Origin of the sequence: Rhizobium sp. BK529 (assembly GCF_014194105.1) — a bacterium.
GTDB lineage: Bacteria > Pseudomonadota > Alphaproteobacteria > Rhizobiales > Rhizobiaceae > Rhizobium.
In genome coordinates this window covers 342,654-399,444 of sequence record NZ_JACIAU010000006.1, presented here as the reverse complement: position 1 = coordinate 399,444, position 56,791 = coordinate 342,654, and the positions used below count along the sequence as shown (strand labels likewise).

Sequence of the window (56,791 nt, the reverse complement as noted above, 5' to 3'; positions counted from 1 at the left end):
CCAGAACCGCGCCGAAGCCTTGGCACTTGCCCTGCCGGCAGCGATCTTCGCAGCCGTGGTGTTTTTGCTGCCTGTCGCGATCCTGCTGTCAGAAGGTTTTCGCAGCGGCAGCGCGTGGTCGCTTGCTGCCTATACGGATTTCTTCTCCGAAACACTGAACCGCACGGTCTTCTTCCGCAGCTTTCGGCTCGGTCTCGAAGTGACGGCAGTTTCGGCCATCATCGGTTATGCAGCCGCCTTTGCGATCGTCAACCTGCCGCCGAAGGGCAAGGGCCGCATGATCGGCCTCGTTACACTGCCCCTAATGATCTCGCCCGTTGCGCGCACTTATGCCTGGATCGTCATTCTCGGCCGCACCGGGATCGTCAACGAGGCCATCACCGGTCTTGGTCTGAGCGCCGAGCCGCTGCGCCTGCTCTTCACCGAGACAGCCGTCTTCATCGGCCTCCTACAGCTCTTCCTGCCCCTGATGATCCTGTCGCTCATCAGCGCACTTGAAAACATGCCGAAGGATGCCATCCCGGCTGCCCGCGTGCTCGGGGCCAACTGGTTCCAGGTTTTTTGGAAAGTCATCCTGCCGCTCACCAAGGAGGGCCTCGTCATCGGCGGCACGCTGGTCTTCACCGGCTCGCTGACGGCCTATATCACCCCCGCCATCCTCGGCGGCTCCAAAGTGCTGATGCTGGAAACGTTGATGTATCAGCAGGTTTCCGTCGCCAATAACTTCGTTTCGGCGAGCGTCATCGCCTTCATCCTAATTGTCATGAGCTTTGCCGCCAATATTCTTCTCAAGCGCCTTGCGACCGCGAGAAACCGCCGATGAGCATCCGCCTCTTTTCGCCTGTCGTTCTGTTCCTGCTGCTGGTCTTCCTGATTGGCCCCTTCCTGATCATCATCGCCGCCTCGCTTTCGGCAGGTGATACGCTGGCCTTCCCGCCGCAAGGCCTGTCACTGCGCTGGGTCGCCAAGGTGTTCACCATCGACAGTTTTCGCGACAGCTTCGCCATGTCGATGTTCCTTGCGGTCTTTGGCACGGTTGCAGCTCTCGTCCTCGGCATCCCCGCCGCCTATGCGCTGTCGCGCTACAGGCTGCCGGGCGCCGAGGCGGTGAGAACCATCGTATCGTTGCCCATCATCGTCCCTGGCATTATCGTCGGCCTGGCGCTGCTGCGCTATCTTGTCGTGCCCTTCGGCTTCAACATCACGCTCGCGCTGTTTTTTGCCCATACGGCACTGGTGCTGCCCTATGCCGTGCGTGTGGTCTCCGCAAGCCTCGGCAACCTGCGCGCCGACATCGAGGAAGCGGCCGTCCTGCTCGGGTCCTCCCGGCTCGGCGCCTTCTTCCGTGTCGTGATGCCGAATATCCGCGGCGGCATTCTGGCTGCCTTCATCCTCGGCTTCGTCACAAGCTTTAATCAGGTGCCCGTCTCGCTCTTTCTCTCCGGCCCCGGCGTGCGCACGCTGCCGATCGACATGCTGGGCTACATGGAAACCACCTACGATCCGTCCATTGCGGCGCTCTCGGCGCTGCTCGCCTTCCTTTCGATCGGCATCGTCTTCCTCGCCGAACGCTTCCTGGGATTCTCTCGCTATGTCTGATGCCTACCTTCAACTCGACAAGCTGACGCTCGCCTACGGCGATACGGTCGCGGTGAAGGACCTCGACCTGTCAATCGCCAGGGGCGAGCTTGTGGCGCTTCTCGGCCCTTCCGGCTGCGGCAAAACGACGACCATGCGCGCCATTGCCGGCCTACTGAACCCGGCCTCCGGCCGCATCAATCTGGACGGCGCTGACATCACCCGCGTCTCCGCCAACAAACGCGCGGTCGGCCTCGTCTTCCAGTCCTACGCACTTTTCCCGCATCTGACTGTCTATGAAAACGTCGCCTTTGGCCTGCGGCTTAAAGGCCTTCGCGGCCAGGATCTGGACAGCAAGGTCAATGCCGGCATCAGATCCGTCGGCCTTGCAAAATTCGCCGGCCGCAAACCGGGCGAGCTCTCTGGCGGCCAGCAGCAACGCGTTGCCCTCGCCCGCTCCATGGTCATGGAGCCGAAGGTGCTGCTGCTCGACGAGCCGCTTTCCAATCTCGACGCCCGCTTACGCCTCGAAATGCGCGCCGAACTGCAGCGCGTCCAGAAGGAAACCGGGGTGACGATGATCTTCGTCACCCACGACCAGGCGGAAGCACTTGCGCTAGCCGACCGCATCATCGTCATGCTGAACGGCGGCATTGAGCAGATCGGCACGCCGGAAGAAATATACAACAACCCCATTTCCTCCTTCGTCGCCGATTTTGTCGGTTTCGAGAATGTCTTCGCGCTGAAGGACGGAAAGCTTGCGACGGCGAACGGCGCGATCGCACTTTCTACTCCCGCGCCGGATGTTGCGGCGGGCCTGGCATGGCGGCCGCGCGCGGTAATCCTTGGTTCCGGTCCTTTCCAGGGCACCGTGCGTGGCACGTCCTTTGCCGGCAACAGCCGCGAATATCTGCTCGACAGCGCGCTCGGTCCGATCAAAGCGGAAGTGGATGCCGCCCTGCCGCAACACGAACTCGGCAGCACCATCGCCTTCGACCTGCCGGTCGATGCGGCCGCAAACCTCAAGCGTTTCGGGTGAGATCATGGGCGTCTGGATCGACACGGACATGGGTTTCGACGACATCGCCGCCATCATGGTGGTGACGAACGCCGAACACGACATCGATGGCGTCTCACTGGTCTTCGGCAATGCGCCACTGCCGCAAGTCCGCGCCAATGCCGCGGGAGCCGCCAAGGCCTTCGGCTGGAAATTTCCTGTTCATATCGGCCGTGATATGCCCGTCCTCGGCAAGCTTGAAACCGCGCAGGCAATCCTCGGCGAAAGCGGTATTCCGACGACGGGCAAACATCTGCCACCGGCGCCCATCCAGCCTGATAGCGATGCCTTCCTTGCCCTCTCCCGTTGGCTGGAACTGGAGGGCCCCCATCGCGTCCTGGCGCTTGGTCCGCTGACGAATATCGCGGCATTGACGCTTGCCCGACCCGATCTTGCAGCCCGCATCACCGAGCTCGTCTGGATGGGCGGCGGCGTCACTTCGGGCAATCACACCGCTTCCGCCGAGTTTAACGCGCTTGCCGATCCGGAAGCCCTGGCAATTGTGATCGCCCATAAGCTGCCGCTGCGCATGGTCGATCTCGATCTCTGCCGCAAGGTTCTCGCAAAGCCTGAGGATGCCGACCCGGTTCGCGCTGCGGGTGGCGCCAATGCCGAACTTCTCGCTGATATGTTCGCTGGCTATATCCGCATCGGCACCAGCCGTGGCCGCCCGGCTATGGCGCTCTACGACCCTTCGGCCGCTGTCGCCTTCGTGGCTCCCCAAGTGGTAAGCTTTCGCCCTGCCCGCATCGATGTGGAGTTGCAGGGACAGCATACGCGTGGGCGCACGGTCGTTGAAACCCGCGCCACGCATGCAACCTTCAATGCACAGTTCGCCGCCGACATCGATGCCGATATGGCACGTGTCATCATTCTCGCCGCCCTGGTTAACGAGGCCCGCAAATGACCGCCACTCCGCGCCAGGAACCTGCCGACATCAATGAACCGGCCTTACGTGCCCGTGCCGTCGCCGCGGCCCGTGGCGTTGGCCCCTTTGACGTGCTTGTGACCGGCGGCCGCATCCTCGATGCCGTCACCGGCCTCGTCCGTGAAGCCGATATCGGTCTCGTCGGCGCACTGATCGCCAGTGTGCACGCGCCGGCAAGTCGCAGCGACGCCGACAAGGTGATCGATGCGACTGGCAGCATCATCTCTCCTGGCCTCATCGATACGCATATGCATGTCGAAAGCTCGATGGTCACGCCAGCTGAATATGCTAAGGCCGTGTTGCCGCGCGGCGTGACGACGATCGTCTGGGACCCGCATGAATTTGGCAATGTCCATGGCCTCGACGGCGTACGTTGGGCAATCGAAGCCTCGCGTTGTCTGCCGCTGCGCATGATCCTGTTTGCTCCCTCCTGCGTTCCCTCCGCCCCCCGGCTTGAGCTGGCGGGAGCGGATTTCGATGCCAATATCATTGCGGAATTGCTGCGCTCACCCGCGATCGGCGGCGTCGCCGAGGTGATGAACATGCGCGGCGTCATCGATGCCGACCCCCGCATGACAGCGATCGTCAATGCGGGCCTGACCTCCGGCAAACTCGTCTGCGGTCATGCCCGCGGGCTGGAAGGCGTCGACCTCAATGCCTTCATGGCCGCCGGCATCACCTCCGACCATGAACTGACCTCTGGCGCTGACCTGCTGCAGAAACTCGCGGCCGGCATGACGATTGAGCTGCGTGGCTCACACGATCATTTGCTGAAGGAATTTGTCGATGCATTGAACGGTATCGGCCACCTACCGCCATCCGTGACCCTCTGCACCGACGACGTTTTCCCGGATGAACTCTACGAGAACGGCGGCCTCGACGATGTGGTGCGCCGCCTCGTGCGCTACGGCATGCGCCCGGAATGGGCGCTCCGTGCGGCAACCTTCAATGCCGCGCAGCGCCTGAAGCGCTCCGATCTAGGCCTCATCGCCCCCGGCCGGCGCGCCGATCTGGTGCTGTTCGAGGATATGCACGAGTTCAAGGCACGCGCCGTTGTCGTCAACGGCCGCCTCGTCGCAAAAGACGGCGCGGTGACGGAGGCAATCGAGACGTTCGATGCCGGCCCGCTCACGCATTCGGTCAAGCTCACGCCTTTCGTCGAGGACGATTTTCGTATTCCCGCCGACGGTACGAAGGTGCGTCTTGCGACAATCGATCGCCCGCGCTTCACTCAATGGGGCGAAGCCGAGGCCGATGTCCGCGGCGGTTTCATCGTGCCGCCGGCCGGCAGCGCCATGATATCAGTCGTCCACCGTCACGGGCTCGCAGATGGCAAACCGCGGATCGGCTTTCTGACTGGCTGGGGCGAGTGGCGCGGCGCCTTCTGCACCACCGTCTCGCATGACAGCCACAACCTCACCGTGTTCGGCGGAAATGCAGGCGACATGGCGCTTGCCGCCAATGCCGTCATCCAAGCCGGCGGCGGCATGGCGGTGACAAAGGACGGCCGGATCGAAGCCCTGCTGCCCCTGCCACTCTCCGGCCTTGTAACCGATGCCACCCTGCAGGAAACCGCTGAAGGCTTCGCCGCAATCCGCAAGGCGATGGAAACTATCGTCGACTGGAAGCCGCCCTATCTGGTCTTCAAGGCCTGCTTCGGCGCTACGCTTGCCTGCAACACCGGCCCGCATCAGACCGATCGCGGTATTGCTGACGTCCTCACCGGCACGGTTCTCGAAAGCCCCATCCTGGAGACCTTTTGAGGCGGCTTACGTCTCAGTCTTCAGCTCCCGCTCCACCAGCGCCACCCAATAGGCTGCGCCATACCCCAGTGCCTCGTCATTGAAGTCATAGGCAGTATTGTGATGCAACGCGCCATCAACGGCCGGACCATTGCCCAGCCAGACGTAACAGCCGGGAACGTTCTGCCCGAAGAAGGCGAAATCGTCGCCTGCGGTCGACGGCGGAAAGCTCGTGCGCACCCTTTCCCCGAAAACGGCCTGTGCGGCGCCTAAAGCGCGCGACGTCGCATCCGCATTGTTGACGACGGGCGGAATGCGACGCTCGAATTCATAGTCGACCGAAATACCGAACATGGCGGCGGTGCCCTGCGCAAGCCGGCCGATTTCCACCTCAAGCTGATCGCGAACCTCGAGCGAATATGCGCGCGCCGTTCCACCGATTTCGACGATATCGGGGATCACGTTCAATGCCTTTGGATTGCCCGCCTGTATTGAACAGGCGCTGACGACAGCCGGCTGAAGGGGATCGACGACGCGCCCGACGATCGTCTGCAGCGACGACAGGAAAATGCCGGCAGCGGTGATCGGATCACGACCGAGATGGGGCTTTGCCCCATGCGTGCCGACACCCCGGAATGTGATCCGCCAACTATCCGAGGATGCAAGCTGCGGCCCCTCGACGACTGCGATCTCATCCACGGCAAGCCCCGGCATATTGTGCAACCCAAAAACGGCATCGCAGGGAAATTGCTTGAACAGTCCCTCTTCCACCATGCGCCTTGCACCGCCGCGGCCTTCTTCGGCCGGCTGGAATATGAAATGCACTGTGCCGGAAAAGCCCCGCGTCTCCGCCAGATAGCGAGCCGCTCCGAGCAGCATCGTTGTGTGCCCATCATGACCACAGGCATGCATCTTGCCTGGCACCGTCGACTTGTAGGGTCGCTCCGCCGTCTCCGGCATGGCGAGCGCATCCATGTCTGCCCTCAGTCCTATCGCACGCGTGCCGTTACCGATCTGAAGCGTGCCGACCACACCGGTGCCGCCGAGACCGCGATGCACTTTGATGCCTGCTTCTTCGAGAAGCTTCGCGACGATCGCGCTGGTGCGCTCTTCCTCGAAGCCTAGTTCGGGGTGGGCATGTAGGTCGCGACGGAGGGAGGTTAGAAAGGGCAGATCGTTGCTGATCCGGGCGGGAATGCTCATGAGCCTGGATATCCTGTAAGACGAAAACGGGCGCCCGACGGCGCCCGCATCAGATTGTTCTTTTTTCAACAAACAAGCCGTAAGCGCAAGCCTCTACGCCTCTTCGACAAAGACCTCTTCGCGCTTGCGCTTGACGCTCGGCAGGAAGACGACAATCAGCACAGCAACGGCAATCGCCAGCAGGGTGGCGCTGATCGGCCGTGTGATGAAAGTCGTCGCATCACCCCGGGACAGGATCATGGCGCGTCGCAGGTTCTCTTCGAGCAGCGGGCCCAGCACGAAGCCAAGCAGCAACGGCGCCGGCTCGCAGCGAAGCTTGGCGAGCAGGTAGCCGATGAGGCCGAAGAAGGCGACGGCGTAAAGGTCGTAGACGTTGGAATTGACGCTGTAGACCCCGATCGAACAGAAGGCCATGATGATAGGGAAAAGCACGTAGTACGGCACTGTCAGCAGCTTCACCCACAGACCGATCAGCGGCAGGTTGAGAATGACGAGCATCAGATTGCCGATCCACATGGAAGCGATGATGCCCCAGAAGAGTGCAGGCTGTTCCGTCGCCACGTTCGGCCCTGGCACGATGCCCTGGATGATCATCGCGCCGACCATCAGCGCCATGACCGGGTTTGCCGGAATACCGAGCGTCAGAAGCGGAATGAACGAGGTCTGCGCACCGGCGTTATTGGCCGATTCCGGCCCGGCGACGCCGGCGACCGCGCCATGTCCAAACTCCTCCGGCTTCTTGGAAGCGCGCTTTTCCACCGTATAGGATGCAAAGGATGCGAGGATTGCCCCGCCGCCCGGCAAGATGCCGAGCGCTGAGCCGATGACCGTTCCACGAATGACCGGCGCAATCATCTCCTTGAACTCTTCCTTCGACGGCAACAGGCCCGAGACCTTCGCCATCAATACCGTTCGGGTCTTCTCGCCTTCCAGATTGCGCAGGATTTCTGCAATGCCGAAGACGCCGACGGCAAGCGCCACGAAATTCAGCCCATCGGCGTATTCACGGATGCCGAGGGTAAAGCGCGGCGTGCCGGTATAGATATCCGTCCCCACAAGGCCGAGCAGCAGCCCAAGCGCCACCATTGCCAGTGCCTTGACGACCGAGCCATGTGCAAGCGCGATCGAAGACACGAGACCGACGATCATCAGCGAGAAATATTCGGCTGAACCGAATTGCAACGCGATTGCTGTGAGCGGCGGCGCGAAGATCGCCACCAGGAAGGTTGAGACTGTGCCGGCGAAGAAAGAGCCGAGCGCGGCGATCGCAAGAGCCGCGCCCGCCCTGCCCTTTCGCGCCATCTGGTAGCCATCGATCGCGGTAACGGCCGAAGAGGATTCGCCCGGCATGTTGATAAGGATCGCCGTTGTCGAGCCGCCATACTGCGCGCCATAATAGATGCCGGCGAGCATAATGAGCGAGGAAACTGGCTCAAGCTGGAAGGTGATCGGCAGCAGCATGGCGATCGTTGCCGTTGCGCCAATGCCGGGCAATACGCCGATTAGCGTGCCGAGCAGCACGCCGATCAGGCAGAAAAGTAGGTTTTCCGGGCTTGCCGCCGTGTAGAAACCAAGAGCGAGATTACTGAAAAGTTCCATCGCAGCCTCCTAGAACCGCACCCAGGGGCCGAAACGTTCAAATGGCAGCCCGAGCCCATAGCTGAAGACCGCCACCGAAAAGACCGCCAGCACCAGCGAAAGGCCAAGCGCCATCAGCACGGTCATGCGGGTAGACGCAAAGCAGGCGATGAAGGCGGTCAGGAAGATTGCAGGCGCAAAGCCGAGCCCGCGCACAGTCAGCCCGAAGAAGATCGGCGCCGGAAGAATGAAGAGCATGCCGCGCCAGGCGAACGGCTCGATCGGCTCGCCCTGGACCCGCACGGCCTGAACGAGAATAATGAGACCAAGCAGAACGAGGATGCCCGACAGGACGAGCGGGAAATAACCAGGCCCCATGCGCAGCGCCGTGCCGATTTCGAGGTCCAGCGACTGATAGGCAAAGAAGGCACCCGTTGCGGCGAGCAAGGCGCCGCAGATGATATTAGTTGTGTCGAAACTGAGGGATTTCATAACGTCTCCTGGAGTTGGAGATAAAGCGTCGCGGCTGATATCGGGGACTGCGCAAACACCCTCCTGCCGACCGGGAGGAGGGTGCTGATGTCGCAGTCGGACTCAGTCTGCGTATTCGCCGGCAGCTTCGATGACGGGCTTCCAGCGAGCGATTTCGCTCTCGAGCTTCGCCTTCAGTGCGGCCGGCGTCGCATCGGCTTCGGATGAGGGAGCCGTTCCGAGTTCGGCAAAGCGGGCTGCGACGTTCGGATCCTTCAGCGCGATCTGCAGCGACTTCGACAAGCGCTCGTTGATTTCGGCAGGCGTGCCTTTCGGCGTGTAGATGCCGTGCCAGATACCCACTTCGAAGCCGGGCAGGCCGGCTTCGACGGCGGTCGGAATATCCTTGAGCACATCGAGGCGGGCCGGCGAGGTAACGGCATAGGCCTTGATCGTGCCGCCCTGGATCTGCTTCGTCGTATTGGTCGTCTGGTCGCACATGATATCGACCTGACCGCCGAGAAGGTCGGTCATGGCGGGGCCGGTGCCCTTGTAGGGAACGGTTGTCAGTGGCGTCTGAATGGCGCTCATGAACATCATGCCGCAAAGATGGGATGCCGCACCGATACCCGCATTGGCAACGGTGACCTTGTCTTTGTTGGCCTTCACATACTCAACCAGCCCCTTGAGATCGGCCGGCTCGAAATCCTTGCGGGCGACGATCGTCATCGGAACATCGGTGACGAGTCCGACATATTCGAAGGCATTCAACGTGTCATAGGCAAGCTTGCGGTAAAGCGTGGCGCTGGTCGCCATGCCGATATGATGCAGCAGGATCGTGTAGCCGTCCGGATCGGAGCTTGCGACGCGACCGGCGCCGAGCGTGCCGCCTGCTCCGCCAACATTTTCAACGACGATCTGCTGGCCTAGATCCTTCGACATGGATTCGGCGACGAGGCGCGCGACGGTATCAGTCGGGCCGCCGGCGGCGAAGGGCACGACCATGGTGATGGTGCGCTCGGGATAGGTCTGGGCCGAAGCGGTGTAGGCGAGAAGCGAAATGGCAGCAGCGGCGGTCACGCCGAGCATTGCCTTCAGGATTTTCATCGTTTTCCTCCCTGATGAAAATGGGTCATTCGCCGGTGCATCCTCCGCACCGGCTTGGATACTCCATTTGCAGGCCAAGGACTTGCAGCCGCAATCTCGGCACGAAGAGAGGAATGATGATTTTGCGACAGTGCGCCGCAGCATGGGTTGATTTGGAAACAAATGGTTAAAGCGATGGGTGGAAATCCACCCATCGCCCTTGCGTCACCGGTTCGGCGGCAGAACGACCTCGCCCGTTTCCAGGAGCGATTTGAGGTTGGACAGAATTTGCGGCCATCCGCCGGAGACTGCACCAATGAATTTGGAACCTTCGACCGGAATCGAATGCGTCAGCGTCAGCTTGACCGCCTCGCCGACCGGTTCGAGCTCCATCACGCACTGGGAAAACCCTTCAGCCTTGAGCTCTGGCTTGAACTCATTACGCCACTTCAGGACCAGCCTTTTGGGCGGATCGAATTCGAGGATTTCGCCGGTATCGGTGACGGTTCCATCGGAATAACGCATCTGCCAAGGGGAACCGACTTTCCAATCAGTCTCGAACTGCACGCCAAGCCAGAATTTCTTCATGAATTCCGATGTCGTGAGTGCCGACCAGAGCTGCTCCGGTGTGGTGCGGATATAGGTGACGTAATTGAATGCGCTGCCAGCCATGATGATGCTCCTTTTGGTCAAGGCTTGGTCACACCCTCGCCGGCAGACCGGACGATTCATTCGCCGCCGCTGCCTTCGAGGCTCTTCTTGAGATCGGAGAGCGCCTCTAATGCACGGCGCTCGAATTTGCTGATCCACCGGTCTACGATCTCGTTGATCGGAACCGGATTGATGTAATGCAGTTTCTCGCGTCCCTGCCGGCGCGTGGAAACGAGGTTTGCTTCCTCGAGAATGCCGAGATGTTTCGTCACCGCCTGACGCGTCATCTCCAGCCCTTCACACAATTCGCCGAGCGTCTGACCATTGCGCGCATGCAGGCGATCCAGCAGACGTCTCCGGCTACCGTCCGCCAGAGCCCGAAAAACCGCGTCTTCATCCATATCAATACGGAACCATTTGGTTGCCTGTTGTTATTTTATATGCAACCAAATGGCTGCCTGTCAAGGCATGAATCAAGTCGGCCTGAAAACAGGCGATCACATCGAAAATTGGGTAGGGGATCAGGGCTCGCGGCGCATCTCGCCGGCCATCTCATTCGCCAGCAGCTTCTTGTCGAGACCGTATTTCTGCATCTTCTCGTAAAGCGTCTTGCGCGAAATGCCAAGGGATTCATAAACCGGCTTCAGGCTGCCGCCATGAGCAACGAGCGCGCTGGCAATCACGCCGCGCTCGAATTCGGCCACGCGCTCGGCAAGCCCCGCAGCCTCGGCCTGCCTGCTGCCGCCATCGAGGCCGAGCACGAAGCGATCGGCGGCATTGCGCAATTCACGAACATTACCCGGCCAGTCCCGCTGCGCAATGTCGGAAACCACATCCGGCGGCACGAGCATCTCGTCCTTGCCGTAGCGCGCTGCCGCCTCCCGCACGAGCTGCAGGAAGAGCAAAGGAATATCGGCCCGGCGCTGAGAAAGCGACGGCACGTGAATGGTTGCAACATTCAAGCGGTAAAAGAGATCGGCGCGGAAGCGGCTCGCGGCGACTTCCGCCTCCAGATCGACCTTGCTGGTCGCGATAAAGCGCACATCAAGTGGAACGATCTCGTTCGAACCCAGCCGCGAAATCATCCTCTCTTGCAGCACGCGCAAGAATTTCGCTTGCAGGTCAACCGGCATGGAACCAATCTCGTCGAGCAGAATGGTCCCACCCCGCCCATGTTCAAACTTGCCGTAGCGCGGCCGGACTGCACCCGGAAAAGCGCCGGCTTCATGCCCGAAAAGCTCGCTCTCGATGAGGTTCGCCGGGAGTGCCGCGCAATTGATGGCAATGAAGGGCCGATTTGCCCGTGCGCTTATATCATGCAGCGCACGCGCCACCACTTCCTTACCCACACCTGTATCGCCCACGATAAGTGTATCAGCGTCGCTCGCTCCGATCGCGCGAATACGATAGCGCAGGTCGACCATAATCTGCGTGCGGCCTGGCAGCCGTGCCTCGATATCGTCACGCTTGCCGGCGACGGCCTTCAGCAACCGGTTCTCCAGCACGAGACTGCGTCGCTCCATGGCGCGGCGGATGACGCCGGCGAGCATCTGCGGCGTGAACGGCTTTTCGATAAAGTCATAGGCGCCCTCGCGCATCGCCTTGACGGCCAGCTGCACATCGCCGTGGCCGGTGACGAGAATGACCGGGACCTCAGTATCGAGTTCGCGGATCTTCTGCATCAGCGTCATGCCATCCATACCCGGCATGCGGATATCGGTGACGACGACACCAGGAAAACTATAGCCGATCAATTCCAACACATGATCGGCGTTGGAAAAGGTCTCGACACTAAAGCCGGAAAGCTCCAGCGCCTGCGCCGTCGAACGCCGCAACTCCTCTTCATCGTCGACGAGCAATATCTTCTGTTCGTTCATTCGGCCGCCTCCGGCATCATGCCCGCCGCGGCCGAAAGCTCGATACGGAATACCGCCCCGCCCTCCTGATGGTTGGAGACGGTCAGGCTGCCGCCAAAATCCTTGATGATGTTGTAGGAGATGGAGAGACCGAGCCCCAGCCCCTTGCCGACGCCCTTGGTAGTGAAGAACGGGTCGAAAATACGCTCGGCAATCGCCGCCGGCACGCCCGGCCCGTGATCGCGTACGGTCAGGATCACCCTGCCAGCCTCTTCGGATGCCGAAACCTCGATGCGCCGATCCTCCAGTCCCTCAACAGCGTCGGCCGCATTCGAAATCACGTTGACCAGCACCTGCTGCAAACGCACGGAGCCGGCCTTGACCACCGGCGGCCGCGCTCCGAGATGCAGCCAGAGATCGGCATCGGCCGCCTTCAGGCGCCAGGCGATGATCTCCAGGGTGTCGCGGATCGCCTGCTCGAGCGGCACGGGACCGAGCTTCTCATTCGGCTTACGGGCGAAATTGCGCAGGTGCCTGCTAATGGAGGCCATGCGGTCGATCAACCCGCCGATGCGCTGGATATTGTCCTGCGCTTCTTCCGTACGACCTCGTTCGAGCAGAACGGCTGCACTGTCCGTATAAGTTTTGGCGGCGGCAAGCGGCTGGTTGAATTCATGCGAGAGTGCTGCCGACATCTGCCCGAGACCGGCAAGCTTGCCCGCCTGGATAAGATCCGCCTGCGTCTGCCGAAGCTGCTGTTCGGCGAGCCGCCGCTCGGCGATCTCCTCCTCGATACGGCTGTTGACGCGGGCAAGGTCGGCTGTGCGCTCATCGACTCGCCGCTCCAGCTCGTTCTGCGCCTCGGCCTGCAACTGCAATCGCTCGGCGAGCCGCATTCGCCGCTGCCGAAGAATGGCAAATGTCAGCGCAGCAATGCAGAGAATGAGGAAGACGACGACCAGGGCAGTTCGGGCCTGCGTGCGGATGGAGCTCGTGTCCATCAACACGTTTACCGTCCAGTCTTCGGCAGGCATATAGTGCGAGAGGACGAGATATTCGTTTTGCCCGAGACCGCTGGCGAGGGTCATCAGATCATGATCCTCGAACCGATGGCGGATGACCGGTAGTTCGACGAGCTTCGCATTGGCATAACGCCGCGATGCCTCGGTGCGCGCCACGCGATCCGCACTCAAAGGCAGGATCGCCCCGTAGAGCCAGTCGGGACTATCGGACATGAAGATGATGCCCTCGGGGTCGGAGACGAAGATGCGATACTCACCACCGCTCCAGGAGGATTCAATAACATCGATATCCACTTTGAAGACGATGACGCCCCGGATTTCCCCATCGACCGAGATTGGCGAAGAGAAATAATAGCCGCGCTTCAACGATGTGGTGCCGAGCGCATAGAAACGAGCCTGATGCCCCCCAATCGCCTCCTGGAAATACGGACGGTAGCTGAAGTTTTCGCCGATAAAACTGCCGGGACTGTCGTAGTTGCTGGCGGCGATCGTCTCGCCATCCGGCTGAACGACATAAATATCTGACGATTTCAGCAGCCCGTTGATTTCCTTGAGGTAGAGATTGGCACCCTTACGAAGGGACTGGTCATCTGGTCGGCTCACCAGCTGCTTGATATCGTCGTGATCGGCAATCAACGCCGGCAGGGCTTCATAACGGCTGAGATGGCCGCTCAGCGCCGCGACGGCAAGTCTCAACGCCGTGCCCGCTTGCGCCGAAGCTTCGCCCATATAGGCGCGTGTAGCAACCGCGCTCCCGTAATAAAAGAAAGCGAAAACAAGCAAGGGTGCGACGCAAAGTGCCGCAATGACACGATAGCGCGAAGACAGTGTCTCGCTCCTCCCTTTCCGCCTCCGCTCCCCGTGGAGGCATAACCCGACGGCTCCAAGTGTAATGAGCGCGGTCGGGATTTCCAAGAGGCGCCAAAACTTGACACCTGTCAGATGCAGATGTCTGATTGCTGCACTGCAAGGAGACCGCCATGAGCGAAGACCGGATCCCAGAAGATAGCAAGCTCACGACATCTAAGCGCCGCTGGGCGGCAGAAGGAAAGTTCCTGACCGGCCGCATCAGCCGCCCGGAAACAGAGCGCCTGCCGCCGGGTCAGCATCTGGTCAAGAACTGGCCGGTCCTCGATCTCGGCCAGCAGCCGGTCATTTCCATCGAGAGCTGGCGACTGGAGGTTCGAGGCCTCGTCGAGACGACGCTGGACCTCGATTGGGCAGCCTTCCAGGCGCTAGAGCAAAGCACCTTCGTCAGCGATATCCATTGTGTGACCACGTGGTCGCGCTACGACAACAAATGGAAGGGTGTCTCGACCCGCGACCTGCTCGATCTTGCCATGCCGAAAGCCGAAGCCAGCTACGTCATGCTGACCAGCTATGACGGTTACACGACCAACCTGCCGCTCTCGGATTTTGCCGCCGAAGATGCCATTCTCGCCACATCATGGGAGGGCTTGCCCCTCAGCCCCGAGCACGGCGGGCCGATGCGCCTCGTCGTGCCGCATCTCTATTTTTGGAAAAGCGCCAAATGGCTGCGCCGCATCGATCTGCTGTCGGCAGACAAGGCAGGTTTCTGGGAAAAGAACGGCTACCACATGTATGGCGATCCATGGCGCGAGCAGCGCTATTCTGAAGACTAAACCCTGAGAAGTCGCTTAGCGCCAAAGAAGCCGAGAGCGAGCAGCGCTGCAAATCCGGTGAACCAAGCCATGCTCGCCGGATGCAGCGGAATTTCGCTCCAGCGCGGCCGAACCACATCGCCGGTGTTGAACCCCTCGCCGCTGAACCGGCACGTCACCAGCGAAAGCCCGCGTCTGACCATGTCGACATCGACCGCAGAGGCGATTTCACCCGCGGCAGCAGCCTCCTGCGGCATGTCGCGCATAGCGAGCAGTACGGCCTTGGTCGCGGCGAGATAGGCATGGGCGCATTCATTGAAGGGGCTTTCCTCATCCGTCACGCTGCCCGGCACCCGGCCCCAGAGACAGTAGGAATACTGGATTTCAGCATAGTTCAGCACGCGCCGGAAAGGCTCATTTGTATCGACCGCGCTTGCGGCGAGATCCATGATATGGCCGCGATAGTCGGCAATCACAGCCATTTCCCCGTGAGATATTTCGGGCACCGGCAACCCGGCATGGCTGCCTTGGCTCCCGCCTCCATGCGCGGATGCGCCGGCCGCGATCAGCAGCGCAAGGCCGAAACAAAGGAGAGGGAATCCGTTTTTCATGAGACGTCCAAAGTCCAGACGCAGCGAACCGCAGAACGATAATCCTCGTAAGGAAGGAGGGAGCCGCAAGCCCCCTTTCCGCTACTTATCGAAAGGCCGGGCGCGGCCCGCTCTTCGCGCCGAGCCGCTTCTCCGCCATCGCCCCGAAAGCCAGGCCGAGAACCAACCAGAGGATCATATGCATGCCTAGCGTGGTCGCGCGGAAGCGCCATAGCACCATGGCAGGGAAATTCTCCGGCACTTCGTTGATCGACGGCAGCAGATATTCCACCAGACCGATAAAGCCGACGAAGAGGACGCCTGCAATGATCGCCGCATTCCAGACGCCGTAGCTTGCCGCCAACCTGCGCGCAATCGCAATGGCCGCGATCAGCGAAGCAATCGAGACGACGATCATCAGGAAGAACAGCTCTGTGCGCGCACCGATCGTATCCGAATTGCCGACCGCCGGCGGATTGGCCGGATATTTGATTGCTGGGATGATGACGAAGGCGACGAAAGCGGCGGCGGCAATGACGGCCGAAGTGCCGCGTGCCGAAAGATTGCTGAAGCGGCCGTGCACGAAGGCAAAGACCAGAGCAAACAGCCCGCCGATAGCAACGCTATAGGCCATCACTCCGATAAAGAGCCCAGGCCCCGCCTGGGTGGCGCGGCTGACGATTTCGGGTTCTGCGGCCTCGCCGGCAGCTCGAGCCGCGGCCTCTTCGAAGGTGATGGCCGCATCGACGAGCGGCTCGCCGAAGAACCGCGCAAAAGCAAAAACCAGGATACCGGCAATCGCGCCCGCGATCATGCCGCGAAGCAGAAGATTTCCAACCATGTGAAACACTCCCCTGAAGCATGTCTCGCAAAAGAGTTCAGTTTTGCGATGACGACATGCAAAACAAAAACCTAAAGCGTATCGAGCGGATCTAAAAGAGCGCGCCGCGCTTTAGTGGCAGGGGAAGCCGAGAAGGTGGCGGGCGTCATGCACGAATTCGTGCACATACATGCCGTTGAAGAGCGCCATCGCGCCTTCTTCCGTACCGACGAAATAGATGGTGATGAGCATCAGCAGGCCACCGAAGATCGCCCAAGGCAGAATCTCGCCGAGTGGGATAACTGCAGGTGCTGCGGCGGGTGCAAAAGTGGTATCAGACATGTATTCCTCCTGGAATGACGCGTTCAGTCGAAAATCTTGCGTGCAGTAGGGTCTGACTTCCAACGCGAAGAATTTCGACACGCTGGTCACAGTGGCGCGACCGCGCCGGAGTTTCACCGGCTTCCAAACCCGCAACGTCACGGTTATATCTGCACGCCAAAGACACTGTCAACGAAACTTCATATGCGGGCGGAGCCATCCCGCCCTATCTCAGGAGGGCGCCGCGAAACGTGACCACTCGCCTTACATGGATCTGCCACGGCGCCACGTCCGCCAATCGGACCGCTTCCTTTCCGGCAGATGAGCCGCTGGAGGAAAAGGCGCTGAGCGAGACAGCGTTGCCGATACCAGGACGAGCGGATAGGGTATTCGTCAGCCCGGCGCTGCGAGCCCGACAGACGGCCGAAATGCTGGGCTTTGACGCGATCCTTGCTCCCTCTCTCAGGGATTGCAATTACGGTCGCTGGGCGGGAAAGCCGCTGACCAGCCTTCACTCCGAAGAGCCCGAAAACGTTGCGCTCTGGATGTCCGATCCCGATGCTGCGCCACATGAGGGCGAGAGCCTGCAACAGCTTGGCAAACGCATTGCAGGCTGGATGAACGAGGAAATGCCGCTCGGCGGGCATGTTGTTGCGGTTACGCATGCAGCCGTCATCCGCGCCGCGGTCCTGAATGTGCTAAAAGCGCCGCCCGCCGCGTTCTGGACCATCGATGTCCAACCTCTCGGCGCGGCGCGCATGACGCACGACGGCCGCCGCTGGTCGCTACGTTTCTGAATAATCCTCGTAAATTAGTCCAGCCTTACACAAGCAAACACGGTCATCCATACTGAACCCGGAATTCCGGGCTCTACGTCCTTCCCCGAGGAGACGAAAAATGACCTATGACTGGAGTGGGGAGCGCACGCGGCGCATTCGCATCGTGCGTATCGCAACTATCGTCGCCGTTCTCATCGGCGTAGCGATCAGCCTGCCATTGCTGATCAACGTCGCCTGAACTGTCAGAATACGTCAAAGGCGAGCGTGCCATAGCCGCTCGCCTTTCTCCCTTCACCCACAACGGCCATGAAAGGCCAGGTCAGTGTTTGCTGCCCCTGGGTATTGCGGTGTTGGTGATCGATACCGGATCGCTGGCGGGAAAAGTACCTTCAAGTCCTTCGTCCAATTGTTCTTCCATCGCCTCCTCGTCACCCCGTGAACGGGCATTCCTTAACGCAGATGGCCGCTCGTTATCGCCCTCGCGGATTGGCGCCGTGGCGAAGCGGCTCATAACCTCCCGCGCCTTTTCCACTGCATTCAGCCGATTCAATTGCTGTCCGCGATCGCTCCTGATCTGCACGGAGACGACTTCGCCGCCGTCGCCCACGAACTCGACCGTAAAACCACCTTTGCCGCCGTAGGCGGGAATAACCTGGGTGCCGACAAGTTGCATGAGATCGTCCTCTCTCCTGGATGGTTCCGGAAAACGACTTGAGCAGCACATTGGTTCCGCTCAGGGCGAGCGGATGCTATCAACCTTCAACTCCACCCGTAGAGACGCATGATCAGAGGGCGTAATCCTTCCGCACTTCGATCCCCGCGATCCGCCCTGGATTGAGGCATAAAGCATCAGGCGACTAGAGGTTCAAATTGCCGGTAACATTCGGCGTTTCTTGCAACATGTCAGAGGCTGTGCAACCCAAATGCACGTGCTTGTTTCGATGAATTCTCAAGCACATGGCACATTCCCCAACAATTCGCCTTCAGGTTTCAATAAACACTTCAGACTTTCATGATAGTTCCGCCGCGGGTGGAGATGGAGACACTGATGCCGAAGTTCTTCAGGACGAGGGCGGGAAGGCAATGTCTGATGATCATGGCGCTTGGTGCGGCGCTATGGATTTCAGGCGCCCTGCTTGATGTCGATAGCTGGCTCGTCATTTTCATGAACAGCTTTGAGAATTACGGTGCCGATAAGTTTGTGCTCGCCCTCGGCATCGCCGGCGCGATGAGTTTCATCTACTCGGTGTTGCGCATTGCAGATCTTCGCAAGGAGATGCAGCTTCGCGATGCCGCCCAGACGCGCGCCGACTGGATTGCCACCCACGACCACCTGACCAAGCTTCCAAATCGCTACGCCTTCGAACGCAAGATCCTGCCCAAGCTTGCCGACAAGGAAGGCGATATTCCCGACGAGGCCAGGAACAACGTCACTATCTTCTCCGTCGATCTCGACGGTTTCAAGAAGGTCAACGATCTCGTTGGTCACAAAGGCGGCGACGTTCTGCTTGTCGAAGTGGCCAAGCGCATCTGCGCGCTGGGTAATGCCGACTGCGTCTATCGTTTCGGCGGCGATGAATTCATCGTCATCGCCCTTGGCCTCACCGCAGCACGCGAGGAGTGGTTCGCCAAAATGCTCATCCACGCGGTCACCCGCCCCATCCCGATCGATGGCTTTGCCGTCGAGGTCGGCGCCAGCGTTGGCTACGACCGCTGGAACGAAGGTGCAGAGCCGCTGGAGGATGCTGCCCACCGCGCCGACCTTGCCATGTACGAGGCGAAATCGCGCGGCCCCAATCACCAACTGATCTTCGAGCCGTCCATGCAGGGCAAGGTAGCGGAACGCGCCTCGCTGGAGACCAAGCTGCGCAGCGCCATTCAGGCCAAGGCGATCAAGACCCACTACCAGCCGCTGATCGATCTGAGGAGCGGCAGGCTCTGCGGCTTCGAGGCGCTGGCCCGATGGACTGACGAAGACGGCATGAATATTCCGCCTCCAGTCTTCATCGGCATCGCCGAAGAAACCGGCATGATCACCGAACTGTTCGAAAATCTCCTCACCCAGGCCTGCAACGACGCCCTCGCCTGGCCTGATCACGTCAGGCTTTCATTCAACGTGTCGCCTGTGCAGATGGAGGACAAGCTGCTTGCCTCCCGCATTTTCAAGGTACTTGCGGCAAGTCGGCTGCCTGCCAGACGGCTGGAAGTGGAAATCACCGAAAACGCGCTGATCCAGGACCCGGCAATCGCCGCCCATATTCTCGATGAGTTGCATGAGGCGGGCGTGCAGATCGCGCTCGATGATTTCGGCACGGGCTATTCGAGCCTCGCACAGCTCGCCCGCTACCGTTTCGACAAGATCAAGATCGACAAGAGCTTCATCGCCACCTGCCGGGAAGATGAGAAGCAGGAAAAGATCGTCCGCGCCATGCTTGCCCTCGGAAAAAGTCTCAACATCAAGACGACCGCAGAAGGTGTCGAGGAACACTCCCAACTCGCCACTCTGCTTCAGCTCGGTTGCGACATCGGCCAGGGCTATCTCTTCGGAAAGGCGATGCCCGCAACCGAAGCGGGCATCTTCATCAGCAATCAGAATGTTGGTCTGGCCTCCACGGCCTGAGCGACTTCAGAAGACCTGACGCAGGATCACGAAGAGCAGGAAGGCGATCGCGATCGAAGCCGGAAGCGTCAGCACCCATGCCATCAGCATGTTGCGCACGGTGGACCATTGCAGGCCCGAACCGTTTGCCGCCATCGTGCCCGCCACGCCGGACGACAGTACGTGCGTGGTCGAGACCGGCAGGCCGAGATGGTCGGCGGAGGCGATCGTCACCATGGCGACGACTTCCGCAGCAGCACCCTGACCATAGGTCAGATGCGTCTTGCCAATCTTCTCGCCGACGGTGACGACGATACGCTTCCAGCCGACCATGGTACCGAGACCGAGGGCCAACGCCACGGCGACCTTCACCCACAGCGGAATGAACTTTGTCGCGTTGTCGACCGAGGCATGATAAGCGGTGACGGCCTTCAGATCACCGGCATCCATCGGCAGCAGCTTCTGCTTGTCGATGAGCTTCAGCGCCTCACCGATCAGGTAGATGTCGTTGCGGATGTTGCCGACGAGATTGGTCGGAACGGCTTCCAGTGTCGGGAAAGCAGCAACTTCAGCGCTCGTCTGATGGATATATTGCTGCAGTGCCGGCGTGGTCGCATCCGTCCAAGCCTTGTTTTTGACGGCATTACCGACCTCAGCCTTGTAGTCGGTGACGGTAATACCCGGCTTCACATATTTGCCGAGCGCCGTTTCCACCTGTGCGGACGCCATTTTATAGGCTTCAAGGTAATTGACGTCGGGTGTGCGGTTCAGCGCGAAAGCGGTAGGCACAAGACCGATCAGAATGAGCATGATCAGACCCATGCCCTTCTGGCCGTCATTCGAACCATGGGCGAAGCTGACGCCCGTGCAGGTAAAGATCAGGATGGCGCGGATCCACAGCGGCGGCGCCTGGTTGCCCTTTGGCTCCTGGTAGAGCTCGGGCTTGCGCACGAGGAATTTCAGGACCACGAGCAGGATCGCAGAAAGGCCGAAGCCGATGATCGGCGAGATCAAGAGCGACAGACCGACGCTGGCCGCCTGCGACCAGTCTACGCCGCTGGTGGCCGTGCCGGCCGGCGCCAGGAACTGGTTGGCAAGGCCCACGCCGATGATCGAGCCAACCAGGGTGTGAGAGCTCGATGACGGCAGACCGAGATACCAAGTGCCGAGGTTCCAGATGATCGCCGCGATCAACAGAGCAAAGACCATGGCAAGGCCCGAACCGGAACCGACCTGCAGGATCAGTTCGACCGGCAGCAAGGCCAGGATGCCAAAGGCGACGGCACCGCTGGACGTCAAAACGCCGAGGAAGTTGAAGAAGCCCGACCAGATGACGGCAAATTCTGCAGGCATGGACCGGGTGTAGATGACGGTTGCCACGGCATTGGCCGTATCGTGGAAACCGTTGACGAACTCGAAGCCGAGCGCAATCAGCAGCGCGAGGCCGAGAAGTATCCAGGGAACGGCAACTGCGGCAGTCAGATCACGGGCGAGAGCATAGGCAACATATCCAAGACCGCAGACCAACATGAGCCCGAACACCGGCAGAAACCATTTGCCGACGGAGTTCGAATGGTGCAGCGGATGGGAAACGTCGCTATGGCTTGGGGCAATATCGGCCATGGCATAGTTCCTTGTTCCATTTGCAAATTTGCCATTTGTTAATAAATCCCTAGCGTGAAACTCTCGTGACGCAGCCATTCGCCTTTCATCCCTTGCCTCACGACGTCATGGACCGAAATCGGCAACTAAAAATTGCTCATCGTACGGCGGAGACTTCCCACACAGCCCGATGACGCTAAGTTCGTTCATCGTCACGCTTGCCGGGAGCATCAAACAACATGCCATCGACCGATCTTCTCCTGACCTTCAACGCAGGCTCTTCAACGGTGAAGATCGGCATCTTTGCCATTGAGGATGGAAAAGTGCGGCGCATCGGCAAGGGCGTGATCGATTTCCGCGCCGAACCTCTCGCTTTCAAGCTGATGGAAGGTCCGCAAGCTTTCGATACACCGCTGAAAGCCAAGCTTACTGATGACCTGCACGCGATCATCGACGAGACGTTTGAGCTCCTTTCCGAGCATTTCGATATCAGCACCATGCGCGCTGCCGGTCACCGCGTCGTTCACGGCGGCGACCGCTTTACCGAAGCAACAGCTCTCGATGACGCCGCAATCGAGGCGATCGATGCACTCACGCCGCTGGCACCGCTTCACCAGCCGCAGGCCCTTCGTTTCATCCGGGCGTTGAAGCATCTGAAGCCTCATCTTGTCCAGACGGCCTCCTTCGATACCGCCTTTCATGCCACGCAGACCGATCTGGTGCGCCGCTTCGCCATCCCGCGCGCGCTCCACGACGCGGGTATCAAGCGCTACGGTTTTCACGGCCTCTCTTACAAATTCATCGCCGGCGAAGTTGGCAGCAGGCTCCCGAACAAACCGAAGATCGTTGCCGCTCATCTCGGCAGCGGCGCCAGCCTCTGCGCTCTGGAAAAAGGTGTCAGCCGTGATTGCAGCATGGGTTTTTCGACGCTCGACGGCATACCCATGGCCACTCGGCCTGGTTGGCTTGACCCCGGCGTCATCCTGCATCTGCTGCAGGAAAAGAAGCAATCCGCTGAACAGGTGGAAGACATGCTCTACCATCGCTCCGGTCTGCTCGGCGTTTCCGGTATCAACGCCGATACCCGCGATCTACTCGATGATAACAGCCCGGAAGCCCGCGAGGCGCTCGACCTCTTCACACTGCGCATTGCGGGCGAGATCGGCCGCATGTCGGTGACGCTCGGCGGGCTCGATGCCATCATCTTTACGGCCGGCATCGGCGAGCACCAGCCGCAAATCCGCGCGTCCGTTCTCCAGCATCTGGGCTGGCTCGGCCTTGCGGTCGACGAAAAGGCGAATGCCGCCAACGGCTTCGCGATTACGACGCCCGCAAGCCGCGTAACGGCGCATGTCATTGCTACCGACGAGGAGCAGATGATCGCGCAGGAGGCACTTTCTAAGCTTCGCTCCTGATGATCCAGATCAAGTCCCTGCCGGCGCAATCGACTAGAATTGACGTTGAACAAGTTTAAACGGGAGAAATCCATGGAAAAGCATGTCTCGACTCCAGCAGTTCTTTCCGACGCCGAACTCACGCTCATCGACCGCTACTGGCGGGCGGCCAACTATCTCTCGGTCGGCCAGATCTACCTCCTTTCCAATCCTCTACTGCGTCAGCCGCTGAAGCCTGAACATATCAAGCCTCGCCTGCTCGGTCACTGGGGCACGACGCCCGGCCTCAACTTCATCTATGCGCATCTGAACCGCATCATCCGCGCCCGCGATCTCGACATCATCTATATGTGCGGCCCCGGTCATGGCGGCCCGGGCATGGTCGCCAATACCTATCTCGAAGGCACCTATAGCGAGATCTATCCCGATGTCGCCGAGACCGAGGACGGCATGCGAAAGCTTTTCCGCCAGTTCTCCTTCCCCGGCGGGATTCCGAGCCACGCAGCACCGGAAACACCCGGCTCCATCCACGAGGGCGGAGAACTTGGCTATGCGCTCGTCCATGCCTATGGCGCAGCCTTTGACAATCCGGATCTGATCGTCGCCTGCGTCATCGGGGATGGCGAAGCGGAAACCGGCCCGCTGGCGGCAAGCTGGCATTCCAACAAGTTCCTGAACCCTGCCCGTGACGGCGCCGTTCTGCCGATCCTGCATTTGAACGGCTACAAGATCGCCAATCCGACCATCCTCGGCCGTGCCGGTGACGAGGATCTGATGCATCTTTTCGTAGGATATGGCTATGAGCCTTTCTTCGTCGAAGGCAACGAACCGGCAAAAATGCATCAGCAGATGGCCGCGGCTTTTGAGGAGGTTTTCGACCGTATCCGCACCATTCAGAAGGAAGCCCGCGACGGCAAGGTGCCGCAGGCATGCCCGCGCTGGCCGATGATCGTGCTGCGCAGCCCCAAGGGCTGGACCGGGCCAAAGGAAGTAGATGGCAAGAAAGTCGAAGGTTTCTGGCGCGCCCATCAGGTACCGGTCTCCAATTGCCGCGATGACGACGGGCATCGGAAAATCCTCGAAGACTGGATGCGCGGCTACGATCCCGAAGACCTCTTCGATGCCTCCGGCAGGCTGAAGCCGGAACTGCGGGCACTTGCCCCTGCGGGCGAGCGTCGCATGGGGGCCAATCCGCATGCCAATGGCGGTATTTTACGCAAGGAGTTGATCACGCCCGATATCCGCGCCTATGAGGTGAAGGTGGAAAAGCGGGGTGCGGCCATGGTGCAATCCACCGAGATCCTCGGCCACTATCTGCGCGACACGCTCAAACTGAACGAAACCAATGCGAATTTCCGTATTTTCGGCCCCGACGAAACGGAATCAAACCGGCTCGGCAGCGTCTTCGAAATCACCGATCGGGTCTGGATGGAGGAGATCGAGCCTTATGATGTCAGCCTGTCACGCGATGGCCGCGTCGTGGAAGTTTTGAGCGAGCATCTTTGCCAGGGATGGCTGGAGGGCTACCTGCTGACGGGCCGGCATGGCCTCTTCTCTTGCTACGAGGCCTTCATCCACATTATCGACTCAATGTTCAACCAGCACGCCAAATGGCTGAAGGTCACTCGAGAACTGGAGTGGAGGAAGCCGATTTCCTCGCTGAACTATCTGCTGACCTCGCATGTCTGGCGGCAGGATCATAACGGTTTCTCGCATCAGGATCCCGGTTTTGTCGACCTTGTCGCCAACAAAAAGGCCGATATCGTCCGCATCTACCTGCCGCCCGATGCCAACACGCTGCTCTGGGTCGGCGATCATTGCCTTAGGACTTATGACCGCATCAACGTCATTGTCGCCGGTAAGCAGCCGGAGCCGCAATGGCTGACGATGGATGAGGCGATAAAGCACTGCGAGGCCGGGATCGGCATCTGGGACTGGGCAAGTCATGAGCGCGATACCGTCGCGCCCGATGTTGTCATGGCCTGCGCCGGCGACGTGCCGACCATGGAGACGCTCGCCGCTGTCGACCTGCTGCATCAGCATATTCCGGAACTGAAGATCCGCACTGTAAACGTCGTTGACCTGCTCGCTCTGCAATCGAAAGATCAGCATCCGCACGGCCTCACGGATGAGAACTTCGACGCGATCTTCACGTCAGACAAGCCGGTCGTCTTCGCCTATCACGGCTATCCCTACCTCATCCATCGGCTGACCTATAAGCGCACCAATCACCGCAATATCCATGTGCGCGGTTTTATCGAAGAGGGAACGACCACCACGCCTTTCGACATGACCGTGCTGAACGAACTCGACCGCTTCCACCTCGCAATCGAGGCGATCGAGCGCGTTCCGGGCCTGAAGGAAAAAGTGCCTGAAGTGCTGGAGAGCCTGAGAGCTAAACTTGTCGAGCACCACGCCTACGTCCGCGAATATGGCGAGGACATGCCTGACGTGCGCAATTGGAAATGGCCTGCCTTCTGAACGATAGGCAGAATATGAAACGGACCGCACGGAAACCGCGCGGCCCTTCCCCAGCCGTGATGAGAGCAATTCCCGAATGTGCAGCAGCTGCATCGGGAATTGCGTTAAAGGAATGCTCTAATTATCGGCCGTTCTGTGTACCGCTCGGCGTCGTTACACCCGTCGGTCCGCCACCACTGCCATCAGGTGTCGGATCGCGATCGGTTGCTTCCGGCGGCTTGATTGAGCCGGTTGCCGGATTGTTATCGAACGTGCCCTGGCCCGAAGGCTGCGCGTTAATTGCGTCAGGCTTCGTCGATGCGGTCGAAGCTGGATCGGTTGTCGTGCTGGGCCAGATCGCGAAGCTCACGGCGGCAATCAGGATAACTAGAATGCCGGCTGCAAGCACACCCCAGAGCGAGACGCTGCGCCGCCTATCGGCTAGCTCCTCTTCATAGGACGGCTGTCCGACTGGCATGCCGGTAGCCTCGTCCACGATGCGGTTTTTGTCGTCTCCATATTGGGTCATCGTTTGATCCTCCAATCTGCACAAAAGAAACTAGGTCGGCGGAAACTTGTTCCATCGGCCGGTTTTTGCGTGGTTTCGGCCCCTGGATATGGCGTGGGATATTCTTGATCCTGTTGCATTTCCCTCGCATCACCCATGACATCAAATCGGGAGTGAACCATGGCATTCGACGGCCGCCTGCTTTCCGGCGTCAGCACCCTTGCCGCGGTTGTCGAAAGCGGCAGCTTCGTCAAGGCGGCTGACGCGCTCGGCCTTTCGGCATCCGGCGTCAGCCGCGCCATTTCACGGCTGGAGGCGCGCGTCGGCGTGCGTCTGCTTGACCGCACCACCCGCTCGGTAAGGCTGACGGATGAGGGTGCCCGCTTTCATGCGCAGGTTGTTCCGCATCTTGACGGCATTGCGGAAGCTGCAACGCTTGCGTCAGGCGCATCGCTAACCGTGCGCGGCCGTCTGCGCGTCGATGTCGATCCGATCTTTTCGCGCATGGTGCTCGCTCCGCATCTGAAAGAGTTCGTCGCGCGCTATCCAGAGCTCGAACTCGAGCTGATAACCCGCGAGCTGATGAGCGATCTCGTCGCCGATGGAATCGATATTGCCATCCGCTTCGGTCAGCAGCCGAGCTCGTCGCGCATTGCTCGCAAGCTGATGGAAACCCGCGTCCTGACGGTGGCAACGCCTGCCTATCTCGCAGAGCATGGCACGCCGAAGCTACCCACTGATATCGCCAGCCACTCCTGCATCCAGTTCCGCGACCCCCTCACTGGCCGCACTTTCGAATGGGAACTGCACCGAGGCAGGAAGATCGTGCAGCTCGATGCCAGAGGACCACTTCTGATGAGCGACCCCGGCACCATGCTCGATGCCTGCCTTGCGGGCGCCGGCGTCGCCCAGGTACTTGCCCTCAGCGTCAGGGAGCTGCTTTCCGAAGGCCGTCTGGTCGAACTCTACCCGGACTGGCCGGATGAAACGTTCCCGCTCTATGCGGTTCATCCTTCGCGGCATCATGTGCCTGCCAAGGTTAATGCCTTTATCGAATTCTGTCTCGAACTCATCCGCGACTAAAGCAATACCGGCAGCAGGGTTTTGAAGAAAAACGAAGCACTCAACCGGTCTTCGAAAGTTGGTGACAACCTTCCACGACATGTTCCGGACCTCCCCGAACGTGGGCTATGAAACTCCGCAACCGGAAAAACGCCGAGGAAAGCCATGAAGGGTTTCGCTGCCAACCTCACCGCCTCTCGCCTGGAGGAGATGCTTGCTTTCTATATGGTTGCGGACCCAAATAGCAGCCGCGACGAAACCGACTGTCGCAAGCGGGAAAATGGCACGACAGGCGTAAAGGCGGCAGATCATACCGCCGAGCGCGCCGTTCCCTTGCTCCGGTGACGGAAAACGAAGCCGCTTACTTTACGACCAGAACCGGGATACCCGCCTCCGAAAGAACCTCTGATGTCTGGCTGCCGAGCATGAGCCGCGAGATTCCGCGGCGACCATGCGAGGAGATCACGATCAGGCCACAGCCCTGCTCCGCCGCCGTTTCCAGAATGGCCGAGGCGGGTGAGAGATGCACTTTACTGACGAAGTCGGCAACGACACCGGCACTCTTCGCCTTTTCCCCGATGATCTTTTCCAGATCCTCAATCTCTTTGCGACGGCCCTCGTTATAGCTGTCCATCGCTTCTGCCTGCACGACCCCCTGAAGCGCAAAACCGGTCAGCGGTACGATGACGCTCACGACTGTGACGGGAAGGTGGAGCGCTTTTGCAAGCGCAAGACCATGATCGACACCCCGAGCGGCAAGTTCCGAACCGTCGGTGGGCAGCAATATGCGATTGTACATGGGAGATCCGTTCTGCTGGTTGAATTCAGGTGAAGAGGAATTCAGCCGCGATCGTAATCCCGCGCCTTGACGCAGGTCAACGTCGAGTATTGCTCAGCAGAGAGCAAGGACATCACATCAATTCCAGAGGAAATCCTCGCTCGTGATCCGCGTGGCAAGCTTCAGCGTGCCATCTGGTTGAACGACGTAACGCTCGAACTCCCTTTTACCGAAGTCGCCGAGGAAAGTATGTTTGATGACAGTGCCAGGCTTATAAGGCGAATGGATAACCTTGCCACCGTAGGTCAAGCTGCCCGGTATCGGTTGGTCCTCCGTCGTCGTGCTGCAGCCGGCAGCAAGCAGTATCATCGCGACAACAGCGTATTTCATCTTGAATCCCCGTGTAACGAAGCATCTTATGGTAAATTATATCGCCCGCGCGACAAGCGCGCATTGATTGTTTTGCTTTGGGGACAAATGGTAGCGGAGGAGGGATTTGAACCCCCGACACAAGGATTATGATTCCTCTGCTCTGACCTACTGAGCTACTCCGCCACTGGTCAAACGATACCGTTCGCGAAGCGCTGCCGGTTCGTGGGATGTGCGGCTTATAAGGTGCGCTTCCGCTTTGTGTCAAGCACATGATGGAGAAAAACGGTGGGCTTTTTACTGCACCGTTTTTCGTCGTTTCAGGCCATCGCGTAGTTGGAAAGCAGAGCCTTCAGGGAGGCTTCCGCAGCCGGCTCGCGCTCGGAACGCTCGATGAAGCCGCCGCCGAAGACGCGAGCATCATCGCCGGGCGCGGAATAAAGCGCGCAGGCCTGACCAGGCGCGACGCCGGCTTCGCCGACCGTGAGATCGACATAGATGCCACTCGCATCGAGATGCAGCACCGCGGGCGCCGGTGCGCGGGTGGAGCGCACCTTGGCGTAGCACGCAAAGCCCTCGCCCGAAGCTGCGACCTGAAGCGCTTCGTCGCCCAGCCAATTGACGTCGCGCAGGTAGACGCGATGCGTTTCCAGCGCCTCCTTGGGCCCGACGACGACGCGGCGCGAGCGCGCGTCGAGATAAACGACATAGAGTGGTTCGCCGGTGGCAACGCCGATGCCGCGGCGCTGGCCAATCGTATAATGCAGAATACCCTCGTGTTGGCCGAGGATACGACCGTCGAGGTGCACGATCTCACCTGCCAGGACCGCATTCGGCTTCAGCTTGGTGATGATGTCGGAATACTTGCCCTGCGGCACAAAACAGATGTCCTGGCTGTCGGCCTTCTTGGCGACGACGAGACCCATTTCTTCGGCCAGCCGACGGGTTTCCGACTTCGGCAATCCACCGAGCGGAAAGCGCAGATAGTCGATCTGCTCCTGCGTCGTCGCAAACAGAAAATAGCTCTGGTCACGGTCGGCATCGGCCGGGCGATAGAGCGCGCGACGGCCGGGATTGCAGGAAGACGGGTTCGGGCGCGAACGGATATAATGACCAGTCGCCAGCGCATCGGCACCGAGCTCCCTGGCGGTCGCCAGAAGATCAGCGAACTTGACGGTCTGGTTGCAGGCAACGCAGGGGATCGGCGTTTCACCGGCCACATAGCTTTCCGCGAACGGATTGATGACGGTCTCGCGGAAGCGCTTCTCGTAATCGAGCACGTAATGTGGAATGCCGAGCGTCTCGCAGACGCGGCGCGCATCGTCGATATCCTGGCCCGCGCAGCAGGAGCCGGCGCGGTGAACGGCGGCCCCGTGGTCGTAGAGCTGCAGCGTGATACCCAGCACATCATAGCCCTGGCGTTTGAGAAGCCCGGCCACGACGGAGCTATCGACGCCGCCCGACATGGCGACGACGACACGGGTGTCTTCCGGCTTCTTGTCAAAATCCAGTGTGTTCACGATTGCTGCCAAATTCTATGCTGTTGCGATCCGCCTTCCTGCCTTCGGAATATGGCGGATTTCCTGTATTTCCGGCGGGGTCGTCCGCCAGTCTGCATGGGCGACGGATATAGAAACTATTGCGCCCCTGCGCAAGGCCCGGCTTTTCGGTGCTTTCCCGCGGCGTCATTCGCGGGTCACGCATTGCAGCTATTCGCAATCGACCTTTGATCGGTCGTATTTCATCACGTAGATGAAATGACCCACCTTTTTGAAGAATCGGAAAAATGACAGCCGCCTCCACCACGCTTCGTGGCATCCTCGTCGCATTTGCGGCCTATGCCGTCTTTGCCTTCAGTGATGCATCCATCAAAGCCCTGCACGGAACGGTTCCCTCCTTCCAAGTCGCCTTCACGGGTGCGGTTCTCAGCCTCGCCGCGCTCCCCTTCATTAAGGGGCGAGGCGATTCATGGCTTGATATTTTCAGGACGACGAACAGGCCACTCTGGATGGCGCGGTTTGCGGCTGGCGCAACTGGTGCAATCGCCTCGATCATCACGTTTACCAAGCTGCCGATGGCGGAAGCCTTCTGCCTGCTCTTTCTGCTCCCCTCCTTCGTCACCATTCTCTCGGTCGTCTTTTTGAAGGAAGATGTACGCTGGCAGCGCTGGGCCGCCGTCATCGTCGGCTTCCTCGGCGTGCTGGTGGTTCTGCGACCCGGCTTTCGCGAATTGTCCGTCGGCCATCTGGCGGCGACCATCGGGGCGATCTCGGCCGCCATCGCCATCGTCATCCTTCGCAAACTCGGCCCCGCTGAAAAACGCCTCTCACTCTATGGCGCATCACTGCTCGGCACGCTTGTTGTCAGCAGCCTGCTTATGCTGTCGCAGGTGGTCGTTCCGACACCCCAGCAATGGCTATTCCTTGCGAGCTACGGTCTGCTCGGTGCGGCCGGCAACGTCATGCTGATGACGGCAGCACGCCTCGCCCCGGCAACGCTGGTTGCTACGCCGCAATACAGCCAGATGATCTGGGCAATCGCTTTCGGCTATCTCTTCTTCAATGATAGCGTCGATCTGCCGATGGCTCTTGGCATCGTGCTCATCATCTGCTCAGGCCTGCTGACGCTGATCCGCGAACGCAAGCGCCACGTCCCCCTGCCCGCGGCCGTTACCTCCGGCGACGCACAATCGCCAATCGCCACGACGCCAGCGGAAGGCGACCTGGAAGGTCAGACGCGATAGGCCTATCCCGCCAGCTCGCGCTTTATCTGCGCCGACGGTTCGCTCTTTCACATTCGCGGTGTTCCCCGACCGCGAAAACGGGCGCGAAGGGGGCAATACCTCAGGAGAAGGACACCAAAAAGGCGCAGCTGAACTGCGCCTTCAAATGGAGAGGTGGATGTTGCTGGCTCAGGTGCCAATCAGTTTGTTGCAGGCAAGTGCGATCCCTGGATTGGCGATGATGGCAGTCACGATCGCTAGACCAATCATCGAAAGCGTGTAGCGTTTCATGTGCATCCTCCTTTTCCAGCCCGTGGAGAGTATGCAACGCTGACTGGCGTTATCAAAATAACGAATGATTGAAGCCAATGTGTAAATCGGCCCTTCAGTTCTCCAGGCTGGGATCGACGAAGAGCGAACCATTATAGGCGCCGCGACTCGTGCGGATGGCGACGACGATCCAGATTGCGGCAAGGGCTGCGACCAGAATTTCCCCGAAACCTGTCAAAGCCGGGAGCGGGAAGATGCTGGAAAGCCGCAGCGTCGCGACGGCATAGACGCCGATCGGGAAAGTGTAACCCCACCAGCCGAGATTGAAGGGCAGCCCCTGCCGCAGATGATTGATCGTGATGCCAACCGCCAGACCAAGCCACCAAAGGCCATAGCCCCACAACAGGACGGCACCAAACACAGCCGCCCCCGAAATTGCCGGAACCAATGCACCGAGACCACCAGCCGTAAGAGCTTGCCCACCATTGATGGCAAACAGGGCGAGACCGAGCGCTCCTGTGCCGATCGGGCCGAGGGCGAGGAAACTCGTTGCCGCCATGCCGGCCGGCGGCAACTTGTGCAGAGCCATGCGCAGAAAGAGAATAACGAGAATGCCGAGCGCCAGCGGCACCGAACACGACCAGAGAACGAAGCTCGCAAAAAGCACCGGGAGCTGCTCGCCGGTGGCAAGATGCGGTACCAGCAGCCCGCCGCTTGCGGCCGCAACCTCAGAGGCCACGATCGGCAGCAGCCAGATGGCGCTCATATGCTCGATTGCATGTTGCTGCCGCGTGAACATGACCAGCGGAATGGCAAGACCTGCAAGGACTGCCAGCGCGGCATCCACCCACCAGAGCTCCGCAGCAATAGCGACAGCAGCGGCACCGAAAAGGGATGGCCCGAAGATCAGAAAACCGTTGATGATGGTAGCAAGCCCCATCGGAATGCAGCCGAAGAACATCGATACGACGGGATGATCGAATGCCCTAAGTGCCGCACCAGGGTGCAGCAGCCACTTTCCGGCATATGTGCAGGTCAACACGATAAAGAGACCCATATTTGCGAGCCACAGCACCTCTCCCGCCGCGCGGACCATCGGCAGATCCGGAAACTGACCAAGACAGACGGCGAGGATACCGGTTCCCATCGTCGTCGCAAACCAGTTCGGCGTGAAATGCCGCAGGACCCGCGCCTGCGGCCGGGCAATCGGAACTGAGGGAGATAGAGGTAGGACGGTCATGGTGGATTCCTTTCGTTGACCGCTTTCTTATTCCCACCAAATAATCGCTTCCAACGATTTATCTTGGTAAATTCATTCGATAAAATCGAATAACTATCGGAGGTCATATGACACTAGAGCAACTCAGAATATTCGTGGAGGTGGCTGCGCGGCAGCACGTCACGAGGGCCGCCAACCATCTCAACATGACCCAATCGGCCGTCAGCGCCGCAATTACGGCGCTGGAGACGCGCCACGGCGTGACCCTCTTTGACCGCGTCGGCCGCTCGATCGTGCTGAACCGGACCGGCCAGTTGTTCCTGAAGGAGGCGCAGGCTGTGCTCGCCAGTGCGAAGGCGGCGGAAGCGGCCCTCATGGATCTCTCCGGCCTCATGCATGGAGAACTCACGATCATGGCCAGTCAGACGATCGGCGGCTATTGGCTGTCACCACGACTTGCCGCGTTCCGGCGAGATTATCCGGGAATCGAACTGGCAGTCCGCATCGGCAACACAGCTGAAGTGTCCGACGCCGTTGCCAACGGCGAGGTGGAAGTAGGCCTTATCGAGTGGCCGAGCCACAGGCGCGGCGTTTCGGCAAGGCAGGTCGCGCTGGACGAGATGATCGTCGTCGTCGCCCCCGATCACCCATGGGCAGACGGCAAAATGCGTGGCCCGGCCGATTTTCCGCAGACGCAATGGGTCCTGCGCGAGCGGGGGTCCGGCACCCGCCTCGCCTTCGAAAGCCTTCTGCAAAAGGCCGGCCTCGATATCGATGCGCTCGATGTGGCGATGGTGTTGCCGGAAAACGAACCGCTCGTCGGCATTGTCGAAGCTGGCGTGGGCGCGACGCTGATGTCACGGAGCGTCGTTGCCATGAAGCTGCACAGCGGTCTTCTTACCGAAGTGAACATGCCGCCGCTGCCTCGTCCCTTCTTCCTGTTGCGCCATGAGGAGCGCTATCGCAGCAGAGCGGCTGATGCTTTCGATGCCGTGATATCAGGCTGATGTCCAAGCGGCGCCTACGCCGATAGAGGCTACGCGATGCTACGGGCTTGATCATACAAGTGATGCTAGCATTCGACTGATAGCTGGGGGATGGCCTTGGCGTTCATTTGCTTGACGACGAAGATGCCGATTGCGCCGGCATGCAAGCAATCTGGCAATCCCATCCTCTCATTAAAGGCGAGCGGAGTCCAAAGCACGACGATAGGATTGCCCATGAAAGTAGCCGTTTTCAGCGCTCATGCCTACGACAAGACTTTCTTGGACGAAGCAAATCGGCTTGAACCGGCGCCCTTTGAGCTGATTTACCAGGAAGCCAGTCTCTCTTTGCAGACAGTAGCCTTTGCGCAGGGCTGTGATGCCATTTGCGTCTTCGTCAACGACGTTGTGAATGCACCCGTCCTCGAGGCTTTGCACCGGCTCGGTGTGAAGGGCGTCTTTCTCCGCTGCGCGGGCTTCAACAATGTCGATATCATCACTGCCCAAAAGCTTGGTCTTCTCGTCGCGCGCGTGCCCGCCTACGCTCCAGAAGCCGTGGCGGAACACACGATAGCGCTGATCATGACGCTGAACCGACATACGCATCGCGCCTATAATCGTGTTCGGGAAGGCAATTTCATGCTCAACGGGCTGTTGGGCATGACCCTTCACAAAAAGACGGTCGGTATCATCGGAACAGGCAAGATCGGTCTCGCTGTAGCAAAAATCATGAACGGTTTTGGCTGCCGTGTTCTGGGGTTCGATCCGACGCCGTCCCCGGAATTTAAAGCTATAGGCGAAGTGGTGGACTTGGAAAGCCTGCTGGCTCAGTCCGATATCGTCACGCTCCATTGCCCGCTCTTCGAACACAACCGACACATGATCAACAGAGAGAAACTGGGTTTGATGAAACCTGGCGCAATGCTGATCAATACGTCCCGTGGAGCACTCATCGATACGCGCGCCGTCATTCTGGCACTGAAATCCCGTCGCTTAGGCGCCCTTGGTATCGATGTGTACGAAGAGGAGAGCGCGCTTTTCTTTCACGATCGGTCGTCCGATATCATCGATGATGATGTCTTTCAGCGGCTGATGACTTTTCCCAACGTGCTGGTGACGGGCCATCAGGGGTTCTTTACCACCGAGGCCTTGCGCGAAATTGCAGACGTCACGTTTCAAAACCTGAACTGCCTAGTCAATGGAACAAACTGTCCAAATGCCGTTCTGAAAGCATAAAGCCCCCTTCTGACACGACATCAGAGATCGAACGAACCGGGAAAAGCGATGTGGCAGCAGACATACGATCCGCTGGGAAACCTTCATCTTTCGGCATTGGTTGCCGCCCTGCCTATCCTGTTCTTTCTGGTCGCCCTGACTTTCCTGAAGCTCAAGGGATTGACCGCCGCCGTCGCGACGCTCGCGATATCAATCATCGTGTCTTCCGTCATATTTCATATGCCGCTGGAAAAGATACTTGCAGCAGCCCTCTTCGGCATCCTCGGCGGATTGTGGCCAATCGGCTACATCGTACTTATGGCGGTCTGGCTTTATCGGCTTGCGGTCAAAAGCGGCAAGTTCGAAGTTATCCGGGGAAGCATCGCAACGATTTCGGATGATCAACGCATTCAGGTCATTTTGATCGCCTTCTGCTTCGGTGCGTTCCTGGAAGGGGCGGCCGGATTCGGTGTACCGATCGCCATCTGCGCGGCGCTGCTCGTCGAACTCGGCTTCAAACCGATCAAGGCAGCCATGCTCTGCCTGCTGGCAAATGCCGCCAATGGCGCATACGGCGCAATCGGTATTCCGATCCTCGTCGGTGCACGGCAAGGCGGTGTCAGTCTGGCAGACATGTCCGCCATGATGATCGCCATCGTCCAACTGTCCACACTGTTCGTGCCGTTATTGCTCATTCTTGTTCTGGATGGCTATCGAGGCGTGAGAGAAACCTGGCCCGTACTGCTCCTGATCGGCGTTCTGTTCAGCGGTCTCCAAACACTCACGTTATATTTTGTCGGACCGGAGCTAACCGATATCGTGGCACCACTAGGCTCCATGGGCACGTTGGCATTGTTCATGCTGTTCTGGCAGCCAAAACGATTTACCGGGAAGATGGCGCTCCGCCGATATCATCGCAGCGGTGGTCGCTGATGGAGGTCATCAAGGCTTGGTCGCCTTTTAACATTTTGACCGGCACCATTCTATTATGGAGCTTGCCGCAATTTAAAAGCCTGTTCGCGGAGGATGGTCTTCTCGCGGCCACGGTGCTGAAACTGCAAATCCCATTCCTGCACCTTCAGGTCCAGGAAATGCCTCCGATTTCGGACGCGGTTCACGGGCTGCCTGCCGTTTGGAACGTCGCTCTGATCAGCGCATCCGGAACCGCAATTTTGATTGCTGTGGTTCTTACCATCTTGTTTTCGTCGAGAGTTTCGCCTTCGGAGGCCCTCAGCCAGCTCAGATCGGTCATTCTTGACCTTTGGAGCCCGCTTGCCATGATTTCTATTATCATGGCCGTTGCATATATTGCCAATTTCTCCGAAGCATCGTCCAGCATTGGTCTGGGACTGGCTCAAACTGGCAGGATCTTTCCGCTAATCGCGCCTGTGATCGGCTGGTCTGGCGTGTTCATTACCGGATCCGTCGTCAACAGCAATACGCTTTTTGCCCATCTGCAATTGGTTACAGCATCTCAGATCGGGACTAGCGAGGCGCTCTTGGTAGCGGCCAACACGAGCGGTGGAGTGATGGCAAAACTGATCTCTCCGCAATCGATCGCCATCGCTGCGGCTGCGGTAGGCCAGGTTGGTCGAGAATCCGACATCATGCGGACAACGCTTCTCTATAGCTTTGGGCTTCTCGTCTACGTCTGCCTGTGGACATTCATCTTGTCATTCCTGGTTTGGTGACAAGGAAGCCTTCAATATAAATCAGGAGCTTACCGACGCGGGACGCCATAGGATAATCTCAGGCTGACGCTGTCTTCAATTGCCGACCGTAAATCAACGCTTCAGCCTCATGCTGCGGCATGGGTTTGCCGAGAAGATAGCCCTGCACCTCGCCAAAGCCTTCGGCTCTGAGTTTCTGCAACTGCTCCTCGGTCTCAATGCCCTCGGCCAGCGTAACGGCGTTGAAACCGGAGCCGATGCCGGCGACAGCCCGCACGATGGCCAGATTGCCGGGCTCTGTCTCGATACCGGACACGAAGCTGCGATCGAGCTTGATCTTGTCGAAGGTGAAGGCGCGCAGATAGCTGAGCGAAGAATAGCCTGTACCGAAATCGTCGATGGCAATACGCACACCGAGTTCCTTCAGCGCACGAAGCAACGGTAAGCTCTGCGCCACGTCTGCCAGGAAGACGGATTCGGTGATCTCGACTTCCAGCCGCTCCGGACGCAGCCCCGTCTCATCGAGTGCGGCGACAACGCTGGAAAGCAGGCTCGCGTGGCGAAACTGGATGACAGAAAGATTGACTGCGATCTTAAGATGGTCCGGCCAGGATGCGGCAGCGCGGCAGGCTTCCCGCAAGACCCAGTCGCCGATCGGAACGATGAGCCCCGTCTCCTCGGCGAGTGGAATGAATTCCATCGGCGGGACAAGTCCACGCACCGGATGCCGCCAGCGGATCAGTGCCTCGAAACCGCCGATGCCATCATCCTCGAGCTGCACGATCGGTTGGTAGTGCAGCTCGAACTGCCCTTGTTCCAGCGCATCACGCAATTCCCCGGTCAAAAGATGCCGGCGTTCGGCCTCGAGCCGCATCTCGGCCTCATAGAAACGATAGGTCGAGCGGCCACTTTCCTTGGCGGCGTAGAGTGCCAGGTCAGCGTGGCGCATCAGCACATCGGCTTCGCCGGCATCAACGGGAGCGAGGGCAATGCCGATGCTGCAGGTAACATGCTCCCGTGTGCCATCAAGATCGAAAGCCTTGGCAAGCGACGTGAGCAGTAGATTCGCAAAACGCTCCGCCCGATCTGCGTCGACAAGCTGCAGTACGACCGCGAATTCATCCCCACCGAGACGTGCGACAAGGTCGCCCTCATCGGCAAGCGCCAGCAGGCGCTCTGCAACCTGGCACAGAAGCGCATCGCCAGCAGCATGGCCCTTGCTGTCATTGATCGTCTTGAAGTGGTCCACGTCGATATAAAGCAGCGCCACCGGCTTTTCGATGGAGGCGGTGATGGCCTGCTTACGGATATGTTTGGAGAAGGCGGCGCGGTTTGGCAGGCGCGTCAGTGAGTCATGCATGGCAAGATGCGCAAACTTTGCCTCCACCGCACGCTCTTCCGTCACATCATGCGAAATACCGAGCAAATAACGCGGCTCCGCCCCCTCAGGGGCCGGTAGAGCGCGTTTGACCGTGCGAAGGATCCGTTTGCCGCCATCGGCTCGCTCCATCGTCTCCTCGAAGCTGATCGTCACCCCGGCGACAAGAGCCTCATGATCCTGCTTGCGGAAGATAACCGTCTGTTCAGGAGGGAAAAAGTCCCGATCCGTGTGCCCAACCACGTCGCCGGCACGAAAACCCATGATCTCGCCACAGGCTTCGTTCAGAAGAATGTAGCGGCCATCCTCGTCCATATCCTTGACGAAGACGCCGACCGGCAGGTTGTCGACGATGCTGTCCAAGAGCGAACGCGTATCGGTGACCTGGCGCTGTGCAGCGTTCATCTCGGTTTGGTCCTGCACGATCGCGAGGATCGCAGCTCTTCCGTCGAAACGCACTTCCCGGCCGTAGGTCAGAACTTCGATCGTCTCGCCATTGGCCTTCAGATGCGTCCAGCGCTCGGCCTTCTCCATGTCGGTGCGATCATGAACGGCGCTAAGCATCCGCTCCCGCTCCGCGGCGGGGCGGATATCGAGCACGGTCATGCCCTGATAATCTTCTGCGCTGTAACCATAAAGTGCGAGCGCCGCGTCGTTGACGATCAGGAAGCCGAGCGTATCCGGATCGTAGACCCACATTGGAGAGGGATGCGTCGCAAACAGCGAACGGAAATCATCAACGAAAGCTTCGGATTGCCCGGATATCGTCTGAAACAAAGCCATTGAGAAATTCGCGTGAAATTAGGACCATATCGAAAGTGGTATAGGCGAAAAAGCTAAATAAAATCACAATCATAAGACGCTTAAACTTTGTGCGCGCGCCTGTAAAATAAGCAGCGAACTTATTCAAACCAACGATTTCGCTGCCTAGTTGCAAGTTCCACCGAGCTGGGCAAAGACCCGAACGGATACTTGATCATCAGATGGAACCAATTCATTTCCAAAGAGTTATTTGAAGCTGAAAATACAACCCATCTGCAGGAGGCGACGATGGGCGCATCCCCAAGGACAGATCATGATAAAATTCGAGAATGGATCGAAGCACGTGGCGGCCATCCCGCCCGGATGAAAAGCGGCCTAGTCGGCGTTGATTTCAGCAAGCAAGAAAACACCGTCGAGAATATTTCCTGGGATGAGTTCTTCAGGGTACTCGATGCGAGCAAAAAGACTTTTCTGCATCAAGACGCGAAGATCGCACGGAACTAACGATATCCGCTGGACTAAATAAAAACCCGGCACGGAAGCCGCACCGGGTTTTTGCATGTCTTCCCTGGGAGGAAAACTCAGTCGACGTTAAAGGTCAGCAGCTTTGCCTGACGGATCGCCGGATTCGCTGTCAGCTTGTTCAAAACGGCATCGCTAACCGCAGCATCCACATAGAGCAGAGCGATGGCGTCGCCGCCCTGCTTGTCGCGGCCGAGCTGGAAGTTGGCGATGTTGACGCCAGCAGCACCCAGCGTCGTGCCGATGAAGCCGATCATACCGGGAACGTCGGTATTGGTGATGTAGATCATGTGACTGCCGACATCGGCATCGAGATTGATACCCTTGATCTGGATGAAGCGCGGCTTGCCGTCGGAGAAGACCGTGCCGGCAATCGAACGCGTCATGGATTCCGTCGTCACCGTCAGCTTGATGTAACCATCGAAGACGCCCGACTTGTCGCGCTTGACCTCGGAAAGGATAATACCCTTCTCCTTGATCATGATCGGTGCCGAAACCATATTGACATCGGCAACCTGCGAACGGATCAGGCCGGCGAGAACCGCAGAGGTTAGCGCCCGGGTGTTCATGTTGGCCGTCACGCCGTCATAGAGGATTTCGATCTCCTTGATCGGCTCTTCCGTGACCTGACCGACGAAGGCGCCGAGAACATCAGCGAGCTTGATGAACGGCTTCAGGATCGGTGCTTCTTCAGCCGTGATCGACGGCATGTTGATGGCGTTCGAAACCGCACCTTTTACCAGGTAATCAGCCATCTGCTCGGCAACCTGCAGGGCAACGTTTTCCTGCGCTTCCGTGGTCGATGCGCCGAGATGCGGCGTGCAGACGACATTGGGGAGGCCGAAAAGCGGGCTTTCCTTGGCTGGTTCGACTTCGAAGACATCGAAGGCGGCACCGGCGACATGACCGGACTTAATGGCATCGGCAAGGGCCGCTTCATCGACAAGTCCGCCACGGGCGCAATTGATGATGCGAACGCCAGGCTTGGTCTTGGCAAGCGCTTCCTTATTAAGGATCCCGCGCGTCTTGTCCGTCATCGGCACATGCAGCGTGATGAAATCGGCGCGGGCGAGCAGCTCGTCGAGCTCGACCTTGGTTACGCCCATTTCCTCTGCACGCTCTTTGGAAAGGAACGGGTCATAGGCGACGACATGCATTTTCAGGCCGATGGCGCGGGCGCAGACGATGGAGCCGATATTGCCGGCCCCGATGACGCCGAGTGTCTTGCCCGTGATTTCCACACCCATGAACTTCGACTTTTCCCACTTGCCGGCCTGCGTGGAAAGATCGGCCGCCGGAAGCTGGCGGGCAACAGCAAACATCAGCGCAATCGCGTGTTCAGCCGTCGTGATCGAGTTGCCGAAGGGCGTGTTCATGACGATGATACCGCGGCGCGATGCAGCGGGGATATCGACATTGTCGACGCCGATGCCGGCGCGACCGACAACCTTGAGGTTCTTGGCAGCTTCGATGATCTTTTCCGTTACCTTGGTGGCAGAACGGATGGCAAGACCATCGTAGTTGCCGATGACTTCGAACAGCTTGTCCTTGTCTTTGCCGAGTTGCGGCTGGAAATCGACTTCGACGCCGCGATCACGGAAGATCTGGACAGCGGTTTCCGACAGTTCGTCGGATACGAGAACGCGAGGTGCCATACGGGCCTCCTTCAAAAAGTTCAGCGATGAATTTGAATTGGGAATGCTAGGCTCCGCCATCAGACGGAGCCGTATGCGATCACATCAGGCAGCAGCCTGGGAAAGCGCAGCCTTCTGCGTTTCAAAGGCCCAGGTGAGCCAAGGCATCAGCTTCTGCATGTCAGCGGTTTCGATCGTCGCACCTGCCCAGATGCGCAGCCCCGACGGAGCATCGCGGTAAGCGCCGATGTCGTAGGCGACGCCTTCTTTTTCGAGAAGAGCGACGAGGCCCTTGGCGAAGTTCGCCTGGCCATCGGCATCGAGAGCGGCAACGTCCTTGTCGACGATCTTTAGGCAGATCGAGGTGTTGGATTCGATCTCGGGATTGACGGCCAAGTTGGCGATCCAGTCGTTTGCAGCAACAAAATCGGCAATCACCTTGGCATTGGCGTCAGCCCGGCCGATCAAAGATCTGAGGCCGCCGAGCTGCTTGGCCCAGAGAAGCGCGTCGATATAGTCCTCGACGCAAAGCATCGACGGCGTGTTGATCGTTTCGCCCTGGAAGATGCCTTCGATCAGCTTGCCGCCAGAGGTCAGGCGGAAGATCTTCGGCAGCGGCCATGCCGGCTGGTACGAAACCAGACGTTCCACAGCGCGCGGCGACAAGATGAGGACGCCATGTGCACCCTCGCCGCCAAGAACCTTCTGCCAGGAGAAGGTGACGACGTCGAGCTTGGCGAAATCGAGGTTCTGCGCGAAGGCGGCCGAGGTCGCATCGCAGATCGTCAGGCCCTTACGGTCGGCAGGGATGAAATCGGCATTCGGAACGCGAACGCCCGAGGTCGTGCCATTCCAGGTGAAGACCACATCACGGTCGAAATCGACGGTGGAAAGATCAGGGAGTTCACCGTAACCCGCTTCGATCTTGCGAACGTCCTTGAGCTTGAGCTGCTTGACAACATCGGTGACCCAGCCAGCGCCGAAGCTTTCCCAGGCAACCATATCGACGCCACGCTCGCCGAGCAGCGACCAGAGCGCCATTTCGACGGCGCCGGTGTCGGAAGCCGGAACGATACCGATGCGGTAGTCCGCGGGCACTTCCAGAATTTCGCGGGTGAGATCGATCGCCTGCTTGAGCTTGGCCTTGCCGACTTTCGCACGATGCGAGCGGCCCAGAGCCGCGTCGGAAAGAGCCTCAAGCGTCCAACCAGGACGTTTCGCGCAGGGGCCAGAAGAAAAATGAGTGTTTTGCGGACGCACGTCCGGCTTTGCGGTATTCGCCATATTGCTACCCTTCCAGATAGATGGCTCCTCGTTGGGGAGGAGTGTCCCGCCGCGGTGTTTATGGGCGAAGCCCGTCACAGTCAAGTGGCTGGTGTCGTTTCTGGAGGGTATTTTGCCGCAGCAGCGACTAAGCCGCTCTCTTTGCGAACCATCAGACAAAACGAAAAAGCCGCCCCTTCGGGCGACTTTCGATGACATTTGAAATTTCGGTCCTACTTGTATACCGGCTGCTGCAGCGGAATTTGCGGCGGTTCGTAGGCGACCGGCTGGGCACATCCGTCGAAGAGATAACGGGCGCCAATGCGGGCTTCATGGACGTTGATGCCACGGTCGCGGCCCGGGCCGCCATTTTCGTTGTAGCCGAACATGTCGCCGCCGTTGATATGCAGGTAGCGGTAACCGACATCGGCCTTGACGTTGCAGGTCACGTCGATCGAAGCACCTGCCATAAGGGCATAGCTGAAGCGCCAGCCGCTGCGACCGCCGTGAACGACTTCGTCATCGCAGCCACTGCCGTCGTCAGCGCAGGCAACGTTGTGGAGGTCCTTCCACTTGACGTAGGAACCACCGATACCGGCACCGACATAGGGCGTGAAGTAGGCGTAGGTGCCGAGGTCGACGTAAGCGTTGGCGAGCAGTGTATAAGCCGTCATCGACGATACATCTGTCGAAGTACATGAGACGACGCAGGCGCCGAAGGCCGCACCGCCGCCTGTCGTCGAGCCGCGGAAGTCGGCCTTGGTGAGATAATCGAAGGTCAAATCGGTGCGCAGATAGTTATTGATCTGGTAACCGACACCACCGCCAACCGTCCAGGCATCATCCAGATCAGCATGATCGAAATCGGCTTCCAGGGCATTGCTTCCCTGGAAGAACTTTGCACCACGCAGATCGGTGAAGGCGTAGCCGACATCACCGCGCAGATACCAGCCGGTACTTTCGCTGACCGCAACTTCCGGCGGCTGTTCCGGCACGGGCTCGACCGGAGCAAGATCGGCAGAATAGGCATTCGACGCAATCAAGAGCGCGGCGAAGATACCGGAGAAGGTTCGTTTCATGGATTCACTCCAGTCGGTTGCGTGGCGTGCCGTGGGCCGCCAAAACGGATACGCTTTTTATGGATAATGAATCGGAAACGTTAAAAGCTGCTTAACCATAAGAAGTAATTTGAATATTCGCCGTAAAACATGTTTCGAAAAAGTAAATGCGGACCAACTGCCTGTTTCAACTTCTGAAATTTGCAAGACGACAAATAAAAAGTGCTGTGGATTTCACCCAGGCGGATGAAGAGAGCAGAAAGACAAGCAAACCGCATCGCCTGCATGTTCTTTCGGCATCGAACCTCTTAAGACAAGCCGAAGATTTCGATGCAGGATCAGCACATGCAAAGCAACAACAGGCAGGCCGCCAATACCATTGCCGATCTCTACGAGCGGCATGCAAAGCTCTGGGACACCAGCCGCGGCAAAACGCTCTTTGAGCGAAGCTGGCTGGATCGATTCACCGCACTAATCCCGCAACGCGGTTCGATCCTCGATATTGGCTGCGGCTCCGGCGAGCCACTCGCGCGTCATTTCATCGAGAGCGACTATGCGGTTACCGGCATCGATTCTTCATCAAGCCTGATCGACATGTGCAAGACGCGCTTCCCAAACTCCGATTGGCAGATCGCAGACATGCGCAGCCTCTCGCTTGGCAGAAGCTTCGATGGGCTGATTGCCTGGGATAGTTTCTTCCACCTGACCTCCGAGGACCAGCGAGACATGTTCCCACTGTTTCGCACCCATTCGAAACAGGGGACGGCGTTGATGTTCACCAGTGGGCCGGCGCACGGAGAAGCCATGGGCACCTTTGTCGGCGAGCCTCTCTATCACAGCAGCCTCAGCCCGGATGAATATCGCGCCCTGCTCACTGAACACGGCTTCACAGTCGTCGCCCACAAGGCCGAAGACCCAGCTTGCGGCAGTCACACGGTCTGGCTCGCACAACGCCAATAAAAGTGCCGACAAAAAAGCCGGCGCAAAGGCCGGCTTTATTTCTTCCTGCATCGCTTTCAGGCGGCGCTGCGAACGCTCGAAATCGTGCCGATCAGATCGTTGACGATCCGCTCGATCTGCGCGCGGTCGTCGCCTTCCGCCATCACGCGGATCAGCGGCTCGGTGCCGGACGGGCGGATGACGAGACGGCCGTTCTTCGACAGCTCGGCTTCCGCATCGGCAATTGCCTTGACCACCTGCAGGTCTTCCAGCGGCTTGCCACCGCTGATGCGGACATTGCGCAGAAGCTGCGGGACTGGCTCGAAGCGGCGGCAGACTTCACTGACCGTCTTGCCCGTCCGCTTGATAGCGGCGAGAATCTGCAAGGCAGCGACGAGACCGTCGCCGGTTGTGCCATAGTCCGAAAGCACGATATGTCCGGACTGCTCGCCACCGACATTGTAGTTATGCTGGCGCATGTGCTCGACCACATAGCGGTCGCCCACCTTCGTGCGGGCAAGGCTGAGGCCCTTGTCTTCAAGGAAGCGCTCAAGGCCAAGATTGGACATGACGGTCGCAACGATGCCGTTGCCGCGCAGCTGCTGGCTCTCGGCCCAGCTTTCGGCGATGACGGCCATGAGCTGATCACCATCAACGATCGAGCCGTTCTCATCGACGATGATGACGCGGTCCGCATCGCCATCAAGTGCAATGCCGATATCGGCGCGCACCTCGTCGACCTTCTTCTGCAGGGCGACCGGGCTGGTGGAGCCGCAATTCAGATTGATATTCGTGCCGTTCGGATCGTTGCCGATCGTCACCACATCGGCGCCGAGTTCCCAGAGAACAGCAGGCGCCACCTTGTAGGCCGCACCGTTGGCGCAGTCGACCGCGACGCGTAGGCCCTGCAAGGTCACATCGCGCGGCAAGGTGCGTTTAACGTGTTCGAGATAGCGGTAAATATCGCCATCGACGCGTTTGGCTCGACCGATTTCCTCAGCCTTCGCAAGCTGTCCCGAAAGGTCCTTGTCGAGCAGATCCTCGATCTGCGCCTCGATATCATCGGAGAGCTTGTAGCCATCAGGACCGAAAAGCTTGATACCGTTATCCTGGAACGGATTGTGCGAGGCCGAAATCATCACCCCGATATCGCACCGCAGAGAACGCGTTAGCATGGCAACCGCAGGCGTCGGAATAGGGCCGAGCAGAAATACGTCCAGCCCCGCTGCCGTAAAGCCGGCCACGAGGGCGTTCTCCAGCATGTAGCCTGACAGGCGCGTGTCCTTGCCGATCACCACACGATGACGATGAGCGCCGTTACGAAAAATCGTCCCTGCGGCGATGCCGACCCGCATCGCGAGATCCGGCGTCATGGGGAAGATGTTGGCCTGGCCTCGGATGCCGTCAGTCCCGAAATAGCGTCTTTTCATATGCACTCCTGCGCTTTTGGCGCGCCGTAGAGGCTGCGCATTCCTCAAGCAAGAATCCGGCTTCAATATCAAGGCCGTGCCCGAAACCTTTATCCAGACTTGTCCCTGGTCAGCGGAATGCCACAAAACCGCATAACCGGCACGTAAATTACCAAGAAAATCGATTATATCCTGTTACTAATATTAAAAAGGCCGGGTTCCCTGTGGAAATCCGGCCCTTTAGAAAAGTCCTGTTCAATTTCAGTGGGGCTGGGGTTCCAGCCCACCCTCGGGTTCATCACCCTTGGAAGCTGGACGCACACCGGCCTTCGGAACAGCCGAACCTCGGCTCGGAGGCGAATCATCGCCAAGATCACGCGCAGGCTTTTCGCCGCGGATCAGGGCCTTGATCTCTTCGCCGGTCAGCGTCTCGTATTCGAGCAGGCCTTCGGCGAGAGCGACGAATTCGTCGTGCTTTTCCGTTAGGATCGTACGGGCCTGCGTATAGGCCTGGTCGATCAGGCGGCGCACTTCGTTATCGATCTTCTGAGCGGTCGCTTCTGAAACGTTCTTCGATTGCGAAACCGAATGGCCGAGGAAGACTTCCTGCTGGTTCTCGCCATAGGCAACCTGGCCGAGTTCGTCGGAGAAGCCCCATTGGGTGACCATCGCACGGGCAAGCTTGGTCGCCTGCTCGATATCGGAGGAAGCACCCGACGTGATGTTCTCCTTACCGAAGGTCAGTTCTTCGGCGACGCGGCCGCCCATCATGATGCAGAGGCGCGAGATCATCCACTTATAGCTCATCGAATAGCGATCGCCCTCGGGGAGCTGCATAACCATGCCGAGAGCGCGTCCGCGCGGAATGATCGTCGCCTTGTGCAGCGGATCGGCGACGGCAACGTTCAGCGCGGTGATCGCGTGACCGGCCTCATGATAGGCCGTGAGCTTCTTTTCCGCTTCGGTCATGGCCGAAGAGCGGCGCTCCGCACCCATCATGATCTTGTCCTTGGCGTCTTCGAATTCCTGCATGGTGACGACGCGCTTGTTGCGGCGCGCAGCCATCAGGGCAGCTTCGTTGACGAGGTTCATGAGGTCTGCACCCGAGAAACCGGGCGTGCCACGAGCAAGAACCTTGAGATCGACATTCGGCGCCAGCGGAACGTTGCGGGCATGAACCTTCAGGATGCGCTCGCGACCGACGATATCAGGGTTCGGAACGACGACCTGGCGGTCGAAGCGGCCCGGACGCAACAGTGCTGGATCAAGAACGTCAGGACGGTTGGTCGCAGCGATCAGGATAATGCCTTCATTGGCTTCGAAACCATCCATCTCGACAAGCAACTGGTTCAGCGTCTGTTCGCGCTCGTCGTTACCACCGCCGAGACCTGCGCCACGATGGCGGCCGACAGCGTCGATTTCGTCGATGAAGATGATGCAGGGCGCATTCTTCTTGGCCTGCTCGAACATGTCGCGGACACGGCTTGCACCGACACCGACGAACATTTCGACGAAGTCCGAACCAGAAATGGTGAAGAACGGAACGTTGGCTTCGCCGGCAACCGAGCGGGCAAGCAGCGTCTTGCCGGTACCCGGAGGGCCAACGAGCAGCACGCCGCGCGGAATCTTGCCACCGAGGCGCTGGAATTTCTGCGGATCACGCAGGAATTCGACGATTTCTTCCAGATCCTGCTTGGCCTCGTCCACACCCGCAACGTCATCGAAGGTGACGCGGCCGTGCGCCTCGGTCAGAAGCTTGGCCTTGGACTTGCCGAAGCCCATCGCACCGCGAGAACCGCCTTGCATCTGCCGCATGAAGAACAGCCAGACGCCGAGAATCAAAAGCATCGGCAGCAGCGTTCCGAGATAGCTCAAAAAGCCGGAGGAACCATCGGTTTCCGGGCGCGCAGTGACAGCGACGTTCTTGGACTGCAGGCGGTCAAGCAGATTGCCGTCGACAACGGGCGAATAGGTCTGGAAGGTATTGTTGTTTTCCAGATATGTCCCGGTCAGCCTGTTGCCAGTGACCACGACATCCTTCACACGGCCCGCATCCACCTCACGCAGGAACTGCGAATAAGGGATCTCGCGCGAACCCGTCTGCGCCGGAGCCGTCTGGAACATACTGAAGAGGGCGATCAGCAGAAGCGCTATGATCGCCCACAAGGCGAAATTACGTAAGTTAGGGTTCATCGAACTCCCCAGCACTGGACAGTCGCCTCATGGCGGCCGTCATATTTGGTCTCTAACATAGGGTTGCCCCGAGCCATTGCCAAGGCGATCCACTTTGTCAGGTCGTTTTTCCGTCAATACTTCTTAAAGGCAGCTCCGCATAGGGCACCCTTGAGAAAACCGCCGAAAGTCTCCTTGCAAAGGTGAGATCAAATCGTGTCAAAAAGCGGTCGAAGGGGGCAAAATGGGGCATCCAATCTATGGACGGGATGGATTCCCGAGAAAAGAAGCCCTCCCCTGCCGATATGACCGGCACGGAAGCATAGGCCCGCTTCCATGCGCTCCTGGGAAGTCCCCGGCTCCAATCCCGTTCATTCCCTTGCTTGTCGCCTGAATCCAGCGCATCCAGAGTGGAAGGTTCCTCGCGCATTGTCAGGTCATCCAGCGCTGCGGCAGATGCCGTGATTTCGATGGTCGCTCCCGACCGGTTTCTGACCTCGAATCTGCCGTCCCAGATCCCGGCCTCTCCCGGCTTAAGCACCAGAGGCAGGATCCCACGGTTCTCGCGCGCCAGATAAAGTCCGCCACGCCGCAGATCGAACACCACCCTGCCGAGGGCCATCCGCCCCGGCTTGCTGCCGGTGGCAAATGCAAGAAGCCGCTGCATCTGTACCCGCCCCGGCACAAACGACTGCCCGCCGAAAACGGCCGTCAGACGACCGAGCGTGTAATCAAGGACGGCGCGGTCCCGTGTTAACCCATCGGGCATCACCTGGCCGAGCAAACCGCCATGAAGCCTGAAATGACGGTCCAGCCACTCGGCACCGTCAGAAGAAAGATCCAGCCTTTCCTCCCAGACGTCTCGAATATTCATCTCCGCATCCGCGTTGCCGGAAAGCTGCCGGCGCGTCCGCACGCGCTCGTATTTCATATCCTCGTTGCTCGGATCGTCGATCCACGCCACGCCGCGTGTGCTCAGGAAGTCACGGATGTCGGTCCGGTTGGAAAAGAGAAGCGGCCGCAGGACCCAAAAGCGTCGGTTGAATAGCACTGCATCTGCGATACCGGTTGAAATCTGTTCCGCCCGCATTCCGCGCATGGCAAGCGTTTCGCGCTGATCGTCCAGCGTATGTCCTGTCACGATGAAGTTTGCCTTAAAGGCTTCCGCCGCCTCGGCGAGAAGTCCATAACGGGCCTCGCGTGCAGCCGCCATGACACCGGTTTTCGGCTTTTCGCCCTGCCAGACCATCGTTCGGTGCGTAATACCGAGTGATGCACAGAGAGCCGCGACCTGATAGGCCTCATCTGCCGATCCATCACGCAATGCGTGGTCGACGGTTGCGGCGCAAAGGGAAATGGAAAGATCGGGAGCGGCCTTCAGCGCTTCTGAGAGCAGCAGGAGCAGACCGGTGGAATCGCTTCCGCCCGAAATCGCGATAAGAATGCGCGCGGGCGTCTTCAGCGAAGCGATGAAACGGCCAATCGCCGCTTCGGGAGAAATCAGACCTTCCAAGCCGGAAGACCTTAGCAGGCGAGACGCTTCTGCTCGCTCGCAACCTTGTTTATCACGGCACGGGAAGCCTTCGGATAGCGCTTGCTGACTTCGCGCAGGGTGGCGCAGGCAGTATCGGTATTGTCGAGTGCGGCAAGCGACATGCCGAGCTTCAGCAGCATCTCGGGCGCCTTCTCAGACGTGCCGTATTTCTGGTGGGCGTTCAGGAAGGTCTTGGCCGCTTCGTTGAACTTGCCCTGTGAATAAAGAGCCTCTCCGAGCCAGAAATTGGCGTCCGCCGAACGGGTGCTGTTCGGGTAACGGGAGATATACTGGGTGAATTCCTTCTCAGCTGTACCATAGTCGCCGGAAAGCACATGACCATAAGCGGCCTTGTACTGATCGGCCTCACTGCCGAGCGAGGCGGTCTGCTGTGGTGCCGTCGCATCCGGCAGCGGCGCAGAGCCAACTGTCGCATTCTTGTTCATGGTATTGCCAACGGGATTACCGTTCTGGTCAAAATCCATGGAGCCCAGTTCGCGCGGCGGCTGGCCGAGGCCGCTATTGGCCGGCACGTCCGTGGAGGGAGCCGTTTCGGCTCCCTGCGGGGCTTGAATAACTTTGGCAATATCGTCGCCACCACCTGATGCCGGCGGAGCGATATCGGCTTCGCTCTTCTTTACCGGCGTCTTGGCAGCACCGCTGCCGCCACCTGCTCCTCCGCCCGTCTTTTCGAGCTGCTGGAAGCGGAATTCGTTGTCTTCCTGCTGTTTGCGAATCGTCTCCTGCATCTGGAGCAGCTGATAGCTCATTTCCTCGATACGGCCGTTCAACTGCCGCATCTGGTCTTCCATCTGCTGGATGCGGATTTCCGCGCCGCTGCTCTGCACGTTAACAACAGGCGCTGCTGGCTGGCTCTGCCGTTGCGCGGATTGGCCGCCAATGTGCAAGCCGAAGAACGAAGCGGAATAAGCCGCTCGCTCGCTCCCGGTCACGGCCGCAAGGCACAGCATGCCTGCCACGACTAGTTTCTTCATTTGTATCGTCCTGTCCCAGTGATTCTTCGCGCCCCGATGGCACGACAGGAGATTTTTCCAATTGCTGTCAAAAAGCAACGGAGTCTGGCCAAAGTGTGGTCAAAAAGAAAGGCGGCCCGCAGGGCCGCCTCGTCAAATTCCGCCTTTTGCCGAAGATTACGTGCCTGCGCCGCCGAGAACGGTGACGGCACGACGGTTCTGTGACCAGCAGGAAATATCGTCACAGACGGCGACCGGGCGTTCCTTGCCGTAGGAGATCGTCTTCATGCGCTGAGCCGGAACGCCGCGCGAAGCGAGGTAATCCTTGGTAGCTGCAGCGCGACGCGCGCCGAGAGCCAGATTGTATTCGCGCGTACCGCGCTCGTCGGCATGGCCTTCGATGGTGATCTGATAGTTCGGGTAACGGCCGAGCCACTGAGCCTGACGGTCGAGCGTCTGAGCGGCGTCGGCGCGGATCGAGGTCGAGTCGGTGTCGAAGAAGATGCGGTCGCCGACATTGACCGTGAAGTCCTGGGCGGAGCCCGGCGTTGCTGCACCGGCACCGAGGCCGATGTCGCCGGCGCTGTTCGGCATGTTCTTCTTGTTGGCGCAGCTCGCGAGAGCTAGGCCGGCGACAAGCGCGATCATGACGGGGTTGCGGGCAAAATTCTGCATACGGCTCATTGCCGGGGTGTGAATTCGGCTCATGGCCGGGTCTCCTTGCGACTTCAATCAGGGTTGCCGGACAGTAACCGCACTCGGTTAACCGGCCATCAAAGATTATGGTTAACGATTCGTTGATTTGTCCCTGCATCGCCCATTTTCAGGACTTTGCGGCGACATGAAGGCGAATTTCCGCTCCTCCACTACTCAAGAAGCGGCGACCAGGCCGGGTCCGAACCATAGGCGGGCGTCTTGATGGCCTGTTCGTTATAGCCCGTCAGATCGATCGAATAGAGCTGCGGGCCGCCCGCACCAGCTGCCTGACGGAAGAACATGATGACGCGGCCATTCGGCGCCCAGGTCGGGCCTTCGTTGTGGAAACCGGTCGTCAAAATGCGTTCGCCCGAGCCGTCCGGCTTCATGACGCCGATCGAGAACTTGCCGCCCGACTGCTTGGTGAAGGCAATCAGATCGCCGCGCGGCGACCAGACCGGCGTGGAGTAACGGCCATCGCCGAAAGAGATACGCGTCTGGCCCGAACCATCGGCATTCATGACATAGATCTGCGACTGTCCGCCGCGGTCACTTTCAAAGGCAATGCGGTTGCCGTCAGGCGAATAGGACGGCGAGGTGTCGATTGCCGCCGTGGAGGTCAGGCGGGTCGTCGTACGCGAGCGCAGATCCATCGTGTAGATGTTGGAATTGCCTTCCTGCTGCAGGCTCATGATGACCTTCTGGCCATCAGGAGAGAAACGCGGCGAGAACGTCATGCCCGGAAAGTTGCCCACGACTTCGCGCTGCCCGGTTTCGAGCTGCAGCAGGTAGACGCGCGGCTGCTGATTGGCGAAGGACATGTAGGTTACTTCCTGCCGGTTCGGCGAGAAACGCGGCGTCAGAACGAGGTCGCTGCCATCAGTTAACATGCGCACGTTGAAACCATCCTGGTCCATGATGGCCAGCTGGCGCTTGCGCTGCTGTTTGGTACCGGATTCGGAAACGAAGACGACCCGGGTGTCGAAATAACCCTCTTCACCGGTAATCTGCTTGTAGATCGCGTCGGCGATGATGTGGGCGACGCGGCGCCAGTTCTCGGGCTGCGTATAGAACTGCTGTCCGGTCATCTGCTGGCCAGCAAAGGTATCCCAGAGACGGAACTCGGCGCGAAGGCGGCCATCCGCTTCCTGCGTGACGCGGCCGGTGACCAGCGCCTGGGCGTTGATGACCTTCCAGTCCTCGAAGCGCGGCGCGGCGTCCGGATTGGAGATCTTCTCGATGAAGGCTGTTTTATTAATCGGCGCAAACAGCCCTGACCGTTGCAGGTCGGCTGCGATAACCTGCGAAACCTGCGCACCCATGTTGCCCTGCAGGAAGTCCGTCACCGCGATCGGCAGCGGTTGAACATTACCCTTGTTGATGTTGATCTCGACCAGTGCGTTGGCCGGCGTCGCGAAGGCGGCGGCGGTCATCAAACCGGCTGCGACCATAATGGCGCGGAAGAAGGAACACTTTGTCATACCAAACAGCCTTTCAGCATCTATGGAGTCGGATCGCCGGGTTCGAAGCGCAGGACGACTTCTTTCCAGGATTCGTATTTGTCTTTCGGAAGCGTGGTGAATGGCGATGCACGCTGCACCGCACGGAGAGCCGCAGCCGACAGACCTTGTCGCACAGCCTCATCGCCGCCCGAAGCCGTCACAAGCGGCGATCCCTTGATCGCGCCAGTCCTGCTAAGCTTCAGGTGAATGGTGATCAAAACCTTGCCACCCTTCAGCAAACCTGCGGGAACATTGAAATAGGCCGTTATGGCCTGACGTATCGCCTCCGCTGACGCGTCAGACGTCGTTAGCCCGACTGACTGCGCCGATGTCTCATTGGCGCGGCTTAGCAGCGCGCTAAGCACGATGGCGGCTGCAAGGGACTTGGTGCCGTGCGAGAGGTCCGTCAGCATCTAGATTCCCAGATCGCTCGGATCAAAGTTGACGACGACTTCGTTCCAGGCGTCATATTTGTCTTTCGGCAGACTTGAGAAAGGCGCTGATTTCATGATGGCGCGATAGGCACCGCCGGCCAGAGCCCGGCGGGTGGAATCATTGTCGCCACCGGTTGCTTCGACTTCCGGCTCGCCAATGATGTTGCCGTCCTGATCGAGCTTCATGTGCACTTTGATGCGCACATCGGCCATGCCCTCCATGCCGGGGATGACCGACCAATTGCCGGCAATCGCACTCTTCAACGCATCCATTTCGCTCAGCGACAGCTTCGAAGCACCATTCGTGGCCTTCTTTGCGCCCAGAGACGCTTCCTGCGTTGAACGTTTGGCACCGCCAGCAGACGGATCGGTTTTGTTGAGCAGCGCAGAAATTTCATCCGCATTGAAGTCGCTCTTCATAGACGAGGCGGATTTCGCCACTTCCTGCTTCTTATCGTCCTTCTTCTTGTCGGTCGGCTTTTCAGCAGCCTTTGGTTGATCCTGAGGCTTCTCCGGCGGCTTCTCAACCGGCTTCTGTTCCGGTGGCTTTACCTGCGGCTTGACCACTGGCGTCGGCACTTTATCCGGCAACGCCTCGGCGTCTGGCTTCGGCGGTTCAGCGGGCTTCGCCTGCTCTTCGGGCGGCTTTTCCTCCGGCTTCGGCGGCGTCACTTCGACAGGCTTCGGTGGCGGAATGGAGGCAACCTCCTTCGGCTGCTCGACCTCAGTCTCTTCCTTGTTGACTTCCTTAACGTCGTTCGGCTTCGGATCGATCTGCGGCTGAGGTTTATCGCTTGAATTGGCGGCAGCGGCCTCGCTGTTGCTCGGCTTGGCGTTCGGAACCGGCGGCGTCTTCAGGTCGACATTGTTGTCGCCGGCATTTTCGGCCGGCTGCGGGATCGGCGGCCGCGTCGTGGGCACGGGCGCAGAAGTCTCCTTCTTCGGAGCCTTCTTGTCGCCCTGCTGCATCTGCGTGATGGATTCTACCGGCACGAGATCGACCGGCATCGCCTCGAAATCCTCCACTTTGAAGGATTCGGGAGCGCTCAGCGACACCAGCGCCCAGGTAAGCACCAGCCCGTGCAGAACCGCAGATGTGACGACGCTGGCCTTCATCTTGAGCGTTACTGGTCCTTCTTCTGCTGCGTCACGAGGCCGATATTCTTAAAGCCGGCACCCTGGATGCGGGCCATCACATCGGCGATCACGCCATAGGGCGCCGTTGCGTCGCCCCGCACGAAGATGCGTTCATTGTAACCGGTGGTCGCGATTGCCTCGAGCTTGGCAGCAATTTCTTCAGCCGGGATCGGCGTTTCCTGCAGATAGACTTCGCCGCTGTTCTTGACCGAAATCGTGATCGGCTGTGTCTCGGAATTCAGAGCCTTGGCCTGTGTTTCCGGCAGATCGATCGGAACGCCGACGGTCATCATCGGTGCGGCAACCATGAAGATGATGAGCAGCACGAGCATGACGTCGACGAGCGGCGTCACGTTGATTTCGGAGATAACTCCCTTGTTGCGGCCACCGCGGCGGCGGCGTCCACCGCCCCCTCCGCTATTGCCGCCTACAGCCATACCCATGGTCGTCGCTCCGTTCGTTACTGCGCAGCTTGGCGCGGCTGCAGCTTTTCATCGATCTGGCGCGAAAGGATGGCGGAGAATTCATCCGCAAAGCCTTCCATGCGACCCGAGAGCTTGCCGGCGTCGGCGGAGAATTTGTTGTAGGCGATAACCGCCGGAATAGCGGCGACGAGGCCAATGGCGGTTGCGAGAAGCGCTTCCGCGATACCAGGCGCCACGACCGCAAGGTTGGTGGATTTCGAACCGGCGATCGCCTGGAACGAGGTCATGATACCGACGACCGTACCGAAGAGGCCGATGAACGGACCGGCAGAACCGATCGTCGCGAGCGATCCGAGACGGGCGGAGAGATATTCGGATTCACGGGCGAGCGTCACGTCCATTGCCCGGTCGATACGCATCTGCAGACCGATCGGCGAACGCGCACCGCGCTCGAAGGACTTCTTCCATTCGCGCATCGCCGCGACGAAGATCGCCGCAAGGCCGGTATTGTTGCGCTCGGAGAGTGTCCTGTAGAGTTCTTCCAGCGACTGGCCCGACCAAAAGACCTGCTCGAACTTGTCGAACTGGCGACGGGCGCGACCGTATGCCAGATATTTGTCGATGACGATGGCCCAGGTCCATACCGAAGCCGCGATAAGGCCGAGCATGACCAGCTTAACGACGATGCCGGCCTGCATGAATAGCGACCAGAGGCTGACGTCGGTCGTGGCTGCTGCCAATCCTACTTGTTCCATAGATCCAAAATCCCCGAATCCAAACGCCCGGCGCTTGACCGGGCGGCACAAAGTGATCACGCAAGAATGTCTGGCGGCCGCCGCCCAAAGCCCTGGTCAAGCTTCCAAGCTCTTCTTCCGCCTTCTTGCCGTCAAATTTGGTCAAAGGAAGGCGTGCGTCGCACAAACTCCGACTCCGCAAGTAAGACACCATTATGGTTAATAGATCGTTAGTGCCAGACTATGATAGGCAGATGTCGCGGGAGATTTTTCCTGGATTGACTTGACCGGAGCATTGTCCGGTTGCTGAACACAGCGCTCATCTTGCAGCGCGGAAATTCCTTCACATACAATTCAAGTTTTTACAAGCACTCGACGGGCGGGTTCAACGCAGCAAATCGCAGCCCTTCATCAGCCTTTTCATGTCTCGGGAATGAGCATCTGCCTAGCCAGCGCCTCCGGCAATCGGCGCGGCCGGCCCTTGGCATTGATGACGGCAATGATCACTTTGGCTGATATCAGCAGCGCATCATGGCGGCGGATTTCCTGGTTGAGCACCATCTTGGCGCCGCCCGCCTTTTCCGTGTGGGTCTCAACGGTCAGGATATCGTCCATGCGGGCCGGGCTCTTGAAATCGATCTCCATGCGATGGACGACGAAGATGAGCCCTTCCTCATCGGCATTGACGAGTTCGCGCTGCTCCACGCCGAGGCAGCGCAGATAGTCGGTACGTCCGCGTTCCAGGAAATGCAGGTAGCGTGCATGATAGACCAGACCGGAGAAATCCGTATCCTCATAATAGACCCGCTGCACGAGTCGATGGCCCGCTTCCGTAAGTTCGCCGGAAATAGAAAAACGATGTTCCGCCATAATTTTCTCCAAACTTTCCGGCCCTCTTTGACGCAACGCTTCTCGACAGGCAAGCATTGAACAATTGTCATATTTCCTAATTATTCCCGATAGGAAGCAACCCATGAGGAGCCAGTGGCATGAAGATTGCGGTGATGGGCGGAGACGGATTCATCGGTTGGCCAACTTCGCTACATCTCTCCGATGCCGGGCATGACGTCCACATCCTCGACAATCTCTCCCGCCGCTGGATCGACACCGAACTCGGAGTCCAGTCTCTGACGCCGATGGATTCCATTCAGGAGCGTACCCGCATCTGGCACGCGGAAACCGGCCGACGGATCCACTTCAATCTCATCGATCTCGCCCGCGACTACGAGCTCCTGAAAAAGTGGCTCGCAGAAAATCGGCCGAATGCGATCATCCATTTTGCCGAGCAGCGCGCCGCCCCCTATTCGATGAAGAGCGACCGCCACAAGAACTACACGGTCAACAACAATGTCAGCGCCACGCATAATCTCTTGAACGCGCTGGTCGAGCTGCAGCTCGACGCCCATCTGATCCACTTGGGCACCATGGGCGTCTACGGCTATTCGACGGTTGGTGCCGCGATCCCGGAAGGTTATCTGCCCGTCGGCATCGAGACGATGGGCGGCGAGACCGTCTCCCAGGAAATCCTCTACCCGTCCAATCCCGGCTCGATCTACCACATGACCAAGTGCCTGGATCAGCTGCTTTTCCAATTCTATGCCAAGAACGATGGCCTCAGAATTACCGATCTACATCAGGGCATCGTCTGGGGCACGCATACTGAACAGACGCGCCGCCATCCGCAGCTCATCAATCGTTTCGACTATGATGGCGACTATGGCACGGTGCTGAATCGCTTCCTGATTCAGGCGGCCATCGGCTATCCGCTGACCGTGCATGGCACCGGTGGCCAGACACGCGCCTTCATCCATATCCAGGATTCGGTCCGTTGCATCGAGCTGGCACTGATGAACCCACCCGCCGCCGGCTCGCGGGTCGAGATCTTCAACCAGATGACGGAAACCCATCGCGTGCGCGATCTCGCCGAAATGATCGCCAGGATGAGCGGCTCCGAAATTGCCTGGCTACCCAACCCGCGCAAGGAAGCTGCCGAAAACGACCTGGTCGTCAAGAACGACAAGTTCCTCGGTCTCGGCCTCAATCCGATTACCCTGCAGGCAGGG

51 protein-coding genes, 1 tRNA gene, 1 pseudogene and 1 riboswitch (2 of these 54 only partly in view) are annotated in these 56,791 nt (G+C 59.2%); of the genes and pseudogenes, 19 read left to right on the top strand and 34 right to left on the bottom strand.

The features are described from left to right. The 5 genes in view from FHX08_RS29415 to FHX08_RS29395 are tightly spaced (at most 4 nt apart) and all read left to right on the top strand, a layout consistent with a single transcriptional unit that may run on beyond the window. Positions 1 to 823 carry the 3' portion of an ABC transporter permease gene (locus FHX08_RS29415; protein WP_132656871.1) on the top strand. 5 nt of this gene lie to the left of the window's left edge, so only the last 823 of its 828 coding nucleotides appear in the window; its start codon lies off the left edge, out of view; its stop codon occupies positions 821 to 823. Continuing rightward, positions 820 to 1,599 carry an ABC transporter permease gene (locus FHX08_RS29410; RefSeq protein ID WP_132656872.1) on the top strand — a complete coding sequence of 260 codons (780 nt, stop codon included), beginning with the start codon at positions 820 to 822 and terminating at the stop codon, positions 1,597 to 1,599. Before FHX08_RS29415 ends, FHX08_RS29410 begins: the two co-directional genes overlap by 4 nt. Continuing rightward, the gene (locus tag FHX08_RS29405) at positions 1,592 to 2,617 is read left to right on the top strand and encodes an ABC transporter ATP-binding protein (protein ID WP_132656873.1); all 1,026 of its coding nucleotides are present in this window, start codon (positions 1,592 to 1,594) and stop codon (positions 2,615 to 2,617) included. Before FHX08_RS29410 ends, FHX08_RS29405 begins: the two co-directional genes overlap by 8 nt. A gap of 4 nt (positions 2,618 to 2,621) precedes the next feature. Then, positions 2,622 to 3,542, top strand: coding sequence for a nucleoside hydrolase (locus FHX08_RS29400; protein ID WP_132656874.1), 921 nt, complete (start codon positions 2,622 to 2,624; stop codon positions 3,540 to 3,542). After that, on the top strand, positions 3,539 to 5,326 hold the full coding sequence (locus FHX08_RS29395; protein ID WP_132656875.1) for an adenine deaminase: 1,788 nt from the start codon (positions 3,539 to 3,541) through the stop codon (positions 5,324 to 5,326). The genes FHX08_RS29400 and FHX08_RS29395 overlap by 4 nt, the downstream gene beginning before the upstream one ends. Before the next feature lie 6 nt (positions 5,327 to 5,332). Here FHX08_RS29395 and FHX08_RS29390 read toward each other — a convergent pair whose 3' ends face one another. The 8 genes from FHX08_RS29390 to FHX08_RS29355 all read right to left on the bottom strand — a co-directional run bounded on the left by FHX08_RS29390 (position 5,333) and on the right by FHX08_RS29355 (position 13,901). Continuing rightward, positions 5,333 to 6,508, bottom strand: coding sequence for a M20 aminoacylase family protein (locus FHX08_RS29390; RefSeq protein WP_132656876.1), 1,176 nt, complete (start codon positions 6,506 to 6,508; stop codon positions 5,333 to 5,335). A 93-nt stretch (positions 6,509 to 6,601) separates the two neighbouring features. Then, on the bottom strand, positions 6,602 to 8,107 hold the full coding sequence (locus tag FHX08_RS29385) for a tripartite tricarboxylate transporter permease (RefSeq protein ID WP_132656877.1): 1,506 nt from the start codon (positions 8,105 to 8,107) through the stop codon (positions 6,602 to 6,604). Between the two features lie 9 nt (positions 8,108 to 8,116). Continuing rightward, positions 8,117 to 8,578: a tripartite tricarboxylate transporter TctB family protein gene (locus tag FHX08_RS29380; RefSeq protein WP_132656878.1), complete on the bottom strand. Its 462-nt coding sequence runs from the start codon at positions 8,576 to 8,578 to the stop codon at positions 8,117 to 8,119. 102 nt (positions 8,579 to 8,680) lie between these two features. Further along, entirely contained in the window at positions 8,681 to 9,664 is a 984-nt protein-coding gene (locus FHX08_RS29375) for a tripartite tricarboxylate transporter substrate-binding protein (protein ID WP_132656879.1), read from the bottom strand. A 204-nt stretch (positions 9,665 to 9,868) separates the two neighbouring features. Next, the gene (locus tag FHX08_RS29370; protein ID WP_132656880.1) at positions 9,869 to 10,315 is read right to left on the bottom strand and encodes an SRPBCC family protein; all 447 of its coding nucleotides are present in this window, start codon (positions 10,313 to 10,315) and stop codon (positions 9,869 to 9,871) included. Positions 10,316 to 10,371: 56 nt separating this feature from the next. Continuing rightward, positions 10,372 to 10,695: an ArsR/SmtB family transcription factor gene (locus tag FHX08_RS29365; RefSeq protein WP_132656881.1), complete on the bottom strand. Its 324-nt coding sequence runs from the start codon at positions 10,693 to 10,695 to the stop codon at positions 10,372 to 10,374. Between the two features lie 120 nt (positions 10,696 to 10,815). Continuing rightward, complete coding sequence (locus tag FHX08_RS29360; RefSeq protein WP_132656882.1) at positions 10,816 to 12,171, bottom strand: sigma-54 dependent transcriptional regulator; 1,356 nt, start codon at positions 12,169 to 12,171, stop codon at positions 10,816 to 10,818. After that, entirely contained in the window at positions 12,168 to 13,901 is a 1,734-nt protein-coding gene (locus FHX08_RS29355; RefSeq protein ID WP_245508353.1) for a sensor histidine kinase, read from the bottom strand. Before FHX08_RS29355 ends, FHX08_RS29360 begins: the two co-directional genes overlap by 4 nt. 251 nt (positions 13,902 to 14,152) lie before the next feature. Here FHX08_RS29355 and FHX08_RS29350 point away from each other — a divergent pair, with 251 nt between their 5' ends. Continuing rightward, a complete protein-coding gene (locus FHX08_RS29350; RefSeq protein ID WP_132656883.1) occupies positions 14,153 to 14,815 on the top strand; it encodes a sulfite oxidase-like oxidoreductase in 663 nt (220 codons plus the stop codon). Here FHX08_RS29350 and FHX08_RS29345 read toward each other — a convergent pair. From FHX08_RS29345 to FHX08_RS29335, 3 genes are all read right to left on the bottom strand, one after another. After that, positions 14,812 to 15,405: a hypothetical protein gene (locus FHX08_RS29345; protein ID WP_132656884.1), complete on the bottom strand. Its 594-nt coding sequence runs from the start codon at positions 15,403 to 15,405 to the stop codon at positions 14,812 to 14,814. The genes FHX08_RS29350 and FHX08_RS29345 overlap by 4 nt on opposite strands. Before the next feature lie 85 nt (positions 15,406 to 15,490). Then, entirely contained in the window at positions 15,491 to 16,225 is a 735-nt protein-coding gene (locus FHX08_RS29340) for a CbtA family protein (protein ID WP_132656885.1), read from the bottom strand. Positions 16,226 to 16,336: 111 nt separating this feature from the next. After that, positions 16,337 to 16,546: a CbtB domain-containing protein gene (locus tag FHX08_RS29335; RefSeq protein ID WP_132656886.1), complete on the bottom strand. Its 210-nt coding sequence runs from the start codon at positions 16,544 to 16,546 to the stop codon at positions 16,337 to 16,339. Between the two features lie 50 nt (positions 16,547 to 16,596). Next, a riboswitch (cobalamin riboswitch) is annotated at positions 16,597 to 16,671 on the bottom strand. A gap of 105 nt (positions 16,672 to 16,776) precedes the next feature. Here FHX08_RS29335 and FHX08_RS29330 point away from each other — a divergent pair. Continuing rightward, the gene (locus tag FHX08_RS29330; RefSeq protein ID WP_132656887.1) at positions 16,777 to 17,322 is read left to right on the top strand and encodes a histidine phosphatase family protein; all 546 of its coding nucleotides are present in this window, start codon (positions 16,777 to 16,779) and stop codon (positions 17,320 to 17,322) included. A 301-nt stretch (positions 17,323 to 17,623) separates the two neighbouring features. Here FHX08_RS29330 and FHX08_RS29325 read toward each other — a convergent pair whose 3' ends face one another. After that, positions 17,624 to 17,977 (bottom strand): hypothetical protein, encoded by a 354-nt coding sequence (locus FHX08_RS29325; protein WP_132656888.1) that lies wholly within the window; start codon positions 17,975 to 17,977, stop codon positions 17,624 to 17,626. A 375-nt stretch (positions 17,978 to 18,352) separates the two neighbouring features. Here FHX08_RS29325 and FHX08_RS29320 point away from each other — a divergent pair, with 375 nt between their 5' ends. Further along, positions 18,353 to 19,924, top strand: coding sequence for a bifunctional diguanylate cyclase/phosphodiesterase (locus tag FHX08_RS29320; RefSeq protein WP_132656889.1), 1,572 nt, complete (start codon positions 18,353 to 18,355; stop codon positions 19,922 to 19,924). A gap of 6 nt (positions 19,925 to 19,930) precedes the next feature. Here FHX08_RS29320 and FHX08_RS29315 read toward each other — a convergent pair whose 3' ends face one another. Then, entirely contained in the window at positions 19,931 to 21,526 is a 1,596-nt protein-coding gene (locus FHX08_RS29315) for an inorganic phosphate transporter (RefSeq protein WP_132656890.1), read from the bottom strand. Between the two features lie 218 nt (positions 21,527 to 21,744). On the opposite strand from FHX08_RS29315, the gene FHX08_RS29310 reads away from it, so the two are divergent. Both FHX08_RS29310 and FHX08_RS29305 read left to right on the top strand, forming a co-directional pair. After that, the gene (locus tag FHX08_RS29310; RefSeq protein WP_132656891.1) at positions 21,745 to 22,920 is read left to right on the top strand and encodes an acetate/propionate family kinase; all 1,176 of its coding nucleotides are present in this window, start codon (positions 21,745 to 21,747) and stop codon (positions 22,918 to 22,920) included. 72 nt (positions 22,921 to 22,992) lie between these two features. Beyond that, on the top strand, positions 22,993 to 25,380 hold the full coding sequence (locus tag FHX08_RS29305) for a phosphoketolase (RefSeq protein ID WP_132656892.1): 2,388 nt from the start codon (positions 22,993 to 22,995) through the stop codon (positions 25,378 to 25,380). A gap of 121 nt (positions 25,381 to 25,501) precedes the next feature. Here FHX08_RS29305 and FHX08_RS29300 read toward each other — a convergent pair whose 3' ends face one another. After that, complete coding sequence (locus FHX08_RS29300) at positions 25,502 to 25,837, bottom strand: hypothetical protein (protein WP_409527426.1); 336 nt, start codon at positions 25,835 to 25,837, stop codon at positions 25,502 to 25,504. A gap of 210 nt (positions 25,838 to 26,047) precedes the next feature. On the opposite strand from FHX08_RS29300, the gene FHX08_RS29295 reads away from it, so the two are divergent. Together FHX08_RS29295 and FHX08_RS29290 are read left to right on the top strand one after the other, a co-directional pair. Then, positions 26,048 to 26,950 carry a LysR family transcriptional regulator gene (locus FHX08_RS29295; RefSeq protein ID WP_132656894.1) on the top strand — a complete coding sequence of 301 codons (903 nt, stop codon included), beginning with the start codon at positions 26,048 to 26,050 and terminating at the stop codon, positions 26,948 to 26,950. Between the two features lie 144 nt (positions 26,951 to 27,094). Beyond that, positions 27,095 to 27,274: a hypothetical protein gene (locus FHX08_RS29290; protein ID WP_132656895.1), complete on the top strand. Its 180-nt coding sequence runs from the start codon at positions 27,095 to 27,097 to the stop codon at positions 27,272 to 27,274. A 16-nt stretch (positions 27,275 to 27,290) separates the two neighbouring features. Here FHX08_RS29290 and FHX08_RS29285 read toward each other — a convergent pair whose 3' ends face one another. From FHX08_RS29285 to mnmA, 4 genes are all read right to left on the bottom strand, one after another. Beyond that, a complete protein-coding gene (locus tag FHX08_RS29285) occupies positions 27,291 to 27,728 on the bottom strand; it encodes a universal stress protein (RefSeq protein WP_132656896.1) in 438 nt (145 codons plus the stop codon). Positions 27,729 to 27,845: 117 nt separating this feature from the next. Next, positions 27,846 to 28,097, bottom strand: a complete 252-nt coding sequence (locus FHX08_RS29280) for a hypothetical protein (protein ID WP_132656897.1) — start codon at positions 28,095 to 28,097, stop codon at positions 27,846 to 27,848. A gap of 88 nt (positions 28,098 to 28,185) precedes the next feature. Next, positions 28,186 to 28,262 (bottom strand) — tRNA-Met (locus FHX08_RS29275). 134 nt (positions 28,263 to 28,396) lie between these two features. Further along, positions 28,397 to 29,596, bottom strand: a complete 1,200-nt coding sequence (gene mnmA / locus FHX08_RS29270; RefSeq protein WP_132656898.1) for a tRNA 2-thiouridine(34) synthase MnmA — start codon at positions 29,594 to 29,596, stop codon at positions 28,397 to 28,399. A 266-nt stretch (positions 29,597 to 29,862) separates the two neighbouring features. On the opposite strand from mnmA, the gene FHX08_RS29265 reads away from it, so the two are divergent. Next, on the top strand, positions 29,863 to 30,819 hold the full coding sequence (locus FHX08_RS29265; protein ID WP_132656899.1) for a DMT family transporter: 957 nt from the start codon (positions 29,863 to 29,865) through the stop codon (positions 30,817 to 30,819). 364 nt (positions 30,820 to 31,183) lie between these two features. On the opposite strand, the gene FHX08_RS29260 is transcribed toward FHX08_RS29265, so the two are convergent. Then, entirely contained in the window at positions 31,184 to 32,308 is a 1,125-nt protein-coding gene (locus FHX08_RS29260; RefSeq protein ID WP_132656900.1) for a TDT family transporter, read from the bottom strand. A gap of 107 nt (positions 32,309 to 32,415) precedes the next feature. On the opposite strand from FHX08_RS29260, the gene FHX08_RS29255 reads away from it, so the two are divergent. From FHX08_RS29255 to FHX08_RS32140, 3 genes and pseudogenes are all read left to right on the top strand, one after another. Continuing rightward, positions 32,416 to 33,294, top strand: coding sequence for a LysR family transcriptional regulator (locus tag FHX08_RS29255; protein WP_132656901.1), 879 nt, complete (start codon positions 32,416 to 32,418; stop codon positions 33,292 to 33,294). A gap of 213 nt (positions 33,295 to 33,507) precedes the next feature. Further along, positions 33,508 to 34,506, top strand: a complete 999-nt coding sequence (locus FHX08_RS29250; RefSeq protein ID WP_184328110.1) for a 2-hydroxyacid dehydrogenase — start codon at positions 33,508 to 33,510, stop codon at positions 34,504 to 34,506. A 48-nt stretch (positions 34,507 to 34,554) separates the two neighbouring features. Beyond that, positions 34,555 to 36,176 (top strand): annotated as a pseudogene (locus FHX08_RS32140) (L-lactate permease). Positions 36,177 to 36,234: 58 nt separating this feature from the next. On the opposite strand, the gene FHX08_RS29240 reads toward FHX08_RS32140, so the two are convergent. Continuing rightward, positions 36,235 to 38,316: a bifunctional diguanylate cyclase/phosphodiesterase gene (locus tag FHX08_RS29240; protein ID WP_132656903.1), complete on the bottom strand. Its 2,082-nt coding sequence runs from the start codon at positions 38,314 to 38,316 to the stop codon at positions 36,235 to 36,237. Between the two features lie 267 nt (positions 38,317 to 38,583). On the opposite strand from FHX08_RS29240, the gene FHX08_RS29235 reads away from it, so the two are divergent. After that, the gene (locus FHX08_RS29235) at positions 38,584 to 38,799 is read left to right on the top strand and encodes a hypothetical protein (RefSeq protein ID WP_132657239.1); all 216 of its coding nucleotides are present in this window, start codon (positions 38,584 to 38,586) and stop codon (positions 38,797 to 38,799) included. 77 nt (positions 38,800 to 38,876) lie between these two features. On the opposite strand, the gene serA is transcribed toward FHX08_RS29235, so the two are convergent. The 3 genes from serA to FHX08_RS29220 form a co-directional block, all read right to left on the bottom strand. Beyond that, complete coding sequence (serA, locus tag FHX08_RS29230; RefSeq protein ID WP_132656904.1) at positions 38,877 to 40,472, bottom strand: phosphoglycerate dehydrogenase; 1,596 nt, start codon at positions 40,470 to 40,472, stop codon at positions 38,877 to 38,879. Between the two features lie 84 nt (positions 40,473 to 40,556). Next, positions 40,557 to 41,735: a phosphoserine transaminase gene (locus tag FHX08_RS29225; RefSeq protein WP_184328109.1), complete on the bottom strand. Its 1,179-nt coding sequence runs from the start codon at positions 41,733 to 41,735 to the stop codon at positions 40,557 to 40,559. A gap of 212 nt (positions 41,736 to 41,947) precedes the next feature. Continuing rightward, the gene (locus FHX08_RS29220) at positions 41,948 to 42,793 is read right to left on the bottom strand and encodes an outer membrane protein (protein WP_132656907.1); all 846 of its coding nucleotides are present in this window, start codon (positions 42,791 to 42,793) and stop codon (positions 41,948 to 41,950) included. Between the two features lie 324 nt (positions 42,794 to 43,117). Here FHX08_RS29220 and FHX08_RS29215 point away from each other — a divergent pair, with 324 nt between their 5' ends. Next, complete coding sequence (locus tag FHX08_RS29215) at positions 43,118 to 43,732, top strand: class I SAM-dependent DNA methyltransferase (protein ID WP_184328108.1); 615 nt, start codon at positions 43,118 to 43,120, stop codon at positions 43,730 to 43,732. A gap of 56 nt (positions 43,733 to 43,788) precedes the next feature. Here FHX08_RS29215 and glmM read toward each other — a convergent pair whose 3' ends face one another. The 11 genes from glmM to ybgC form a co-directional block, all read right to left on the bottom strand. After that, complete coding sequence (glmM, locus tag FHX08_RS29210) at positions 43,789 to 45,141, bottom strand: phosphoglucosamine mutase (RefSeq protein WP_132656909.1); 1,353 nt, start codon at positions 45,139 to 45,141, stop codon at positions 43,789 to 43,791. Positions 45,142 to 45,381: 240 nt separating this feature from the next. Beyond that, positions 45,382 to 47,313: an ATP-dependent zinc metalloprotease FtsH gene (gene ftsH, locus FHX08_RS29205; protein WP_132656910.1), complete on the bottom strand. Its 1,932-nt coding sequence runs from the start codon at positions 47,311 to 47,313 to the stop codon at positions 45,382 to 45,384. A gap of 97 nt (positions 47,314 to 47,410) precedes the next feature. Beyond that, positions 47,411 to 48,805: a tRNA lysidine(34) synthetase TilS gene (gene tilS, locus FHX08_RS29200; RefSeq protein ID WP_210288425.1), complete on the bottom strand. Its 1,395-nt coding sequence runs from the start codon at positions 48,803 to 48,805 to the stop codon at positions 47,411 to 47,413. A gap of 11 nt (positions 48,806 to 48,816) precedes the next feature. Continuing rightward, complete coding sequence (ybgF, locus tag FHX08_RS29195; RefSeq protein ID WP_132656911.1) at positions 48,817 to 49,821, bottom strand: tol-pal system protein YbgF; 1,005 nt, start codon at positions 49,819 to 49,821, stop codon at positions 48,817 to 48,819. 156 nt (positions 49,822 to 49,977) lie between these two features. Next, complete coding sequence (gene pal / locus FHX08_RS29190) at positions 49,978 to 50,508, bottom strand: peptidoglycan-associated lipoprotein Pal (RefSeq protein ID WP_132656912.1); 531 nt, start codon at positions 50,506 to 50,508, stop codon at positions 49,978 to 49,980. 158 nt (positions 50,509 to 50,666) lie between these two features. Further along, positions 50,667 to 51,977, bottom strand: coding sequence for a Tol-Pal system beta propeller repeat protein TolB (gene tolB / locus FHX08_RS29185; protein WP_132656913.1), 1,311 nt, complete (start codon positions 51,975 to 51,977; stop codon positions 50,667 to 50,669). A 20-nt stretch (positions 51,978 to 51,997) separates the two neighbouring features. Further along, positions 51,998 to 52,411, bottom strand: a complete 414-nt coding sequence (locus FHX08_RS29180) for a hypothetical protein (RefSeq protein WP_132656914.1) — start codon at positions 52,409 to 52,411, stop codon at positions 51,998 to 52,000. Next, positions 52,412 to 53,548, bottom strand: a complete 1,137-nt coding sequence (locus FHX08_RS29175; protein ID WP_132656915.1) for a hypothetical protein — start codon at positions 53,546 to 53,548, stop codon at positions 52,412 to 52,414. It lies immediately after the preceding gene. A gap of 8 nt (positions 53,549 to 53,556) precedes the next feature. Beyond that, positions 53,557 to 54,012: a protein TolR gene (tolR, locus tag FHX08_RS29170; RefSeq protein WP_007827059.1), complete on the bottom strand. Its 456-nt coding sequence runs from the start codon at positions 54,010 to 54,012 to the stop codon at positions 53,557 to 53,559. A gap of 17 nt (positions 54,013 to 54,029) precedes the next feature. After that, complete coding sequence (gene tolQ, locus FHX08_RS29165) at positions 54,030 to 54,749, bottom strand: protein TolQ (RefSeq protein WP_029868707.1); 720 nt, start codon at positions 54,747 to 54,749, stop codon at positions 54,030 to 54,032. Between the two features lie 399 nt (positions 54,750 to 55,148). Continuing rightward, positions 55,149 to 55,598, bottom strand: a complete 450-nt coding sequence (gene ybgC, locus FHX08_RS29160; RefSeq protein WP_132656916.1) for a tol-pal system-associated acyl-CoA thioesterase — start codon at positions 55,596 to 55,598, stop codon at positions 55,149 to 55,151. A gap of 119 nt (positions 55,599 to 55,717) precedes the next feature. Here ybgC and FHX08_RS29155 point away from each other — a divergent pair, with 119 nt between their 5' ends. Then, positions 55,718 to 56,791, top strand: the 5' portion of a protein-coding gene (locus tag FHX08_RS29155; RefSeq protein WP_132656917.1) for an NAD-dependent epimerase/dehydratase family protein. The gene runs 147 nt beyond the window's last position; the window shows 1,074 of its 1,221 coding nt (coding positions 1-1,074); it begins with the start codon at positions 55,718 to 55,720; its stop codon lies off the right edge, out of view.

Bases quoted from the DNA above. Each gene is read 5' to 3' on its own strand.
- FHX08_RS29410 (WP_132656872.1), top strand. From the start codon at position 820: ATGAGCATCCGCCTCTTTTCGCCTGTCGTTCTGTTCCTGCTGCTGGTC.
- FHX08_RS29405 (WP_132656873.1), top strand. From the start codon at position 1,592: ATGTCTGATGCCTACCTTCAACTCGACAAGCTGACGCTCGCCTACGGC.
- FHX08_RS29400 (WP_132656874.1), top strand. From the start codon at position 2,622: ATGGGCGTCTGGATCGACACGGACATGGGTTTCGACGACATCGCCGCC.
- FHX08_RS29395 (WP_132656875.1), top strand. From the start codon at position 3,539: ATGACCGCCACTCCGCGCCAGGAACCTGCCGACATCAATGAACCGGCC.
- FHX08_RS29390 (WP_132656876.1), bottom strand. From the start codon at position 6,508: ATGAGCATTCCCGCCCGGATCAGCAACGATCTGCCCTTTCTAACCTCC.
- FHX08_RS29385 (WP_132656877.1), bottom strand. From the start codon at position 8,107: ATGGAACTTTTCAGTAATCTCGCTCTTGGTTTCTACACGGCGGCAAGC.
- FHX08_RS29380 (WP_132656878.1), bottom strand. From the start codon at position 8,578: ATGAAATCCCTCAGTTTCGACACAACTAATATCATCTGCGGCGCCTTG.
- FHX08_RS29375 (WP_132656879.1), bottom strand. From the start codon at position 9,664: ATGAAAATCCTGAAGGCAATGCTCGGCGTGACCGCCGCTGCTGCCATT.
- FHX08_RS29370 (WP_132656880.1), bottom strand. From the start codon at position 10,315: ATGGCTGGCAGCGCATTCAATTACGTCACCTATATCCGCACCACACCG.
- FHX08_RS29365 (WP_132656881.1), bottom strand. From the start codon at position 10,695: ATGGATGAAGACGCGGTTTTTCGGGCTCTGGCGGACGGTAGCCGGAGA.
- FHX08_RS29360 (WP_132656882.1), bottom strand. From the start codon at position 12,171: ATGAACGAACAGAAGATATTGCTCGTCGACGATGAAGAGGAGTTGCGG.
- FHX08_RS29355 (WP_245508353.1), bottom strand. From the start codon at position 13,901: ATGGGCGAAGCTTCGGCGCAAGCGGGCACGGCGTTGAGACTTGCCGTC.
- FHX08_RS29350 (WP_132656883.1), top strand. From the start codon at position 14,153: ATGAGCGAAGACCGGATCCCAGAAGATAGCAAGCTCACGACATCTAAG.
- FHX08_RS29345 (WP_132656884.1), bottom strand. From the start codon at position 15,405: ATGAAAAACGGATTCCCTCTCCTTTGTTTCGGCCTTGCGCTGCTGATC.
- FHX08_RS29340 (WP_132656885.1), bottom strand. From the start codon at position 16,225: ATGGTTGGAAATCTTCTGCTTCGCGGCATGATCGCGGGCGCGATTGCC.
- FHX08_RS29335 (WP_132656886.1), bottom strand. From the start codon at position 16,546: ATGTCTGATACCACTTTTGCACCCGCCGCAGCACCTGCAGTTATCCCA.
- FHX08_RS29325 (WP_132656888.1), bottom strand. From the start codon at position 17,977: ATGCAACTTGTCGGCACCCAGGTTATTCCCGCCTACGGCGGCAAAGGT.
- FHX08_RS29320 (WP_132656889.1), top strand. From the start codon at position 18,353: ATGCCGAAGTTCTTCAGGACGAGGGCGGGAAGGCAATGTCTGATGATC.
- FHX08_RS29315 (WP_132656890.1), bottom strand. From the start codon at position 21,526: ATGGCCGATATTGCCCCAAGCCATAGCGACGTTTCCCATCCGCTGCAC.
- FHX08_RS29310 (WP_132656891.1), top strand. From the start codon at position 21,745: ATGCCATCGACCGATCTTCTCCTGACCTTCAACGCAGGCTCTTCAACG.
- FHX08_RS29305 (WP_132656892.1), top strand. From the start codon at position 22,993: ATGGAAAAGCATGTCTCGACTCCAGCAGTTCTTTCCGACGCCGAACTC.
- FHX08_RS29300 (WP_409527426.1), bottom strand. From the start codon at position 25,837: ATGCCAGTCGGACAGCCGTCCTATGAAGAGGAGCTAGCCGATAGGCGG.
- FHX08_RS29295 (WP_132656894.1), top strand. From the start codon at position 26,048: ATGGCATTCGACGGCCGCCTGCTTTCCGGCGTCAGCACCCTTGCCGCG.
- FHX08_RS29290 (WP_132656895.1), top strand. From the start codon at position 27,095: ATGAAGGGTTTCGCTGCCAACCTCACCGCCTCTCGCCTGGAGGAGATG.
- FHX08_RS29285 (WP_132656896.1), bottom strand. From the start codon at position 27,728: ATGTACAATCGCATATTGCTGCCCACCGACGGTTCGGAACTTGCCGCT.
- FHX08_RS29280 (WP_132656897.1), bottom strand. From the start codon at position 28,097: ATGAAATACGCTGTTGTCGCGATGATACTGCTTGCTGCCGGCTGCAGC.
- FHX08_RS29265 (WP_132656899.1), top strand. From the start codon at position 29,863: ATGACAGCCGCCTCCACCACGCTTCGTGGCATCCTCGTCGCATTTGCG.
- FHX08_RS29260 (WP_132656900.1), bottom strand. From the start codon at position 32,308: ATGACCGTCCTACCTCTATCTCCCTCAGTTCCGATTGCCCGGCCGCAG.
- FHX08_RS29255 (WP_132656901.1), top strand. From the start codon at position 32,416: ATGACACTAGAGCAACTCAGAATATTCGTGGAGGTGGCTGCGCGGCAG.
- FHX08_RS29250 (WP_184328110.1), top strand. From the start codon at position 33,508: ATGAAAGTAGCCGTTTTCAGCGCTCATGCCTACGACAAGACTTTCTTG.
- FHX08_RS29240 (WP_132656903.1), bottom strand. From the start codon at position 38,316: ATGGCTTTGTTTCAGACGATATCCGGGCAATCCGAAGCTTTCGTTGAT.
- FHX08_RS29235 (WP_132657239.1), top strand. From the start codon at position 38,584: ATGGGCGCATCCCCAAGGACAGATCATGATAAAATTCGAGAATGGATC.
- serA (WP_132656904.1), bottom strand. From the start codon at position 40,472: ATGGCACCTCGCGTTCTCGTATCCGACGAACTGTCGGAAACCGCTGTC.
- FHX08_RS29225 (WP_184328109.1), bottom strand. From the start codon at position 41,735: ATGGCGAATACCGCAAAGCCGGACGTGCGTCCGCAAAACACTCATTTT.
- FHX08_RS29220 (WP_132656907.1), bottom strand. From the start codon at position 42,793: ATGAAACGAACCTTCTCCGGTATCTTCGCCGCGCTCTTGATTGCGTCG.
- FHX08_RS29215 (WP_184328108.1), top strand. From the start codon at position 43,118: ATGCAAAGCAACAACAGGCAGGCCGCCAATACCATTGCCGATCTCTAC.
- glmM (WP_132656909.1), bottom strand. From the start codon at position 45,141: ATGAAAAGACGCTATTTCGGGACTGACGGCATCCGAGGCCAGGCCAAC.
- ftsH (WP_132656910.1), bottom strand. From the start codon at position 47,313: ATGAACCCTAACTTACGTAATTTCGCCTTGTGGGCGATCATAGCGCTT.
- ybgF (WP_132656911.1), bottom strand. From the start codon at position 49,821: ATGAAGAAACTAGTCGTGGCAGGCATGCTGTGCCTTGCGGCCGTGACC.
- pal (WP_132656912.1), bottom strand. From the start codon at position 50,508: ATGAGCCGAATTCACACCCCGGCAATGAGCCGTATGCAGAATTTTGCC.
- tolB (WP_132656913.1), bottom strand. From the start codon at position 51,977: ATGACAAAGTGTTCCTTCTTCCGCGCCATTATGGTCGCAGCCGGTTTG.
- FHX08_RS29180 (WP_132656914.1), bottom strand. From the start codon at position 52,411: ATGCTGACGGACCTCTCGCACGGCACCAAGTCCCTTGCAGCCGCCATC.
- FHX08_RS29175 (WP_132656915.1), bottom strand. From the start codon at position 53,548: ATGAAGGCCAGCGTCGTCACATCTGCGGTTCTGCACGGGCTGGTGCTT.
- tolR (WP_007827059.1), bottom strand. From the start codon at position 54,012: ATGGGTATGGCTGTAGGCGGCAATAGCGGAGGGGGCGGTGGACGCCGC.
- tolQ (WP_029868707.1), bottom strand. From the start codon at position 54,749: ATGGAACAAGTAGGATTGGCAGCAGCCACGACCGACGTCAGCCTCTGG.
- ybgC (WP_132656916.1), bottom strand. From the start codon at position 55,598: ATGGCGGAACATCGTTTTTCTATTTCCGGCGAACTTACGGAAGCGGGC.